This is a genomic window from Rossellomorea aquimaris (genome assembly GCF_003315075.1).
GTDB lineage: Bacteria > Bacillota > Bacilli > Bacillales > Bacillaceae_B > Rossellomorea > Rossellomorea aquimaris_C.
The window spans coordinates 1-49,712 of the sequence record NZ_QNRJ01000026.1; the positions used below are offsets into that span (position 1 = coordinate 1).

The following is a 49,712-nucleotide window of genomic DNA, read 5'->3' on the forward strand; positions in this document are numbered from 1 at the left end:
GATCAGTTCTGTGGAGATGAAACCTATATACGGGTGAATGGGCGTTGGCATTACTTATTTTTCTTCTTTGATGCGGTCAAGAAGATCATTCTTTCCTATCCTGTTTCACCTAACCGTGATACAGCGACCGCCATAAAAGCGCTTAATGACGTTCTAACCAAGTTCAAGGTAATACCTGAAGATCTGTCATTCGTAGTCGACGGAAACCCTATTTACCTGTTAGCCCAACATTTCTTCGCTCAACACGGGATTTCTTTTGATGTGACACAAGTCATCGGGCTCACGAACGAAGATCCTGTGTCAACTAAACATCGTCCTTTAAAGCAGGTGATCGAGAGACTAAACCGGACCTTCAAGGGCAACTACAAGAGCACGCATGGATTTGGTTCGGCAAAGGGCTCGGTATCGTATGTGACCCTTTTTGTCGCCTATTTTAACTTCCTGCGCCCGCACGCAACTCTAGAGGGCAGGGTTCCCGTGGTGAACCCGTACCTTGAGAAACTGCCGACCATGCCTGCCAGGTGGACGAAGTTGATTAGCCTGGCTCAGGACTGGATCATCGACCAAACTGCCTAACTTTTGTTTAGCTGAGCCCTTAACCAGCAATCGGCGGAGCGAACTCTTGACAAACCGAACTGGCCAATGGTTTAAAATAGCTGAACCAAGGGCTTATTTGGCATGCCTTCTTTTGTCCCCTTCGCCCTTGATGAACACCTCACAAACCATTGGCGTGTTTGTCAAGAGCGATTGCGGCGACCAAGAACCTAACATTTGCGTTAAAGATAATGCCCTTTTCAACTTTTCATAAGTTTTTTGACACTACCGGTTTAATTGGTTTACAAATAGTTTAATGGTTAAATTTATTTTAACCGATAATAACCATTAACGCACCCAAAGTTTGTATTTTCAGATAATTTTCGTTTGGCACGGAACTTGCATGTATATTTGTGAAGTAAATCATACTGTCAAACGGGGGGAAAGAAATGGAGAAAGAACAAAAGGCCTGGAAGGTGCCGCATACATTTATAATTGTTTTTTTCGTTGTACTGGCTGCCGCAATTTTAACGTATGTCGTACCAAAGGGGCAATTCACGACAGAAGAAATCACGTTCATGCAGGATGGAGAAGAACAAACGAAAACGGTATTAAATCCTGATTCTTTCAGTTATTTAAAGGATGATGACGGAAATCTAATTCGAGAAGGAACCAGTCTTTTCGAGTCGGGTGGCGGAATCGGATTCCTTAATTATGTATTTGAAGGTCTTGTATCAGGGGATAAATGGGGATCCGCTGTAGGTGTAGTAGCCTTTATCTTAATAATTGGTGGAGCGTTTGGTATCATCATGAAGACAAGGGCCATTGAAGAAGGTATCCTCAAGGTAATTGAGAGAACGAAAGGAAAAGAATCTCTCATCATCCCTATTATGTTCTTCTTATTTTCATTAGGGGGAGCCGTGTTCGGTATGGGGGAAGAGGCGATCGCCTTTGCCATGATTCTCGTTCCAATCATGATTGCGATTGGATATGATGCCATCACTGGAATCATGATCACCTACGTGGCGACTCAAATCGGTTTTGCCACTTCATGGATGAACCCATTCGGGGTGGCCATCGCCCAAGGTGTTTCAGGTGTTCCGGTTCTTTCCGGAGCGGGTTTCCGCATTGTTATGTGGATTGTCTTTACACTTGTGGGGATCATTTACACATGGAGATATGCCCAAGCGATTCATAAGGAACCTAAACGAAGTCTATCTTACGCTTCTGATGAATACTTCCGTAAAGAAGGCAGAGTACAAGACTTAAATACCCAATTCACTTTGGGTCATTCACTTGTCATATTGACGGTTGCAGCAGGTATTGCCTGGATCATTTGGGGAGTGGTGGAACACGCTTACTATATCCCGGAGATTGCAAGCCAATTCTTTACGATTGGATTAGTTGCAGGAATCATTGGCGTTCTATTTAAATTGAATGGAATGTCATGGGATGATATAGCGGATGGGTTCATCGACGGAGCGAAGGATTTATTGCCGGCTGCATTAGTTGTAGGTATGGCAAAAGGAATCGTCATTATCCTTGGTGGAGATGCACCTGACGCACCTTCTGTATTAAATACGATGTTATATGGAGCAGGACAAGTGGTCGGGGATTTTCCTGAAGCCATTTCTGCCTGGTGTATGTATATATTCCAGTCTGTATTCAACTTCTTTGTTGTATCTGGTTCCGGTCAAGCCGCTCTGACAATGCCTTTAATGGCTCCACTTGCAGATATTGCCGGAGTCTCACGTCAAGTAGCGGTCCTTGCCTTCCAATTAGGAGATGGATTAACCAATATTCTTGTTCCGACCTCTGCTGCCTTACTCGGTACACTTGGAGCTGCCCGTGTCGATTGGGGTATATGGGCTAAATTCATTATTAAATTCATGCTCATTCTATTCGTTCTGTCATCGATCTTTGTGATAACGGCAACACTCATCGGTTTCTGATTTGATTGATTGTGCCGAACCTTGTTGTAAGGTTCGGCGCGATTATATAAATAAGAAGTGAAGGGAGCAAACATCATGCTGACATTAATTCAAAACGGAGAAGTATATGCTCCAGAATTTTTAGGGAAAAAGGATATATTGATAGTAGATAATAAAATAGGTTTTATTGAAGATAAGATTGAACCTCCTCATCAATTTGTGGATATAAAGATTGTGGATGCAACAGGTAAATATGTTGTTCCTGGTTTTATAGACTCGCATGTACATATAATGGGTGGAGGCGGCGAGGGCAGCTTTCGTACGAGAACACCGGAAATTCAACTGACTCAGGCCACACTTGCCGGTATCACGACTCTTGTTGGTGTGATTGGAACAGATGGAACGACGAGAACGATGGCGAGCCTTGTGGCGAAAGCAAAGGGCCTTGAAGAAGAGGGGATTACCTGCTACGCGCAGACCGGTTCTTATCAAGTGCCTTTGAAAACACTTACCGGTAAAATCGAGGACGATATTATATTAGTAGACCGCATCATCGGAGTAGGTGAAGTAGCGATTGCTGACCATCGCTCATCTCAACCCACTGTAAACGAATTAACGAAAATTGCATCTGCTGCCCGAATCGGGGGCATGCTGTCCGGTAAATCGGGAATAGTCAATGTTCATGTAGGAGATAGTCATGACCATTTAAAGCTTCTCGAGGAGATAGTTGATACCACAGATATTCCGATTAAACAATTCTATCCAACCCATATCAATCGAAATGCCCATCTGTTTGAAGCAGGAATTCAGTACGCTCAAAGAGGTGGTTATGTAGACTTTACGACCAGTACCATTCCCCAGTTTCTCGAAGATGGCGAAGTGAAATGCAGTAAAGCGCTAAAACGCATGCTCGATGCAGGTGTACCGGTGGAGCAAATCACATACACCTCGGATGGACAAGCAAGCTTACCTAATTTTGATGGGGACGGAGAACTGATCGGATTACAGATTGGTCAGGTGTCGAGTCTGTACAGTGAAGTAAAGGACGCTGTTCTCGAAGAAGGCATTCCGTTAGAAACAGCCATTAAAGTCATAACATCAAATCCTGCCAAAATCCTGAAGTTTAAGCAAAAAGGTCACGTTGAGGTAGAAAAGGACGCTGACCTGGTGCTGCTGGATAAGGATACGCTTGAAGTGAACACGGTGTTTGCCAAAGGTAAGTTGATGGTAGAGAACGGTGAAGCGGTTGTGAAGGGCACGTTTGAATGATTTTAGGTATTAAAATAGCTTGGAGCCTTGGGGCTTTGGGCTGTTTTTTTGTTAAAGACAGGATTTATGATCAGTTGTAGGGATAACGGCGAAATCGTCTTTTTAACGGCGAAATTCTGGATATAACGGCGAAATCACCATTTTAACGGCGAAATTCTAAATATATCGGCGAAACGGCTTCTCCTGAATTCTTTGCTATCCGAAAGGGGCTATCCCATTCCCTATCCGACCCCAGACGGAGGAAAAAACCACCAATAGACCCTCATGTTCTTCGGGTATTCCTTATACTATAAAGATAGTTAATCATTGATGGGAGACGGGTATTCATGAAAAAAATGATTGAAATCTTTAAGAATCCAATTTTTCTAAAGTTATTCTTTGCTAATTTCACTTCTCATATGGGAAGTGTGATCGGTTTGACTGCCTTTATGTTTTATCTACTGGACCGGTTTTCCGAGCAACCTGTGTATGCTTCCCTGACTGAAATGATGTACTCATTACCCACTCTTCTCGTCTTCTTTCTTGTTGGAGTATTCGCTGACAGAATGGACCGGCAGAAGATTGCCTACCACTGTGATACGATCAGTGCGTTCCTTACACTTTTATTATTCGGGGCCATCTACATTGGCTGGCTGCCCCTCATATTTGCCATCCTGTTTCTAAGAAGCGGTGTCCAGAAGTTCTTCTTTCCTGCTGAACAGGGGATACTGCAAGGAGTGCTTTCGAAAGATGATTATTCAACGGCCGCCGGCTTGAATCAAATGGTGATGAGCTTGTTTATGTTACTTGGAAATGCTGTTGCCATCTTTGTATATTGGACGGCCGGGATCTACGGTGCAATTGCAGTCGATTTTGTTACATTCGTTATATCTGCCATCTTGATCAGGAAATGTATCATTCCAGAAGAGGTTCGTCTTCCAAACGGCAAGCATACGTGGAAAGACTTGAACATTCAGTCTGTGACGAAAGATTTTACAGCCGGGATGAACTATATCCTGAATCACAAGCTGCTATTATCCTTGATTGGAGGATTTGTTGTATTTGGGATTGTGAACGGCGGGTTCTCGGTCATTCCTATATTCATATTGAAATATAAATTAGCCCCGGAGTCTTATGAAGAATATTCGATTCTATTGGGTGTCGCATTCGGTGCCGGTGTTTTGATCGGCAGTATCTTCTCTTCCATGCTATCTCAGAAGTTTAAATTTCATGTATTGATTGTTGCAGGGCTGGTGATATCCGGGACGTTTATCATCGCAGCATCCTTTGCCCCTACGACATGGATCTTCCTCACGATCATCTTTTTCGCGGCACTGGGCTTACCCCTGGTGAATATTGCAATCGGGGGATGGATGCCGAGCATCATCGATCCGAAAATGATGGGAAGGGTGCAGGGGTGGATCAATCCCCTTATGATGCTGTCACAGTCCATTACCCTTGGCGTGGTTGCTTTGACATTCCCTACCGTCGTAACCGTAGAAATGCTCTACTGGCTCGTTGGAGGATGTCTAATCATAGTAGGTATCTTCTACACCATCATTCTTCCTAAATATGTAAAAGAGGAAAACAATGCTCAGCCTGCTGCTCTGAATGGCTAAGTTACAAGCCCTCCATGAATAGGAAATGACTATTCATAGAGGGCTATTTTTTATTTTGAAAATAGAATGAAAATATTTCAAAAAAAGTATAATGAATTTATGAACGATTTTTCCTGTTATGCGTCTTATAAATGAACTCGCAGGCTGGGGTGGAGAGAAAGGACAGTAAAGGATGGAAGAGAGAGATCTGATCAAACGGGCGAAAAAAGGGAATCACGAAGCCTTTGCCATTCTTTTTCAAGAACATTATCCTTTTCTAGTAAAGTACTTAATGAAAGTGACAATGAATCGGGATCAGGCAGAGGAGCTTGCACAGGATACAATGGCAAAATGTGTAGAGAAGATTCATCAATACAATGGGAAATCAAAATTCTCATCATGGCTGATTTCCATCGCAACCAATCGTTATATTGACCTTCAGCGTAAAAAGAAAAGAGAACAGAACTGGCAGAATGAAGAAGTGAACGTTAGAAAATTAAAATGGGAGATGGAGTCAAGGAATGAAGAATGGAATGATGTGCTGGCAGCCTTATCCACACTATCAGATGATATCAGGCTCCCTATCATTCTGAAACATTACTACGGTTATTCCTATGAAGAGATTGGTCAATTGACAGAAATACCACCTGGGACAGTGAAATCACGGGTTCATCATGGAATCATCCGGCTGAGAAAGGAGTTGAAAATAGATGAACAACCATCAGGAACATAGCGATGAATTAAAGAAATTACTGGAGGGCGGATTCCAGTCAATTGATGAAGACATTGACGAAAGCACCCCGTCCCTGCAGTGGTTTGAACAATTAGTAGAGGATCAGCAAGTGGAGCTTAAAGCCAGGTTTAAACGGGATCTCACCATCTTTCTTCTTCTGGCCTGTTGTATCTTGACTGTGTTTTCCCTTACGTTATTTCAAATGCCGATTCTATTTCTTCTCCTTCAAGTTGCCATCTTTGTGGGAGCCTCGATTTTTACTGGTATAACATATACGAAAAAGGTGAATAGGACATGACAAAAGAAGAGCTCTATATCTTACCACTTGTCATACCGATCCTTCTGACTCAAAGTATTTACCTGTTCATCGATGCCCGGAAGAACGGACATAACTATTGGTTCTGGGGGATCTGGGGATTGATTCAATGTCCATTCCCACTCATCTTTTATTTCATATTTGCAAAGAAGATTTGGAGGAAATTCAAGGCAGGGGAGAGGGAATCATGATTATAGTTACAACCGATTTTGTACTAGGTAATGAAGAAAAGAATTAAGAGGATTTGAACGGCTGTCGTCGTGGAATCATTCTGCCTTTGTGGTTCACTTATATTGTGGAAAAACATATAGTATATAGAAAATTTTCAATAAAAATAATATTGACACAATTCGTGGCGTATAGTATGGTTATTAATGGAATAAATAATAAAAATGAATGGAGGGTTTGTGATGATGAAAGTGTATACAATTCATGGCGTACCAGCAGTGTTCAATACCAATTTCATATCATCACATAACCAGTAACTCCTTAATCATTCTGTATAATGAATATTAATGGCACAGGTTATGCATATAATCTGTGCTTTTCTATGTCCAAAATCAAAGACGGACGTTTGTAAGGCGCAACAGATTGGTGGGGATTCGGAAGGAATCTCTATGGATTTTGTTATAAATGCCTTAGGCGTCTGTCTTTTTTTTCGTTTCGGTGTACCCAAGGACCATCCTTGATCACATATCAACACTTACTTTCAGAAGGAGGAAATGATTATGTTAATCATTCAAATGAAGAAGATGATGTCTGCTGTGGAGACAGAAGGCGGATAGTGAAGAAAGCCAACAAGAGGAGGTAATGTGGAATGTTTAGTATTTTTAAGAAATTATCGTGGTTTTTTATTGAAAATTGGAAGAGATATACGGTGGCCATCGTTCTATTGACGATTGTCGGAATCCTTGATGTGATTCCACCAAAGCTTGTGGGGAATGCCATTGATGACATTCACCTGGGGGCGATGACGTGGGAAGTCGTCGTGAAATATCTATGGCTGATTGCCGGAATCGCACTCATTTCGTACGCAATGACGTATGTGTGGATGTATCAATTATTTGGCGGAGCCTTTCTCGTTGAGCGTAAGCTTCGCGGTAAATTTATGGGACATTTATTAAAGATGACTCCGACTTTTTTTGAAAAGAATCGTACGGGAGATTTAATGGCAAGGGCAACGAATGATCTGAAGGCCATCTCGGTTACAGCCGGTTTCGGGGTTTTGACACTAATCGATTCCAGTGTCTTTATGTTAACGATCCTTTTCACAATGGGATTTCTTATCAGCTGGAAATTGACTATCGCAGCGATATTGCCGCTTCCGATCATGGCTATGTTGATGAAGGTGTACGGTGCTAGAATTCATAAGCGATTCACGGAAGCCCAGGATTCATTCGGTGACTTGAATGATAAAGTGCTTGAGTCGATTGCAGGTGTCCGTGTCATTCGTGCGTATGTACAGGAAAGAGCGGATGAGAAGCGTTTCGCTGATATGACTGAAGACGTCTATAACAAGAATATTGGAGTGGCAAAGATTGATTCCCTCTTTGAACCAACAATCAAAGTCCTCGTCGGGTTGAGCTATTTGATCGGACTTGGTTATGGAGCCTACCTTGTGTTTCACCAATCGATCACATTGGGAGAGCTTGTTTCCTTTAACGTTTACCTCGGGATGCTGATATGGCCGATGTTTGCCATCGGAGAGTTGATCAATATCATGCAGCGCGGGAATGCATCACTTGACCGGGTTCAAGAGACACTTGATTATGTGCAGGACGTTCAAGACTCCGAGAACCCTAAATGGATTGATTCACCTGAGCATATCGGATTCAAGGAAGTGGACTTTCAATACCCATCCTCAAATGTACTGAACCTTTCCGATATCAATGTGAACATCCAACAAGGAGGTACCCTTGGAATCGTCGGGAAGACAGGAAGCGGAAAAACAACCTTAATCAAGCAGCTCCTCCGTGAATACCCTGCCGGAAAAGGGTCTTTATCCATTGGAGGGGTCCCGATCAGTGAATTGACCATCCAGCAGGTTAGGGACTGGATCGGTTATGTGCCCCAGGATCATGTCCTTTTCTCAAGGACCGTCAGAGAAAACATTCTGTTCGGAAGACATGATGCGACTGAGCAAGACCTGGAACAAGCCATTGAACTGGCTGATTTCAAAAAAGATCTTGAAATGCTTCCTGACGGATTGACCACTCTTGTAGGAGAAAAGGGTGTGGCCCTGTCTGGTGGTCAGAAGCAGCGGATTTCGATTGCCCGGGCGCTGATCAAAAATCCGGAAATCCTGATTATGGATGACTCGCTATCGGCTGTGGATGCGAAAACAGAAGCGAAGATCATAGACAATATACGAAAAGAACGTGAAGGAAAAACAACGATTATTACGACTCATCGTCTATCCGCCGTTCAGCATGCAGACTGGATTATCGTGTTTGAAGATGGGAAAGTGGTAGAAGAAGGGGTGCATGAACGACTCCTTGAAAATGGTGGTTGGTATAAAGAACAATTCGATCGCCAACAAGTTGAAGATTCCTCACGCGAGGAGGTGGGCGCATGAACGTCGGAAGAAGACTAACCGAGTATGCCCTTATTTATAAAAAAATCATCATTGCTGCCCTTTTGATGCTGAGTGTGTCAGTAGCGGCTGAACTTGCAGGTCCTTTTATTGCGAAGAAACTGATCGATGATCATATACTTGGAATCGAATCCACCTGGTATGAAACGGTGGAGGGGAAAGAAGCTGTATCCTATAAGGGGAAATGGTATAAACGTGAACAATATTTTTCAGAAGGGGAGACGAGAAAAGATGATATCCGTATCTTACAGGTCGGGAGAGAGTTTTATTTCGTTCCTTCCACCGTCTCCTTCGACGGAGAAAGGTCGGTCCATTCAGGGGAAATGACGATCACGAAAGGCGATGAGTCGGCCGCTTATCCCGCCGAGAAGTTGACCGGAGAAGAGCTGCTGCGTTTTTATAATCCTGAAATCCCGAAGATCATTAAATTGATTGCCTTCTATTTTGGGCTGCTTGTCGTCGCTGCCTTTTTCCAATACGGTCAGCGATACTATTTGCAAAAGGCAGCAAACCGGGTCATTCAGAAAATGCGTAATGATGTGTTCCAGCATATCCAGAAGCTTCCGATCCGCTATTTTGATAATCTGCCGGCAGGAAAGGTCGTAGCGAGGATCACAAACGATACCGAAGCAATCCGGGATCTGTATGTAACAGTCTTATCAACCTTTTTCTCCAGTACAATTTACATTATTGGAATATACATCGCACTCTTTATACTTGATGCAAAATTAGCAGCCATTTGCTTGATCCTGATTCCGATCCTGGTTGTATGGACGTACCTGTATCGTATCTATGCGTCTAAATACAATCATATCATCAGATCGAAAGTGAGTGATATCAATGCCATGATCAATGAGTCGATCCAGGGCATGAACATCATTCAGGCTTTCAGCAGAGAAAAGAAAACGAACGAAGAATTCGAAGAGTTGAACGAAACGCATTTCAAGTATCAAAATAAACTCTTGAGCTTGAACTCCATGACATCCCACAACCTGGTCGGGGTACTGAGAAACATCACCTTTGTCGCATTCATCTGGTATTTCGGAGGTGCTTCTATGGGAGTGGGATCGGTTGTCACGTTGGGGGTGCTCTATGCCTTCGTCGATTACATCAACCGATTGTTCCAGCCGGTGACAGGGATCGTCAATCAGCTGGCAAACCTTGAGCAGGCACTTGTGGCAGGGGAACGGGTTTTTCGCCTGTTGGAAGAGACCGGAACCCCGGTTGAAGATGAGAAAATGAGCAGGTATGACGGAAATGTCAGCTTTGAACATGTCTTCTTTGGGTACAAGGAAAATGAATATGTGCTGAAGGATATCACGTTTACCGCAAGCAAAGGCGAAACCGTTGCCCTGGTGGGGCACACAGGTTCAGGGAAAAGCTCAATCATGAATCTATTGTTCCGTTTTTACGATAGCAACGAAGGGAAGATCCTGATTGACGGAAAAGACATTATAGATATTCCCTATCAAACGATCCGTGAGCATATGGGAATTGTCTTGCAGGACCCTTATTTGTTTACGGGAACCATCGCATCCAATGTAAGCTTGGATGACCCCAGAATTTCAAGGGAACAGGTGGAAGCAGCACTCAAAGCCGTCGGTGCTGAAAAAGTGTTCAAAAACCTTGAGAACGGCTATGACGAACCGGTGATCGAGAAAGGAAGCACCCTTTCTTCAGGGCAGCGTCAATTGATCTCCTTTGCAAGGGCCCTTGCTTTTAATCCAGCGATCCTGATTTTGGATGAAGCGACGTCGAGCATTGATACAGAGACGGAAGCAGTCATTCAGGAAGCGATGGAAGTCTTGAAAAAGGGCAGAACGACCTTCATCATCGCACATCGACTATCCACGATTAAGAGTGCCGACCAAATCATTGTATTGGATCGGGGAGAAATTGTGGAAAGGGGCAATCATGACGAACTGATGAAGCAGAAAGGCCGCTATTATCAAATGTATCAGCTTCAGCAGGGATCACAAGGAGACATGGCAGGGTAATGGGGGAAGGGCATCTGACGAATGGAGTCGGATGCCCTTTATCTTCTTTTGGTAGAAAAACAGTCTGAGGTACAATCAAATAGCCCTGTGATTTCTGCATAAATACAATTTTCTGCAAAGAAAACAGGACTTTTGTGGGATTTTGTCGTTTTAAATCGAATTTCTCTCTTAATCAATGTATAATTTAATTGATAAAAAAGTTTCATAAAGGGAGGATCCTATGATGGGATGGGCAATCGCCATTTTATTTGGGACAGCAGTCGTGCTGCTCATTATATCGTTTATTAAAACGACACAATCCAACTCGCAACTTGAACAACAAATAGAGCATGTTTCAATTTCAGTATTGAATGAAGTACATGACCTGGAGAAGCAGTTACGGAATCTTCAATTAGATGCTGAAATTACAGCACAACAGTCTGGGGCAGCACCAGCGGAATCGGAAGAACGGTTTATGCTGCGTGAGATGCTTGACTTACATAAAAGAGGGTATTCTATTCAAAGCATTGCATCCAAAAAACAGCTCACACCGAATGAGGTAGAGCGCATGCTTGCTCCTTACATGACAAGGAAGACTGAAAGGAGCTTAGTAGCACAATGAGAGTGACGCCTAATTCATTGCGCAGTTTTGCTGCAGGTCTCTTAATCGCAACGACGTCAATCGGTGCCGTTTATATGTTTGGTCCTTCGGAAGCCGAGAGTACAGCGAAAGTGGAAACCTTTAAAACGGAGAAGCTTTCAGAGGAAGAAATGGTAAAACAACTGACTTCAAACGGTTTTGTTATACATACAGAAGCAGAGTGGAACAAGCAGCTTACAGCCATGAACGAGAACCAGGAAGAGAAAGCGGAAGATAAGAAAGAGGAAAAAACGGACGATAAGGTCGTTTACAAGACCATATTGACTGTTTCTACCGGTATGACAAGTATTGATGTCGGAAATGCCCTGGAAAACGCAAACATCATCAAAGACGGCCTCGACTTCTACAAAGAAGTTGAAAAGCGAGGACTTGAGAATGATTTGCGCCCTGGTACGTTCGAAGTCGAGAGCGGAATGACAACAGACGAAATCATTTCAACTATATTCAAATAATGGGTAGTAGGGACAGGGGACTGTCCCTACTTTTTTTGGTCAACAATTTGGGACAAGCGACCTGTGCCCCGACACTCAGTAACAAATCCCCACGCGAGTTCTGATATAGCGATCATCTTCCAGCTGTTGGTAGATGAAATCCCCCGTGTCATATATGGAGACGCTTTTTCCGTCTTCAGGAAGGACATCACCCTCTGTCCGGAATTCCCCAAGGCGCTCTCCATCTGGTAGGTAAGTGGGACAAACAATCGTCCAATCCATTTCTGAAGCTTTTAAAATTAAATAGGTTCTTAAATGGTCTTCGGCAGCAGTCGTGCTTCTTCGTTTAGATTCACTTGACTGAAATCGATACAGACTGGACTCCTTTCGGGCTTGAAGGATCCCTGCTGTCCCACAGGTAATGATACGTTTTACACCATGATACCTCATTGCTTTTAAGAGGATGGGCATGCTCCTTGAAAGTATGTCATTTTTATCCGTATTCAAGCAGCTGATCACCGCATCGCAACCCTCTATGGTTTTCATAACATCTGCTTCATTCAATACATCGCCAGCAATATCGATACCAGATGCTTGTCCATCCCTATATTTTCTCACCAGGCGATTTACTTCATGTGTGGAGTTTGCTTGTTGAAAGACAACAGAACCGACTCGGCCCGTACTTCCGAATAAAGCGATTTTCATCAATATGACCTCCCTTTTCCCATTAGAAATAGTTTATCGCAAAATCGTTATTCTTTACATGATTGAGCCTATGAGAACACATACTAATGAGTGTGAAGAATGAAAAAGTCTCGAATTGAAACTTTTGTATTGACTTATTTCTTGTATCGTTTTATGATGACATTCGTAATAGTTTTAAATCCGATAAGAATAGTGGGGGTTTTACAATGAAAAAATGGAAATTATCCATCATCATGCTAATTGCTTTATCCATGGTATTAGCTGCATGTGGTCAATCTAATGATAAAAAAGAATCCAGCGGTGATTCTAAAGAAGGTTCTAAGACTTCACTTTACGATCAAGTGATGGAAGAAGGAGAATTACTTGTTGGCACGGAAGGTACATACCCTCCTTTCACATTCCACGACGAATCCGGGGAACTGACTGGATTTGACGTAGAGATTGCCCGTGAAGTAGCGAAGCGCCTTGGTGTCGAGGCGAAATTCCAGGAAACTCAGTGGGACGCAATGTTTGAAGGACTGAACTCCAAACGTTTTGATATGATTGCAAACCAAGTGGGAATTCGTGAAGATCGCCAGGAGAAATATGATTTCTCAAAACCATATATTGAATCAAGTGCAGTAGTGGTCGTATCGAAAGACAATAAAGACGTTACATCATTTGAAGATATCAAGGGATTAACTTCTGCTCAATCACTGACAAGTAACTACCGCGACATCGCTGAAAAAAATGGTGCTAAAATCCAGGGGGTAGAGGGACTGTCACAATCCATCCAACTCCTTGAACAAGGCAGAGTGGACGTGACAGTGAACGATAAAATCTCTATCCTGGATTATTTAAAGAAACAGCCGAATGCCAATGTCAAAATTGCGGCTGAAGCTGAAGATGCCGGTCAAAGTGGTCTCATGTTCCGTAAAGGCAACGACAAGTTAGTGGAAGAAGTAAACAAAGCGTTAGAGGAAATGAAAGAAGACGGTACGTACAAAGAGATTTCTGAGAAATGGTTCGGAGAAGATGTATCTCCTAAGTAGTATTTACCAGGATCCTGAAGCAATGATTGATATTTTACAAAGCTCCCTGCTTCCAATGCTAGAGGGAGCTTTGTATTATTCTATCCCTCTGACGCTGATTTCTTTTGCTTTAGGAATGATCCTGGCCGTCCTTACAGCCCTTGCCCGATTGTCCAATGTATCGATTCTAAGGGGAATTGCACGATTCTATGTCTCTGCCATCAGGGGTACACCTTTACTCGTTCAATTGTTCATTATTTTCTACGGATTACCTACACTTGGAATAAAGTTTGATCCGTTCCCGTCTGCCATCATCGCTTTCTCGTTGAATAAAGGTGCCTACTCCTCTGAAATCGTCCGTGCAGCAATCCAATCGATTCCTAAGGGCCAATGGGAAGCGGGTTATTCTATTGGTATGACGTATTCACAGGCCTTAAAGAGAATCATCCTGCCGCAGGCTACCAGAGTATCCATCCCGCCGCTATCGAACTCGTTCATTAGTTTGGTGAAGGATACCTCGCTTGCTTCTTTAATTCTCGTAACGGAAATGTTCAGAAAAGCACAGGAAATCGCTGCCACAAACTATGAGTTCCTGCTCATGTACATGGAAGCTGCTTTGCTGTACTGGATCATTTGCTTTATTCTATCCATCATTCAAGGGCGTATCGAGACAAGACTGGACCGATATATTGCCAAGTAATTTTAAAGGAGATTGAATATGATTTCCATCAAAGGATTAACCAAACGATTTGATCAATTAGAAGTATTAAAAGGAATGAATGTTGAAGTCAATAAAGGACAGGTGATCGTCCTGATCGGCCCATCGGGTTCAGGAAAGACAACCTTCCTGCGTTGCATAAATGCACTGGAAACACCGAATGACGGAACCGTATCAATTGGCGGGACTTCCGTTGATTTCAATAAGAAGGTTTCCAAGCAGGAGCTTATTAAACTTAGACGGAAAACAGGCATGGTGTTCCAAAACTATAATCTGTTTCCCCATATGACCGCACTGGAGAACGTAATGGAAGGACCAAATGTCGTCCAAAAACGCAATAAGTCCGAAACAAAGCAAAAAGCGATCAGATTGCTTGAAAAAGTAGGACTCGGTGACAAAGTGGACTATTATCCATTCCAGCTCTCAGGAGGACAGCAGCAGCGGGTCGGAATCGCAAGAGCATTAGCGATAGAGCCGGAAGTGATGCTCTTCGATGAACCAACCTCAGCACTAGACCCTGAATTGGTAGGAGAGGTTCTAAAAGTAATGAAGGACCTTGCTGAAGAAGGAATGACCATGGTTGTCGTGACTCATGAAATGAGATTTGCCAAAGAAGCAGCTGATAAAGTCATCTTCATGGATGGTGGGTATATCGTTGAAGAAGGCTCTCCTCAAGAAGTGTTTGAACACCCTAAGAACGAACGTACGAAACAATTCCTGAACTTAATACAATAAATTGTAAAAGATGAATGAGACTCATGCTCATTCATCTTTTTTTTTAGGTTTATGGTCATAATGTGATGTGAGACTAATAAACTTTTCTGAAAAAGGTTAGATCACCCTGATTAGTGGAAATATGGTAATAGACGAGTCATTTAAGGGAGGAACTAGAATGGAATATCGTATAGAACGTGACACAATCGGAGAGATGAAGGTACCCAAGGAAAAATATTGGGGAGCACAGACACAGCGAAGTAAAGAAAACTTCCAAATCGGTACAGAGAAAATGCCCATTGAGGTTACATATGCCTTCGCACAGTTAAAGAAAGCCGCCGCAGTCGTCAATCACTCACTTGGTAAGCTTTCAGATGCCAAGAAGAAGGCAATTGGACAGGCATGTGATGAAATCCTCGAAGGAAAGTGGGATGCCCATTTTCCCCTTGTAGTATGGCAAACAGGAAGCGGTACACAATCCAATATGAACATAAATGAAGTCGTTTCCTATCGTGCGAATGAAATTCTCAAAGATAAAGGATCGGATGAAAAAGTCCATCCGAATGATGATGTGAACATGTCCCAAAGCTCCAATGATACATTCCCTACAGCCATGCATATCGCAGCGTACCAGGAAATCGAAGCAAAGCTGTTTCCTGTCGTTCAGGAATTCACTGCGACACTAAGAGAAAAAGAAGACCAATTCAGTGATATTATTAAAATCGGACGTACCCATCTTCAGGATGCAACACCATTGACCCTCGGTCAGGAAATCAGCGGATGGCGCGCCATGATGGAGAAATCCTATAGTATGCTGAGGGAAAGCGTTCATCAATTAGTCAATCTGGCTATCGGGGGGACGGCTGTCGGCACGGGGATCAACGCCGATCCGGAATTCGGTGACAAAGTGGCAAGACAACTAGAAGCTCAGACAGGCATCAAGTTCATCTCATCTGATAATAAGTTTCATGCCCTAACGTCCCACGATGAAATCGTGTACGTGCACGGAGCTGTAAAAGCACTGGCAGCAGATCTGATGAAAATAGCCAACGATGTCAGGTGGTTAGCGAGCGGTCCCCGTAGTGGTATTGGCGAATTAACCATACCTGCGAATGAACCGGGAAGTTCGATCATGCCGGGTAAAGTGAATCCCACCCAGAGTGAAGCAGTGACGATGGTAGTGACACAAGTATTTGGGAACGACGCGGCCATCGGATTTGCCGCCAGCCAAGGAAACTTCGAACTTAATGTATTTAAACCGGTCATCATCTATAACATGCTGCAATCTGTACGCCTGCTTACAGATGGTATAAAGTCATTTAATGATAAGTGTGTGAAAGGACTAGAAGCGAACGTAGAGGTGATAGAAGACTTTGTTCAAAGGTCCCTTATGCTCGTAACCGCTTTAAATCCTTATATCGGGTATGAAAAAGCGGCTGAAATAGCCAAGAAAGCCCACACCAATGGCTCTACATTAAAAGAAGCAGCCATCGAATCAGGATATCTGACAGAAGAGGAGTATGATAAGTGGATCGATCCGGCAAGCATGGTTCATAATAAATAGTATGAATGGCCGGCTCCTGCTAGAGTCGGTTCTTTTTTAAATAGGAGAGACAGCCAAAATGAAAACCCCCGGCATAGAGACCGGGGGTTTTATCCAATCATATGCAATTGCTGATTATTTTTGGTACCCGCCACCGATTTGTTGTTCAGCCATTTGAACCAGGCGTTTAGTGATTTCTCCACCTACAGAACCGTTAGCACGAGCTGTAGCATCTGGTCCTAATTGTACGCCAAATTCAGAAGCGATTTCGTACTTCATTTGGTCGATTGCTTGTTGAGCTCCTGGAGCTACTAGTTGGTTAGATGAATTGCTGCGAGATTGTTGCTGTTGCATAATCTGTCATCTCCTTAAAATGTATAAGATTTTTTTTTGGTTGGGTTAGCTGGAATTGCACCAGCCCGCTATTCCATGAGCGACCATCTTAATATGGTGTAACCCATCGAGTGGGGTAAGAGAATGCTTTGTTGCTGCCTTGTTACTAGGTATTATGGTTTGTTTGGGGCAATATATTCAACGTGATGACAGGGAATTTATTCCTGTTAACTTCCTATAAGTTTTCTACATAAATCATCGTGATTGTAAAAAAGATACCACTATACAATGAATTAGATTGAAAGTATGGTGACACAGCATGAAAGCTTGCGCATTATGTAATGGGATCGTTGAATACAGGGGACTTTGCCGTAAGTGCGGGGACTCTACAACAGATCAGGGAAGATATTATGATTTTTATGATGAGTACAGTGCGTATATGGATATCCAGCATGTACAATTAGCCGATGGCATTCCGAATAGCAGCTGCTCTGATACTTGCCTTCATCTTTTCACATGCATTCGATGTGGGGAAGAAGAGGGGAAAAGCATAGATTTGACAGAGTTTTAAACGATGGCAAAAAATGCCGCACTCGTGAATGAGTGCGGCATTTATTTAATGAAGATATATAAGCTTTTATTTTATCGGATTCTTGACTCAGATTCTGAATCAAAGAAATGAGCTTTGTTCATATCAAAAGCAAGTTCAATCGTTTGACCGGCAGCGATATCGGTACGAGAGTCAACGCGGGCTACAAACTCTTGTCCTTCTAATTGAGAGTAAAGCATTGTTTCAGCACCTGTTAACTCAGATACTTCAATCTTCGCAGTGATTTTCGCACCTTGAGCAGTATCCAGGAAAAGTGGCTCATCATGGATATCTTCAGGACGCACTCCCAGAACAATGCTCTTGCCTACATGACCTTGTTCGCGAAGCACTTTCATTTTTCCTTCAGGTACAGAAACTTTCGTATTTCCAATGACGAATTTTCCCTCTTCAAGGGACCCGTGGAAGAAGTTCATGGCAGGAGATCCAATAAATCCGCCTACGAAAACATTTTCAGGCTTGTCGTATACTTCTTTAGGAGATCCAACTTGTTGGATGACTCCATCTTTCATGACAACAATACGTGTTGCCATTGTCATTGCTTCTGTCTGGTCGTGTGTAACGTAGATCGTAGTAGTTTGTAAACGTTGGTGAAGCTTGGCGATCTCTGCACGCATTTGCACACGAAGCTTAGCATCAAGGTTGGATAATGGCTCATCCATTAAGAACACTTTCGCATCACGAACGATGGCACGGCCAAGTGCTACACGCTGGCGCTGACCACCTGATAATGCTTTTGGTTTACGATCAAGCAGTGCTTCAAGACCAAGGATCTTAGCCGCTTCTTGAACGCGACGGTCAATTTCTTGTTTATCGAACTTACGTAATTTAAGACCGAAGGCCATATTATCATATACGCTCATGTGTGGGTATAAGGCATAGTTCTGGAAAACCATGGCGATGTCACGGTCTTTCGGTGCCACATCGTTTACGCGCTTTCCATCGATAGAGAAATCTCCTTTAGAGATTTCTTCCAGTCCGGCAATCATACGCAAAGTCGTGGACTTCCCGCAACCTGATGGTCCTACAAATACGATAAACTCTTTATCTTGAATATGAAGATTAAAGTCATTTACTGCCGTAACTTTACCATCATAAATTTTGTGGATATTTTCTAATTTTAATTCAGCCATTTTACCTTCTCCTCCTTGAAATGCAATCGTTTTCATCTATAGCCCTATTGTAGAGAAAGCGGATTCAAAACGATATGGTCAACCTGCACAAACTTCCTTAATCTTTTTTATGCAGGTTGTCAGATTGAAAGTTCAAGCATGCGAAATAGGCTAAAATTCCACCTTGAAACGTTTTAATATCGATATTGGTTTTTTCAATGAACTTATCAATTCGATACTGTACGCTATTCCGGTGCATAAACAGTTTCTTGGCAGTCTGACTGATATTTGATTGATGTTCGAGAAAAGCCTTAACAGTGTGAATCAATTCAGGATCTTCCTGAAAGGTGTCAGCCACCTTTGTGAAAATTTGTCTTTTCCATTCCTGCGGTAAATGATGCAGAGCAAATTCAGGCAGAACCGTCACCACGGATTGAATGAATGCCTGCTTCTGCACGGTTCTTGAGAATGAAAACAATTCCCGCTCATATTTAAAGGTGAGAGGGAATTGTGGAACCTCATGAAATTGTCCTATGAAATAAGAAAGACTGACGAAGAAGTCCGATTCAATTACATGGGAAATCGACAGTAATTGCTCTTCATCCAAATTCCAATCATTTTTCCCTTCGATGAGCAATCCCATGTGATCATCTTGCAAAACAAGGATCGTGTTGAGTGGCAAAAGATGTTGGAACGCTTCTCTTAACAGAATCTGGTCCAAACTTTCCTTCATCGAGAATTGAATGATACGGAATTCGCCGTCTATATTTGAAGGAATTGGGCCATTCTTATATAAAAAGGTGAACCATTCCATTGAGTCGGGAGAATCATTGATCGATCCGGATGGATGGATGATTTCTTTAAATAAGCAGTGTAATAACCCCAGTTCCTCTTGAGTGATCTCACTTCTATCAATGCCTATGTATTCATCTTCTTCTTCATTTGTAAACCAAATCTTTGTGGATTCAAGACTGGTTGGATAATGGTTTTGGATTATGGCAGCAGGAAATTTTTTACGTAATGATGTAAACATGTCATCCCTCTTTGTTCATTATTATAGTAAAAAAGGTTATAATGTCTATTGTACTGAAATAGTTGGATTAATCAAAGTGTGCATGATTGCAAAAAATCGCTAATTTTAATACTATTGAAGAATGAATAAATCATTATGGGGTGTCCTAAATGGAATATACTAAAGAAGTTACGAATCGAATGAAACGTCTTGAAGGTCAAGTGCGCGGCGTGTTGAAAATGATGGAAGAGGAAAAACATTGTAAGGATGTTGTGACTCAATTATCTGCCGTACGTACTGCCGTTGATCGTACATTAGGTCTCATCGTTGCGAAGAACCTGGAAGCCTGCATACGTGAATCGGAAGAAGAGGGCATCAATGCAGAAGAAGCCATTCAAGAAGCCGTCAATATGCTTGTCAGAAGTCGATAAATACTAAAAGCTGCCGAAAAGGATCATGGTCCTTTTTGGCAGCTTTTTTGTTTATTCCATTCTATTTCGGCGGTTCTTCATGTTGGGTAATTTCGATTGCTTCTTCGATGTTGGTTGTGTTTTCCCTCATGTGGACGGAACCCCCGGACATGCCTTCGTTGATAAAACGGTCCACATCGAGAAATGCTTTTTCTTTTCCTTCGTAATTGGTATCAGGAAGGAATTGATCGTCTTTTTTCATGCTCATCAGCCTCCTTACTTTAGTTTTGGAAAGGAAGCTGAAGTTATACATGAAGGCTTATTAATTTCTGTTTTCTGGTGAATTATGTACGTTCCATCAATCATAAACGTGGAATAGCATCAGTTCATGAAGCTGCTTCTTGAGGGAGTCCTCCTTATCAGCCGGAGGAGTGGCTCCGGTCCATTCAATTTTACCGTCTTTATGGTAATTACCTTGATATTTGGTCCCGCTGAAGTAAAAGGAAAACGTCCAGCCGGGGAGCTGTTTATTTTCGAACATGCTTTTATATTGAAAATGTTGAATCATTTTTCATCACCTCCACTATTATTGTAAACGTTTTACTACATGCTGTGTAGGTGTGGGTGTTAAATGTATCATAAATGGAATTCTCCTCTAATAGAATTTACTGAAGAGATAGAGGAGGGACGAAGAATGAATTCGTTTATTCGTGATTTGCAAAAGGCGATCAGTGATGAATGGACAGCCTATTATTTCTATAAAGAATTAAAGGGGCGGACGAATAATCCATTATATGTAGAGTTTATCGATCATGCCCGGAAGGATGAGAAAGTGCATTATGAAATGTTCCAATACCTCCATTATTTATTAACGGGGGAGTATTACGAGCATAAGAAAGAGAAGGTAGGGTTTACTACTTTTAAAGAAGGAGTCCTGAGGGCACTGAAGGATGAGCTTGAGGCTGCAGAATTCTACAGGGACATGCTGCTCGAGATTCCCAATCAACAAGCCTATAAGCCCCTTTTTATTGCCATGACTGATGAAATGGAACATGCTACGAGATTTTCTACCATTTATAATTCATTACGGTAAGAATGAAAAAGGTTGAACCACCTGGATTCAACCTTCGTTATTTTTGGCACTGAGTGTGAGGAATGTGCGGACAAGCTGTTTTCGACGTTTGCTTTCAATTTCTTCTTCATCGAAACTCATAGGCTTTGAATTGATTTCAAATAATACAAATCCCCCATGTTCCCGGGGAGCTAAGTCGATGGAAAACTCTCCAACATACCCAAAGGATTTAGCAAGCTCTTCCCCACATGTTTGAACGATCCGTGAAATTTCCTTTTTGGTATGAGCATCTGCGACTTCTTTAAGTGAAATAATCTTCCCACCGGTAGGTACATGAGTGGTGACTTCCTGTCGCTGCGACATGCGGACGCCAATGCCTATTAAACGAAAATCTTCTCCCGTGTGAAGGACCAATATACGGAAGTCATAACGATGATCATGCAATGTTTTACAGGAAACGGCTTCCTGCATGATCCACTGGTTACTATTAAACCAATCGCTGTATGATTGAAACAGGCGGGATATGTTTAAGAACCGCTCCATTTTTTTAATGCTTTTGCAGAGGATACGTCCATTGTCATCGATCTCGATGAGTCTGATTCCTTTTCCTTGCGAAGCGAGAGAGTGTTTCACGTATACTTTTTTATGTGTCGTAAGAAAGTGGGTGAAGGACTCTTCATTTATGACAAGTTCAGTTTGAGGCAGGTATGGATCGAGTTCACGACTGTTGGACAGAAGCTCGTATATTTTCCATTTGTTAAAGAAATGAGGGTTGAAAAAAGGAATTTTATGTTCCTTGATAAAATGGAGGAGCTTCTCATAGGCCTGATTTTGCTCAGCATGCCTCGAAGGAACGCGATTGTATATGACGTTTGGAACGGGAAATAGGCATTTCACCCATTTGTTTAATGGCTGATTGTATATGATACCGGAAATGGAATCACCGAAAACATCTTGAGGAGAGAAGACAAAACAGATTCCACCTGCCTGTTCAACGTCCAGTTGAATCGATCGAAACAATTCAAAATTCCCCTTGTATTTATTCCTTTCCTCCTTACTTGCTACGATTCCGATAAGGGGGACCGCCGGAATATTCTTCTGATGGGGTGAGATGGTGAATTGATAGCAATCTTTTGAATCCTTAGAAGAAAGCAGAAAGGAATTCTTCGCAAACCCATAGGTCGTGATGGATTCTTCCACATGGAAAAAGGTCTTCTTCACCCGATCATAAAGGATGTTCATGGAATCATTTCCTCAGGATGATTCAAGCTCTGCTGAGTGAGAAAGATCCCGAATGACAAGGCAAGTTTTCTTGTTAATAAATCATAGCTCCTCAAATGGGGGTGGGAAAAAATAGATCTTCCCGGCTTAGAGTTTGCTTCGAACATCCAAATTCGGTGATTTTCGTCCACTCCGAAATCAAAGCCGATTTCTCCAATATATCCTTCCAGATTTCGTTCGATGCTATGTGATAGTCTTAACGCTGCCTCCTTTAGTGCCCCTTCAATAACTTCTCGAACGGCTTCGTCTGGAAACAGCTCCGATAATATTTTCACTTCTCCACCGTTATTCGCATGGGTGGTCACACTTCCTGATCCTGCCACTTTCCCGGCTATTGCACTTACTTGCCAGGCCCCATCCTCACCTTTGTTCGTATGAACCCGGAAGTCGATTGGCCGGTTATTTTCCTGCAACAGGGAAATTCCCTGCTGGACGATAAAAGTATCAAGATTTCGACTCTTAAAGACCGTATTGACAAGTTGCTCCAAGGACTTAAATTTCAGTAAGCGATTTTTACGATCCCCATCCCTGAACCTGCAATAATATTCTTCGGTAGAGCGGTTATACGTAATCTTGTGGATGCCGTTGCCGAGACTGCCATTTTTCGGTTTCAGATAAATATGGTGATAGGAGGAAAGCATTCTTTCCATCTCGTCAAATGATTGAAATGAATGTGTTTCCGGCAGCAGATGCTGGACTGAAGAATCGTTTTCCAGTCGTTCAAACAAATCAAGCTTATTAAAAAAACCTGGATTGTACCAGGGAATACCGTATTCCCTCTGAAGTCTTTCTTTGATGCTCTGGTACGTTTTCCGCTTTTCGCTGCGGCGGTTCGGTAGTCTGTCATAGATAACATTGGGAAAAGGAATCTCCTCGATTTCCCATCCTTCTCCAAAGTGAAAATATCCCTTTATCAGTCCGTTCTCCCAATTAATATGACGCTCTCCAAACACAAAGGGAATGACTCCAAGGGATGATTGAACAGATAAGAGCTTTTTGAAGAAATAGGACCGCTCACCAATCGGGCTTAAGCTAAAGCTTGTGAATCCTGAAGTGAATATGCCTATGAGCACCCCTATATATAAACAATCCTCTTTACAAAAGAGAGAAAGGGAATTTACTTTAGGAGGAAGATGTAGCTTCAGGGCTAAGCCGGAGCTAATGCCAATCACGTTACGTCCATTCGGATGTCGCTTACATTCCGCGGATTGCCGTGCGGTTCCCAGGATCACTGTATGAGGGAACATTTTTTCCTCCAGCTTAAAACCAGAGGGGAGGTAGAGAAGGCTTTCTTCATCTTGGAATTGTTCTATTTTGTACGTTTTAAGCATTAGAAATCACCTCGTCTTAAGGATGTTAGTGATTGTGATGCCAAGAACTCACAATAATCTAATGGAGCTTTGTATAAAGATGGCAGTTTCTCTTGTCCCAATGCATCTACCACCTTATGTCCCGGCTTGGAGTTCATATCCAGAATCCACAGTGATTGGTCCTCAGCAATCATAATATCAACCCCAATTTCAAACAGGGCTGAAAAATGTTCTTCAAGTATTAAAGGCATTTCCTGCATAATGTCGGTGAGTTCTTCTTCTATATAGTCCCACGAGGAATCATGAAGAGTCTTCCAATCACTGTATGATTTATATGCAGCCCCCATACTGATATTGGTCAGAATGGCCTGCGGTTCCCCCACTCGGATCGCCCGCTGAAATTCTCTCCATTCTCCATGAGCGTTTTTATTCAAAAGGATGCGCAGATCAAAAGGAGCCTCCTCTTTCGTCAGATTGAGAATCCGCTTTTGACAAATGAATGTATGCTGCTGAAGGATCCGGTTCACCCACTTGATAAAGATTTCTTTCCTTTGGAAGGATTGTTCCATGATCCCTTCCTTTTTCGTTGTTCGAACGACAATGCCGCCTCGGCTTTCCACAAGATGATAAATGGCAAATCCATGAGCTCCATCGACTGGTTTGATTATTATATCTTTATGTTCAGTAAGTAGATTTAATAAATGATTTCCATCGGTCAGAAGATACGTTTCGGGAATAAATGGGGAGATGGGCGTCTTTTTAAGTTTTTCGTATAGATGCCATTTGTTTGGCAATCCATAGCCGAGAAATCGAATGTGTCTCTGATTTTTCAACCACTGAACGACGGCCTTTGCCTGCTGGGACTGTATATCCTTTTGATAATACGTACGGTCGTAGATATATTCTGGAATCTCAAAGGCTTCATTTTCCCATGATTGTGACTCTTTATTGAAATAGAATCCATCCACCGTTTCGTTTAATGGAGAGATTCCTTTGGGGGAGAAAAGATAAAGATCAATAGGATAAGAGAGGGATTGTTTCGCTATTCCAAGAAAGTAGCTGTTCGTTACTTGCGGATTAAGGGTCATAATGCCCAATGATTGGTTCATCGTGTTAATCCTCCTTGTTCATCCATTTTGAGAAACTATATTCATAGAGTGCTTTAACCGACGGACGAATCCGGTCGTTCTCCAAGTATGTTCGTTTAGAAGGCTTGGAATTGACTTCGATCAGCCATGGCTTCCCGCTTTCATCGATGCCAACATCAATGCCGAGCTCGGCGTAATGCCCTTCTACCGTGTCAGAAAGGAGTCGGGCAGAAGACGTACATAACTTCTTCATGTCATTTAGGACCCGAATGCTTTCCTTAGGTGAAAAAACAGTTTGAAGGATTGCTAGAGGCTTTGCAATTCGTCCTCCCTGATCGACATTTGCCACGAATTGATCACGAGAAGCAATCCGGGCAACAGAAGAAACGATTTCCCAATTTCCCTTTCCATTCAAGTGGCAAAGAAATCGAAAATCTAATGGCTGCCCTTCCACTGTAAGAAAAGGAATGGTTTCCTGAACCAAATAAGAAGATGGGTTGCACCAGGATCGAATTTGCTTATAGAGTGAAGAGTAGGTTGAGAAGGAAAGCGGACTCTGTGATGTGAAAGAGTTCTGGTACATGATAAACTCGTTCTCTCTTTTTTGGATTCGCATGATGTACCGTCCCTTGCTCCCGTTTATCCCCTTAACGAAAACATCCTTATATAAGGAAAGCATTTCCTCCAATGAATCGAACCCCTGCACGGTTTTGGGTATGTGTTGTACTAAGGACGGGCTGTCTTTCAGCGCATTGTAAACCTCGTCTTTCGATAGAAACCCGGAATTGAAAACATGAATGTTCCGTTCTTCAGATTGAGTGAGCGCTTTTTCAAAGGAAGGGGTTCTTTCTACCTTTCTTGAATGACATCGATTGTAAATGACGTGAGGAGCGGGAAGTGTTTTAAGCTCCCAGTCTTGATCAAGAAATACAACCCCTTCAGGAAGGTCCCCTACAAAAGAAGAGAGCGGAATAAGATAAAAGAATCCACCTTTTCGTTGAAACCAGGTCTGACACTCTGTAAAATAATCTTTTAAAGAGTGAGAATGTAATGTATTGAGAGAGAATTGGTTGATTAATAGTGCCACGACCGGTCCTATATGAATGATGCTATGCCTTGAATCGATGGATATCCATATATTTTCCAAATTCGGCATGGAGGAGAATAATGAATCGCTTGTTTCTAACATAATCTGTAAAGAATCAGAGGTCGCCTCCCTGCATATGACGTTAAGAGAAGAGTTGCCACATTTCAGCGTCATGTTTCGTTGAAAAGGATATCGATTCATCATCTGCTTCGGTATATACAAGTGATGATGATCATGTTGATGTTTTTGCGAACTAAATGAACATTTTATCTTCATAAGCATTCCCCGTTTGCATAACCCGTACGAATGATTCTATAATGATTTATTGGGCTAATGTTGATATAGCATTCTATGTAAGCCCAGGCAAAATGTTCAAACAAGAGAAGTAGAAAAGGAAGGTGCAATAATGCTGGATGCTTTCATCCTAATACTGTTCATGGTTTTGATTGGAGCCCTCATTGGAGGAGTCACCAATTCATTAGCCATAAAAATGTTATTCAGACCTTATAGGGCTTACTATATCGGGAAATTTAAAGTACCATTCACACCAGGGTTGATCCCAAAACGCCGGGGGGAATTAGCGGAACAACTCGGGAAAATGGTGGTCGATCATTTAATCACTCCTGAAAGTCTTCAAAAAAAAGTGATGAACTATGATTTTCAAAGGGATGTAACCCATTGGCTAGCGGAAGAATTACAGCCTGTCTTCGCATCGGACAAAACAGTGAATGAGTGGCTGGATATCCTGCAGATCCCTGTATCCTCCGATCGTCTTAATGAATGGCTTGAAGAGTGGGTAGCTGTAAAAATGAAAGATACGAAAGCAGCCTACACCTCTAAAAAGCTGGAAGAGGCTCTTCCAGAAAAGTGGCAGGAAAAAGTCGAAGAAAGCATTCCGAAGCTTGTTGACTTCATCGCAAACCGTGCGGAAACTTATTTCACGAGCCCTGAAGGAAAAATGAAAGTGAAGATCATGATCGACGATTTTCTGAAAGAACGGGGCATGCTCGGAAACATGCTTGGAATGTTCCTCGGCAACACATCTGTAGCGGACAAAGTACAGCCTGAAATCGTAAAGTTCATCAAGCATGAAGGAACCCAGGAAATCCTTTACAATCTGCTGACAAAAGAATGGTCCAAACTGAAACAAATGCAGCTTAATGAGTTCATCGATCGATTACCGGAAGAAGACTTGATTCAATCCGTCCAGGCATCCCTGGTCAAACTCGTCAACATCGAAGGGCACCTATCCAAGCCGCTCAGAACCTTCCTTGAGCCTCACAAGGAATCCTTCTTCCATAAGCAGCTTCCAAAATGGGTGGATAGAGGGACGGACCTCTTATCGAAGAAGATTCCAAACCTGATGGAGAAGATGCACCTGCAGCATATTGTGCAGGAGCAGGTTGAATCATTTTCAGTTGGAAGGTTGGAAGAATTGGTTCTCGGCATTTCCCGTCGTGAATTCAAAATGATTACTTATTTAGGGGCATTACTAGGAGGAGTGATCGGAATCGTTCAAGGGGTCATAGCCCTCTTTATCTCTTAATCCTACAAAGCTCAAGGGTCCTTCCTAGAATTTCACTCTATAGTTTGTTATAGTGGTGTAGGAAACAAAGAGTGAAATTATAGGAGGTACGTATTTTGGCTATTAACTTATACGATCAAGCGAACGAATTGGAAAGTGCTTTACGTCAAAGCGATGAATTTCTAGAACTGAAGAAGATGTATGACGAAGTAAACAATGACGAATCTGCTAGCAAGATGTTTGAAAACTTCAGAAACATCCAAATGACACTTCAACAAAAACAAATGAGCGGTGAAGAAATCTCTCAAGAAGAAGTAGAGCAAGCTCAAAAGACTGCTCAACTTGTTCAACAACACGAATTAATCGCAAAGCTTATGGAAGCTGAACAACGCATGAGCATGGTCATCAATGACTTGAACAAAGTCATCATGAAACCACTTGAAGAACTTTACGGTTCAATGCAGAAATAATATGGATACCAAAGGGACTAACCTCCGGATCGGGGGTTAGTCCTTTTCTTTAGTTCTGCCAGCTGCTCCATATAATTTCCGAATTGCTCCCACCCCTTGTCATATTTGTCTCCCCTCATTCATAAAAGTAAAGAAAGGGAGTAGACAACATATAGGGGGGACACCAATGATAATCTATAGAATGTTAGCGTTAAATATTGATGGAACGATTGTAAATGAAAACGGAAAAATTGCGAAGGAAACAAAGGAAGCAATTGAGTACGTTCAAGATAAAGGTGTACCGGTCACATTGGTTACAAGCAGAAGCTTTGCTTCAGCAAAGAAAGTAGCCAAAGCCCTTAAGCTCAAAACCCCGCTAGTCACACATAGTGGTGCTTACATTGCTGGGGAGCATGAAAAACCGATGTATGTAAAAAAGATTGCCGAGGATATTACGTATGAAATAGCTCAATTTCTCGAAGGGTTCTCATGCCAAGTAGCTCTATCCCATGAGAAGAGGTCAATCATTGGAAAAGCCAATTCCCAGGCAAGGGATATGGCCAAAGTCTCGTGGCAAAGGGAGTCAAAATTACTTTATAGTAAGCAATTTGTGGATCGTGTGAGTGATCATCTCTTGGAGAATCCAATGTCGGTTCCGAAGATATCGGTTGTCATGGAGCATCGGGAAGATGTGTGGGACGTAGTCGCTTCTCTAAAAGGAATGTATGAAGAAGTGGACGCCATCCCGACATCCGACTATAAACTGGATATCGTGCCAAGGGGCGTATCGAAGCTTCGAGGATTGATGTATCTGTCTGAACGTCTCGGAGTGAAGAAGGATCAAATCGTGATGGTCGGCTCGGGGCTGGATGACATCGACTCCTTGGAATGCTGCGGTCTTGGGGTTGCTATGGGAGATGCCCCAAGACAGGTGACAGATGCAGCAAACTGGATTACACGGAGCCAAAGCGAAAAAGGCATCCCGTATTTTGTTACAGAACTATTCCGCAAGCAGCACCCGATTCCATTCCTGAAGAAAATGAACATCATTAAATCATAAACCGATACACCCCGCATTTCCATTGGAAAGCGGGGTGTTGTATTTATTTCAGTGGGCTTCCCTGCCATTGACCATTCCCACCCCATTCTGTACACTTATAAAAGCTTATTAGATTTGGTGGAAGGTGATTAGAACGTGAATGTTTTGATAAAAGGAATCGAGGATGAGCGTTTTGAGCGCCCCCTGCGATTGATTGCGAATTTATTTTTTGAAGAATCCGTGATTCACTTTGGCCGTTGTGATGACATGGATCTTCAAGTCAAAATAGATATTTCAATAGAAGAAAAGATTGAAGCGAAAGCCGTGTTGACCAAGCCGTCTTCTGACGAATCATACACTGCGGCCTATGAACGTGGCTGGACATCATATGAAAATGAAAAGGAACGTTTCAAACAGCTGAAAACAGCAGTATCTCATGTGTATCTGAATGTACTTCAAGACCTGACGGGAATCAGGCAAAAGTGGGGGATCTTAACGGGGATCCGTCCTACCAAGCTTTTACATAAGCAGACTCAGCTTGGGATTCCCCAGGAGGAAATTCAAGCGAAATTGAAGGAAGAATACCTCATTACCGAAGAGAAAATTCAGCTGATGCAAAACATCGTGGACCGTCAGTTATCGGTTGTGCCGGATCTCTATGATCTCCAGAATGAAGTGAGTATCTATATCGGAATCCCATTTTGCCCTACCAAATGTGCGTATTGTACATTTCCTGCATACGCGATTCTCGGTAAACAAGGTCGGGTCGATTCGTTCCTGGCCGGGCTTCACTACGAAATCCAGGAAATGGGACGCTGGCTCAAAGAGAATAACGTCAAGATTACGACGATTTACTATGGTGGGGGGACACCGACAAGCATCACGGCAGAAGAAATGGATGCCCTATATGAAGAAATGTATCGATCATTCCCTGATGTGGACGCGGTAAGGGAAGTAACGGTAGAAGCAGGGAGACCTGATACGATTTCCCCGGATAAACTAGAGGTACTAAAGAAATGGAATATCGACCGTATCTCCATCAACCCTCAGTCGTATACACAAGAAACATTAAAAGCGATCGGCCGTCATCACACCGTGGAAGAGACCATTGATAAATTTCATTTATCCCGCAACATGGGAATGAACAACATCAACATGGATCTCATTATCGGACTACCGGGTGAAGAGCTTCCAGAACTTCAGCATTCTTTGGATGAAACCGAAAAGCTCATGCCTGAATCGTTGACCGTCCACACTTTGTCCTTCAAGCGGGCGTCTGAAATGACGAAGAATAAAGATAAGTATAAAGTGGCAGACCGGGTGGAAATCGAGAAGATGATGGACCTTGCCGAAGAATGGACGAAGGCTAACGGCTATGAGCCCTATTACTTATATCGTCAGAAGAACATTCTCGGTAATCTCGAAAATGTCGGATATGCTCTCCCCGGACAGGATAGCCTCTATAACATCATGATCATGGAAGAAGTCCAAACCATCATTGGCATTGGCTGCGGGGCTGCGAGTAAATTCATCGATCCGAAGACCGGAAAGATCACGCATTTTGCCAATCCCAAAGAGCCAAACGCCTACAACCTGGGATTCAAAGAATATACCGATAAGAAGATCAAAATCCTTAATGACATATTTTCATAATAACAAGCTGTCCAGAGAACTTCTGGACGGCTTTTATTTATATCTAAGGACGTCTCTATATGAATGACTAACAGAATTTTTCTACAATACTTAAAGGATTACATCTGAAAAGGTCGAATTAGTAAGGTAGACATAGAAATTCAGACAATACTTTTGAAAACGCTTACTAATATTGAGGGGAGAGATCGAATTTGATGCAAACACCTCTGCTTTTGACACAAATGATTGAACGAGCCGAAAAGTATTTTCCTAACAAAGAAATTGTTTCACGTACTGAGTCCGGAATAAGCCGCTTCACGTATAAACAGTGGGGAGAAAGAACAAGAAGACTTGCAAGCAGCCTATCAAAACTTGGGGTGGAAGAAGGGGATAAGGTAGGGACACTTGCCTGGAATCATCATCGACATCTTGAATCCTATTTTGCGATTCCTTGTAGTGGGGCTGTCCTACATACGATCAATATTCGCTTATCACCTCAGCACATCGTATATATCATCAATCATGCCAAGGACCAGGTATTGCTCATCGACTCGGACATCGTACCGCTCATCGAAAAAATCAAAGACCAGATACCGACGGTCAAAGCGTTCATTGTAATGACCGATGGAGACTTGCCGGAAACCACTTTGGAACCGGTTTATCATTATGAGAGTATGCTTGAGGAAGGCGACCCTTCTTTCCAATTCCGGACTAACATTGATGAAAATGCTCCTGCCGGGATGTGTTACACCTCAGCCACAACCGGAAATCCTAAAGGGGTCATTTATTCTCATCGTGGAATCGTCCTGCATGCCATGGCGCTTGGACTTGCTGATACCACTGGTGTTTGTGAAAGGGACGTGGCACTGCCGGTCGTACCGATGTTCCATGTAAATGCATGGGGACTTCCATTTGCCTCGGTGTGGTTCGGGACGAAGCAGGTTCTGCCTGGACCATATTTCACTCCTGGATTGCTGGCTCAGTTAATGCAGGATGAGAAGGTAACCATCTCTGCAGGGGTCCCGACCATTTGGCTTGGCCTGCTCAATGAATTAGAGAAAAATGAGTATGATCTCTCCAGCCTTCGTTCCGTTCTATGCGGTGGTTCTGCGGCTCCTAAAGGAATGATTAGAACCTTTGAAGAGAAATTCGGCATTCCGTTCATGCATGCATATGGAATGACGGAAACAAGTCCGCTTGCCGTGATTGCTGCATCGAAAAGCTATCATGATGATCTTTCCCCTGAAGAAAAGCTTGATCTGAAAGCAAAGCAAGGGATCCTCGTCCCTGGACTGGACATGAAAATCGTCGGGAAAGATGGAGATGTGGCTTGGGATGGAAAGGAAATGGGAGAGCTTGCCCTGAGAGGTCCATGGATTGCTTCTGAATACTATGAAGATGAAAGAACACAGGAAGCATTCCGTGATGGCTGGCTGTATACAGGAGATGTGGTCACCATCGACGAAGAGGGCTACATTAAAATCGTTGACCGCACAAAGGACTTGATCAAATCAGGTGGGGAATGGATTTCTTCTGTAGACCTTGAAAATGCCCTCATGGCACATGAACATATCTTCGAAGCAGCGGTAGTTGCCGTTCCCCATGAAGAATGGCAGGAACGCCCGATCGCTTGTGTGGTGTTAAAAGACTCGGGAAAAGGAAATGTGTCCAAAGAAGAAATCATGGACTTTCTGAAACCACAGTTTGCCAAATGGTGGCTGCCGGATGAGATCCTGTTCCTTGATGAAATTCCCAAAACGTCAGTAGGTAAATTTTTGAAGAGAGCATTGCGGGACCAAGTGCAGGATAAAATGAAACAAATATAAATCGTATGAGAGGTCGGTACGAAGTCGGCCTCTCTTTTGAATTATTATACTATTCAAAATAATGATTCCTAAAAATAGGATATTACGCTATGCTAGAAGAAAGGGGAGGGATTTTTTTGACAGTGTCAAATCAATACGAAACAGTAAAATTACATAAAGAAGGTAAGGTGGCGAGGCTTCAGCTGAACCGGCCTCAATCACTGAATGCGTTGGATGCGGGGCTTATGGGAGAGCTCCTGGCTGCGTTAAAAGAAGTGAAAAATGACCCATCGATTTCTTTATTGGTCCTGACAGGGGAAGGAAAGGGGTTTTCTTCTGGAGGAGATATTAAATCCATGCTTTCATTAAGTGGAGAAGAACAGTTCTCAAGTATTATGGATACCATCAGTGAACTGGTGATGACGCTGTACACCATGCCGAAAATTGTTCTAACAGGTATACATGGTGCTGCTGCAGGTCTGGGTTTCAGCCTGGCGCTTTGCTCCGACTATATTTTGTGTGAAGAAGACAGCAAGCTCGCCATGAACTTTATCGGCATCGCACTGATTCCGGATGGTGGAAGTCATTTTCTTCTGCAGGAGCGCCTGGGAACACATAAAGCGAAACGATTGATTTGGAACGGTAAAGTATTGGAAGGGCAAGAGGCTCTTATGAAGGGACTGGTTGACGAAGCGATTCCTTCAGGGAAATTGGAAGAAGGCATCGAACGCTATACAAAACAAGTATTAAGTGCACCGACGAAGGCGATGCTGAAAACGAAAGATGTATATGTCACATTAAACAAAGACAGACTTCAGCGGGCACTTGATCTCGAAAAAGAAGGGCAATGGCTCATGCGCCAAACCTCGGATCACCAGGAAGGCATCCGCGCATTTGTGGAGAAAAGAAGACCTGAATTTAAGGGAGAATAATAGCTAAAAAGAACTAACCTGAAGGGGTTGGTTCTTTTTTATTATACATTCAGCCTTTTAATTTATGGATCTTTTCGCAAAGATTGTTGTTTTCTAACATAGAGTCTGCCAGGGCTCTGTCAACCAGGTTTATGCTGGATGGTGAGGGGAACTGCTCCGCTTTCCGCGGACGTTCGGCCGAGCCTCCTCAGCTTAGCCGAACGGGGTCTCGGCACGACCGTACTTCCGCAGGAGTCTACGCAGTTCCCCTCACCATCTTAAATGGAATTTCGTGACAGAGCTTAAAAGAAACAAAAAATGGCCGAAAGAAAACAGATCTTCTATTATATACAAGCAGAAAAAGGCTTTCTTTATATAGTTAATGAAATTAAAAGAGGACAAGCTAAATCCTCCGTGAGTAATAACGATAAAAATATGACTAATAACTGATTTATGAGCTATCATAATGATGTTAATTTGATACTCCTTTGTAGACATTTTGATTTTGGGAACAAACTAGGAGTTTTTTGTTTTTGCCTATCCATCATTCGGCAGTCAGAATAAAGAAGCACAGAGTGGATTGTAGCGGAAGGCACTTGACTCCTGCGGGTAATAGAGGAAAGGTCGAGACCCCGCAGGGCAAAGCCCAAGGAGGCTCGACTTCCTCCCCGCGGAAAGCAAGTGCCTGGAGCGGAAAGGAACGGTCTATGTTTTCACACTACCACTCATCTAAAACGGAAATTCACTTTTAGGCAGTTATGCAAAGCTTCATTGTTTACGAAAATAGCAAAATAAAAAATGCATTACAAGCCACTGGACGTGACCCGCAATGCAGGATGTAAGCTTTACACATGAAACAACAATAGTTTCCCCAGAGGAGAAGTACAGCGATGAGTATGATCGGAGTACCCCTTTTCTTCTAACATGGATTCTCCCATTTTCTTTGCGTCGCTGTCGGATGAAGCTTCGAATGATTCATCCAGAATCTTTTTTCCGTCTTTTTCAAAAACCGTCAATTTGTATACTTTCATTGTGATGTACCCCTTTGTATAGAATTCATGTACTCTTTTATTTTTTCATATTATCATTTTTTTGGAAAGTCTAAATCGTTTGATAAAGAAAAAAGGATGGAAAATGAAACCTTTTATGGATAAAATCGTAGAGTACTAGAGAGAAAAAAGATGCTCGTTTTATGGGTATGGGAGGGAAATGCTGAAATGGGTTTGAATATACAACAGGTAACCAAACGGTTTGGACAATTTACAGCAGTTGATCAGCTGTCACTGAACATCCCACCGGGTGAAATGTTTGGGTTCCTGGGCGCGAATGGGGCCGGGAAGACAACAACATTTCGAATGGTGTTAGGGTTGTTAGATGCAACGGAAGGGCAGATTACGTGGAAAGGGAAACGGATCGATTATTCCACAAGTCCGGAAATTGGATATCTGCCTGAAGAAAGAGGACTATATCCGAAAATGAAGGTGAGCGATCAGATCGTCTATCTGGCCCGTCTTCGAGGGATGGATAAAAAAATGATCCTGAAGGAACTGGATTACTGGCTGGAACGATTCAATGTTCCTCAAAACGTCAACAAGAAAGTAGAAGAACTTTCAAAGGGAAATCAGCAAAAAATACAGTTTATCGCATCGGTTATCCATAAGCCCAGTTTACTGATTCTCGACGAACCGTTCAGCGGTCTCGATCCGGTTAATGTTGAACTGTTAAAGGATGCGGTCCGGGAAATCAAGAATAATGGAACGACAATCGTGTTCTCCAGTCACCGCATGGAGCATGTGGAGGAGCTCTGTGAAAGCCTGTGCATCATGCATAAAGGGCGTCCCGTCGTGCATGGTGGCTTGAAGGAGATCAAGCGTTCTTTTGGGAAGAAGAATGTGGTGATTCACTCCGATTTTGATCTTCTATATCTGAAGGATATGAAAGGAGTGACGAAGCTGAAAGAAACAACGGAAGGAGTGCTTCTACAGGTCGAGTCTGAGGCTGCTGCCCAGGGGGTATTTCATGATGTTGTTCAAAAGGGATTCCTTCGTAAGTTCGAATTAGAAGAACCTTCCCTGAACGATATCTTCATAGAAAAGGTGGGAACTTCTTATGAATAATTTCTTCTTGATCCTTAGTCACTCTTATTTATCTAAGCTTAAGGCTAAATCTTTTATCATATCCACCGTCATCATTGCCGCAGCCCTTGTATTATTGGCCAATTTTGACAGTATCATTTCGAACTTCAGTGATGATGACACGAGTAAGATAGCAGTTCAGGACGATACGGGCAAGCTGTATGATCCGCTTGTGCAACAGTTGGAGATCATGGATAGCGAGATTGAGCTTGAACCTGCCACTCAATCGCTGGAAGAAATCGAAAAGAAAATAGAATCTGAAGAAATAAAAGGATTACTCATTTTGAGTGAAAGCGCTGAAGGTCTTCCACAAGCCCTATATAAATCCAATTCGTTATCAGAGTCCAATGTGGCCGGGGAATTACAAATCGCCCTGCAAAATGTAAAGTCTTCACTGGCTGCAAGTATTCTGGAGCTTTCAGGTGAAGAGCTGGCACTGCTTAGCGGTCCTGTTGCCTTTGAGAAGGAAGCCCTTGTTGCAGGAGCCAAGTCTGAAGAAGAACTAAGTCAGGCAAGGGGTATTGTATATGTTCTATTATTCTTTATTTATTTCTCTGTCATCGCTTACGCCAACATGACAGCCATGGAAGTCGCGACAGAAAAAAGCTCCCGGGTCATGGAAATACTCATATCGAGTGTATCCCCGGTGAAACAAATGTTTGCCAAGATTATTGGAATCGGCCTCGCAGGGTTAACACAGTTAGCCGTCATCCTGGCTGTAGGCTACTTTACAATGATTCAAAAGAAAGATGAACTGGTCGGGGGTTTCTTTGAAGGATTCGGATTTGAATCTCTATCTGTAGGTGTGATCATATATGCGGTTTTATTCTTCTTATTAGGGTATTTCCTGTATGCAACCCTGGCTGCATTACTGGGGTCTCTTGTCAGTAGAATCGAAGATGTGCAGCAGATGATCATGCCGATGACCTTCCTGATCATGATTGGATTCTTCATCTCCATGTTCGGTCTTGGAAATCCGGAATCCAGTTTTGTCACGATCACTTCGTACATCCCGTTCTTTACACCGATGGTTATGTTCCTTCGTGTAGGGATGCTGAATCTTCCAGTGTATGAACCCGTCATAGGAATTGTGGTCCTCCTTGTGACGATTATTATTCTTGGAGTATTTGGGGCAAGGGTGTATCGCGGAGGAGTGCTCCTTTACGGAAAATCTAATTCATATAAAGATATTAAAAAAGCAATCGATATCACATCGAAGAAATAATAGGTAAGAGCAGGCTGTCTCCGTCGTCCGGGGCAGCCTTTCTCTATGAATCGCGTGAAATGTTGAATATATACTGAAATAATCGCCGGTTTTAGGATATAATGAAAGAATATAAGAACGTATATTCGTAGTGCAGGGAGGGAACTTCATGGGGAAGATTCGGTTTTTTCATGTAGCAGATCTACATCTTGATAGTCCTTTTATCGGACTAAAACATTTACCGAAAGAAGTGTTCGAACGGATACATAATAGTACCTTTGCCTCTTTTGAAAAAGTGGTAAGGGAAGCGATTCATAGACAAATTGACTTCATCATCATCAGCGGGGATCTGTTTGACGAAGAAGATCGCAGCATTCGTGCGCAGGCGAAATTATTAAAGCAATTCAAGCTGTTACATTCAAACAACATTCCTGTATACGTTGTTCACGGGAATCATGATCATCTTGGAAGCTTTCGATTAGAACTCGATATGCCGGATAACATACATATCTTCAACACAGAAACAGAAGTGAAACAGCTTACTGTAAAGAATGGGACAACTGTAGATATAGTCGGATTCAGCTATGGTACAAGACATATCCAGGAAAGAAGGATTGCTGATTATCCCAAACGTTCCGTTGACCGCTATACGATAGGCATCCTCCATGGAAGTGAAGGAAGTGTGCATTCTTCACATGAAACGTACGCTCCTTTTGCAGTAAGGGAACTATTGGAGAAGAATTATCATTACTGGGCTTTGGGGCATATCCATGAGCGGCAGATTCTGCACGAAGAGCCTTACATCGTGTATCCAGGCAACATCCAGGGAAGACATCGAAAAGAAACGGGTGAAAAAGGATGCTATGAAGTGGTGCTTGATCATCACCATACAGAATTAACATTTATCCCGACTCACGACTTGATATGGAAGACATGCACCGTATCCCTTCAAGGTGTTCAGCGCTTTGGGGAAATCTTTCAGCGTATCCAGCAAGCTCTGGAATATCTTGGAGAAGGGGATGTGTTAATTGAGGTGATCTTGACGGATGACGAATCACTCCCTCAAGACATGGCGGGCAAAATTGCAGATGGTGATCTACTGGAAGCACTGCAGTCAGAATACGAAAGTCACCGGGGGTTGAAGTGGATTCATTCAATACGATGGAATCATGCACAAGCGAGTCGTGGAATGGAACAGGATCCATTCAAACAGGAAGTAATCGAGACTCTGGAAAACATGGGTGAAGAAGAATGGAAGGCTGCCCTGGCAGAACTGTATGAGCACCCTTCTATTTACCGCTTTCTGGATCCCTTAAAGGAAGAAGAGAAGAAATCTTTAATAGAAGAAACAGAGCACTTGTTACAAAATAAAGGCTGATCGTGGAGGTGAATGGGGTGAAACTGCTCGAACTTCATATTTATGGATACGGAAAAATAGAAAACAAGCACTATACGATTGGTGACGTTCAATTATTCTATGGGGAAAACGAAGCTGGTAAATCAACGATTATGTCGTTCATACATAGCATTCTGTTCGGGTTTCCGACGAAGCAGCAATCCCTCCTCAGGTATGAACCGAAATCTACTACAGAGTATGGCGGGAGAATCCTTTGCAGCATGGAAGGACAAGGGCTCCTCAGTATCGAGCGGGTTAAAGGGAAGGCCACAGGGGACGTGACCGTTCAATTCGAGGACGGAAGAACCGAAGGAGAAGAAACCCTTCAACAACTGCTCGGAAATATGGACAGGACAACTTACCAAAACATATTCTCATTCAACCTCGAAGGCCTGCAAAACATTCAGCGCCTCAAAAAAGATGAACTGAACCGCTACCTATTCTCTGCAGGCTCTACAGGGACGGACCTCCTGTTACAGATGGAACAGAATTGGCAGAAAGAAAGGGAACAGCTGTTTAAGAAATCGGGAAGAAAGCCGATGGTCAACGCAGTGCTGACACAATTGAAACTCCTTGAAAAACAAGTAAAGGAAGGAAAAGAAAAAAATGATCAATACCGTCCTCTCATAGCAAAGCAAAAATCGTTAGAAACACGGATATCATCCTTGGAGACCGAAAAGGCATCTCTTGCTGAAAAGAAAGAGAACCTGATTTCAGTCAACGAAAACTGGGATACACTCACCAGCTTCAAAAGAGTGGAGGAGAGGCTTACCCAATTGGAAACAATTGAGTTTCCTGCAAAAGGATTAGAGCGTTTAAACGAACTTAAAACGGAAGAAAGACAAGTGTCGGCATATCTTGAAACCTTGGTGACGAAACAAGAAAATCTGCATGATAAATTAGAATCAGAAGTGATTGATCCTTCCCTGGTTGAAGACCTTCCTTTTATAGAAAAGATATTGTCTCAACAGTCTTTTTATATGAAATGGAAAGAAGAAAGCAGTGAACGGAGCAGAGAACTAAAAACGGTGCGTAGTAAGATCAACGATACGATCCGTGAATTGGGATTAACAATAGAAATGGAGGACATCCCGTCCCTGGATACTAGCTTAATGATGTCTGACCGTATTCAAAACGCGCTGGATCGGCAATCAAAGCTCCTTCATGAACGGGAAAGCTTCCAGAAGCATTACGAAGAGGAAGAAGAAGAACTTCACAACATCGAAAGGAAGTGTGATAGCTTAGAGGACCGGCTGATGGAAGAAGATGAGTATCAAGAATTGCAAAGAACGGTGAAAATGGAATCTTCCCGGCAAGCTTCACGGGACCAGGCACATTGGATGAGCCTGCAAGTGAAAGAGGCAGAAGAACGTTTCAGCAGAAAAAAGTCCTCCTTCTCACGTCAGCTCCTCTTAATAGGTGCAGCACTCCTTCTTTTATTCGGAATTGGGTCATGGGCAATCGTGACCGGGAATGGGCTCATTATCGGGATCAGCTTGCTTCTTCTCATTGTAGTGGGTGCATCGGGAATGCAGGCGAGGGGTAATCTGCGAGAAGAATCCAGCATTCTTCAACAAACGAAAGCACGAGCAAAAGAGTTTCAGCCGGAAGGTCAAATGGAATTTCACTCTTTGGATAGGGCTGAGCAAAGCCTAAAGCAGCAAATGGAGTTGAGGAACGAGTGGAAGCAGCGAATTCTTTCATTAGAAGAGCAACAGGCGAAACTCCAGAAGCTCCATGCAAAACAGAAGGAAGTAGAGAAAGAAATTGTTTCAGGGGAAGAAAGGATATCCGATCTGAAAACAGAGCTCTGTTTACCTTCTGATTTTCACTGGAAGTGGCTCCCTGATGCGTTTGTCAAAATGAAAGAGACCGTCTCGAATTATGAGGCTTATATCCAACTTAAAGAAGAACAAGAATATGTGGTCCGAAAGTTGAATGAGTATAGGGACCATTGTCAGGAATGGTTCCACCGACACTCTATCACGTTTACCACAGTGGATGAGGCCATAATTAAACTGAAGGGGATCATGCAGGATATTGAAAAGAATACCCTCCTAATCAATAGCATCCAAACGGAGGTCGAGCCTCTTTCTTTCGAGATAGAGAAGCTCAGAATTGAAAGTGGAAAGATCCGTGAAGAGGTTGGAACCCTTCTTCAATCTGCAGGGTGCATGGAAGAAACGGAATTTCGAGAAAAAAAACTTCGCGCCGAAGAGAGAATGGACCTGTCGGCTCAATATAATGGAATGAAAACGAGGCTGACCGAACGAACACTCAACACGTTTCTTCGGTTTGATTCAGAGGAAGATAGCAGAAAAGAATTAAAATGGGTATCGAATCGCATCGAAGAGCTTTCAACTGAGCTCTCTGCTCATCAAAAAGAGCTCGCTACCATTTCGTATGAAATAAAAGTGCTGGAGGAAGGAAAGAGCTACTCTACGATCCTTCAGGAGTTTCAAAGCAAAAAGGCTGAGCTTCAAGAGCTTGCGTATGACTGGTCCAAATATACGTTAGCACAAGTGGCCTTAAGGAAAACAATGGATCTTTACCAGAAATCGAAGATGCCTAAAGTGATGGAGCTTGCAGAGGAGAACTTTAGAGAGCTGACGGAAGGGCACTATCTACGGATCTTCTTACGGGATGATGAGATGATCAGGGTAGAGAGGAAGGACGGTGCAGTTTTCCATGCAGTGGAACTCAGTCAAGGAACGAAAGAACAGTTATACGTCTCGATTCGCTTTGCCCTCATTCAATCTTTCCGGGACAAGTACCCATTGCCTGTAATGATCGACGATGGCGTAGTCAACTTTGACCTGGAAAGAACGAACGCATTTCTAAAGCTGTTGAGGAAAATGGCAACGAGCCATCAGACTCTGTTCTTCACCTGCCATTCTCATATAAGAAATGAGTTTACCAAGGATGAAATGATCGTGTTAAAGCGAATGGATAAGGAATCGATTCGAAATGCATGATTCTTAAAAGAATTTGAATTGGCAATAATTTCTCAGATTCGTTACAATACTACAAGGAGTTTGTTTACACGAGCACGGGAATGAAATGAAAGTCAGAAAGAAGGAACACATAGTATGACAAAAACAAAAGGGTCCAAACGAAATCGGGGACCGCTGGCACTACTAAGCTTTAACTTATTTATCGTCATGGTTGGAATCGGGCTGGTCATCCCCATTCTTCCTTTCTACGTCGAAAAATTCAATGCCAATGCTCAAACGCTTGGAGCGTTGGTGGCTGTATTTGCCTTTATGCAGTTTTTATTTGCACCTATCTGGGGACGGTTATCCGATCGAATCGGGAGGAAGCCATTAATCACCATCGGCCTGATAGGGTTTGCCATAGCTGAATTCATTTTTGCCTTTGCTGTAGGGTTATGGATGCTATTTCTGTCCAGGATCCTGGCAGGCGTTTTCGGCTCAGCATTAATGCCGACTGCCATGGCCTATGTATCAGATGTTACAGATGAGGACAATCGGGGGCAAGGGATGGGGATCCTTGGTGCTGCCATGGGTCTTGGAATCGTCATCGGGCCTGGGATCGGAGGATGGCTGGCAGAAATCAATCTCTCCTATCCATTTATCTTTGCCGGGATCGCCGCCTCCATTGCAGCCATCGTTTCGGTCATCATATTACCGGAATCGTATCCAAAGGAAAAAAGAACCTTTGACCCGAATGAGAAACGTGAAAACCGCTTCGTGGTCATGAAGAATGCGGTGATGAGTCCGGTCGGGTTTCTGTTGGTACTCGTATTCATCATGAGCTTTGGATTGGCGAATTTCCAATCAATCTTCAGCTACTATGCCCTCGAACGATATGGATATGGTCCACAGGAAGTCGGGATCATCATTTTGATCATTGGTATCATCGGTACTGTTGTTCAAGGAGTGGGTGTGGGAAGGGCGACGAAGATCTTCGGTGAGGAAAAGGTCGTAACCGGCTCGTTGCTCCTCAGCGCACTGGGATTTGTCATCATGACGTTTGCCACTAACTTTGTAGGGGTCTTGATCACAACCGCCGTTTTCTTTGTCGGAAACTCCATGCTCCGTCCGTCGTTGAACTCCCTTATTTCAAAACTGGCAGGCGAACGACAGGGGACCGTCATGGGGCTGAACAACTCTTTTCTCAGTCTTGGTAACGTCGCTGGACCATTGCTTGCCGGGACACTGTTTGAGTGGAATATACATATTCCCTACTTCTTCGGAGCATTCATCATGCTCGTAGGACTGGTAGCGACGAAAGTCTGGATTAGCAAGAAACAAAAAAAAGCATTGGTGAATTAGCCACAGAACCGTCTCCTGGTGGGGACGGTTTTTTTCTATGGAAAGAGAGGGACGGACCTCTGGAATTTGATCATCGTTTAGTTCAATCCCGGACACACATCGCGCTCCAACCCTTTCCACCCCTGTACTCTATCGAAATATGATATACTGAAACTACTACTAATATAGTTGGACGGAGGAGAAGAGATGTCTGGGATTACACAATTTAATGTCGGAGAAACAATCGAATTACCCCTTTTAATTAAACAAATGACCAAAGGCACGACAAATACAGGTAAGCCGTTTTTAACGCTGATTCTGCAAGATAAGAGTGGAAACATGGAAGCTAAGCTTTGGGATGCTTCTGAGCAGGATGAGAAGGCATATCAACCTGAAACGATCGTACAGGTTGTTGGAGACATACATAGTTATCGTGGAAAGAGTCAGCTCAAGATCAAACAGATTCGCCCGGCTTCCCCGGCAGATGGTTATGCCATTTCGGACTTCCTGGAAACGGCGCCAGTAAGCATTGAGGAAATGACGAGTAAGATCACTCAGTATATTTTTGAAATGAGAAATCCAAATATTCAACGCATCACAAGGCACTTGATTAAAAAATATCAGAAGCCTTTCCTGGAATATCCGGCGGCTACCAAGAATCATCATGAATTTGTGTCAGGACTTGCGTATCATGTTGTATCGATGCTGGACCTCTCGAAGGCCATTGCAGGACTGTATCCATCCCTGGATTCAGATCTATTGTACGCCGGGGTCATTCTTCATGATTTAGGCAAAGTCATAGAACTTTCAGGTCCAACCTCTACTACGTATACGATTGAAGGGAATCTGATCGGTCATATTTCGATCATGGTGAACGAGATTGGAAAAGCTGCAGATGAGCTTGGAATTGAAGGGGAAGAAGTGATGATCCTTCAACATCTCGTATTGAGTCATCATGGAAAAGCGGAATGGGGTAGTCCTAAGCCGCCGCTCATTCGTGAAGCTGAAATCCTGCATTACATCGATAACGTGGATGCAAAGATGAATATGCTGGATCGTGCATTGGAACGGGTGAAACCAGGGGAGTATACAGAAAGAGTATTTGCCCTTGATAATCGCTCATTCTATAAACCGACTTTTCATAAATAGGTAACCTGTAAGACCCCGGATAATGGAACGGGGTCTTTTTAGTAGAATAAAAGGTTAAATCCAGTTATGTTTTTTCTCTTCTCTACATATAGTGTTAATAAAGAGGACAAACCTATAAGGAGATGAAGCAAATGACACTACCTATTTGGATGTACTTGGTTGTAGCAGGGATTTTCGGGAGTGCCTTTATGACAATTAAATCAGCTAAGGAAGAAAAGAATATGGAAGATGAGTGGATAGAGAAAGAAGGAGAAGTCTACATTCATCGTATGGAAGAGGAGAAGGAGCGGAGACGTCAACTTACGTCTTGATCATAGAGAATAAAAAGGACTGACGGAATGGATCCGTCAGTCCTTTTTGGTCTACTCTTCTGCAGGTGCTGGAGCTTCTTCTCCTTCAGGTACAGCAGGAGCTTCCCCGCCTTCAGGTGCAGCCGCAGGGTTCAGCACTTGATCAAATGCTTTTTTAAGATCTTTATCTTTAATGTTTAAGTCAGCTTTTTCGATTTCAGCTTTCATCGCTTCCTGGATTTTTTGAGGATCCACTTTCGAAAGCTTGAGTTCTTTTTCGATTTCCTTTTTCATCTCGTCAAAGGATTTCTTTTCTTTTTTATCTGTCACTTCAATGATGTGGTAGCCATATTCTGTTTTGATCGGCTCACTCACTTTGCCTTTTTCTAAAGTGTCCAGAGCTTTAGAGAATTCAGGTACGAAGTTTTGACGACCTGCATTGTCTACCCAGCCTAAGCTTCCGCCATTTTCAGCAGAACCAGGATCTTTAGAGTATTCTTTTGCAAGTTCTTCAAACTTTCCACCATCAGCTAATTTTTGTTTCACTTCTTTAGCTGTTTTTTCATCATCTACAAGGATGTGACGAACTTGAATGTCAGGCTTCCATGTCTCGTAGTATTTCTTTACTTCTTCTTCAGTGACTTTCACGTCAGAGATCGCAGCTTTTTCTTGAAGTAATTGAAGCTTTAAGTATTCTTTAAACGATTTTTCATCAAGGTTATATTGTTGTAAGAACATTTCGAATTGAGGTCCCAATTGATCTTTGGCTTCATTCAGCTTTTCGTCAACTTCCTCTTTCGATACGTCATACTTTTCTTCAAGTACTTTCGTGTAAACCAGTTCTTGAAGGGCTTGTTCCATTTGTGGAGTGAATTTTTGCTTCATTGATTTGTAAAGTTCATCTTTTGTTACGTCTCCAGCTTTTGTTGTTGCAACAACGTCACTGTTTCCTTCAGCACCGTCTCCGCTGCATCCTGCAAGTCCAACGACTCCCGCAGCCAATGATACTGAAATGATCCATTTTTTCATGGTGACCAACTCCTACAATATATTCGTTTGATGGCTTGTCAAATTTCTACAAACCATACTATAACATACTTTTCCCATGAAAAAAATATTTTCCATATTAATCTTCAGAAATATGGGCATTTTACACACCCATTTCCTAGGTACTTTCATATGATAAGAGCGAAGAGAGAAAAGGAGGTAATAAATATGAGCTGTGGATACAATTCCGGATTCGCGTTAATCGTAGTGCTGTTCATCTTATTAATCATCGTTGGTGCCGCATATATTTACTAAAAAAAATTAAATTTATGACATTAGCCTAAAACAAACGGCAGCTAACTTGAATAAGATAAATTAGCGCTTCAAAGGAGGTGGAAAGTTATGGGTAATGCATACGGCGGAGGTTTCGCGTTAATCGTAGTACTGTTCATCCTGTTAATCATTGTGGGTGCAGCATGGCTATAATTTTAGCCTCAGGGTTTAAAGTTATCGGATAAAGACTGTAGAGGGGGCAATACCTTAAGAAAGGCGGCCCCTTTTGCTTTATTCATATTTAGGCGGCTTTTTCATACATGAAAGGAGGAAGCGCAGATGTCAGGTGCTTACGGCGGAGGATTTGCGTTAATCGTTGTTCTATTCATTTTGTTAATCATCATTGGTGCAGCATACGTTTATTAATTAAACGGTGACTTATAGAAAAAACAAAGCAGATCCGGCTTTTCCGGATCTGCTTTTTGCTTGTCGCCTCTGAACGAGCCGCCTCCGCTTTTCTGATTGTCCAGCTCCAGGGCTTAGAGGCTCGAGGTCATAAGTCAAATCTGCCAAAAAGGCAAAAAAACGCCTTTCCGGCAGATTCGTCTTATGCTTTTCGCCTCTGAGCAAAGCCCTTCCGCTTTTCTATGTAAATAATATTTCTATATAAGAAGAGACCAGTAGTATGGTGATTAGGATATTGATGGTTCTAAACACCTTTGGTTGGCGTTCTTCAGGTATTTCTTTTTGTAAACATAATGCGTTTGTCATTTTATTTATATAGAATAAGATGAAAACAGCAAACACTAAAAACATGGAGATCATCCAAACCCCTCCCCGTTATCTCCTATAGACTATACATTACCAAATTATTTCCCTAATTGGTAGCAAGAGTGTTGCCTTAGTTCACGTAAATGAAGCTTTTTTCGTATATGATGCCCTTCAGGTATGAAGAAAAGGTAAATGAAAGCAGTGAATCATCCCGAAAATATGAGAAGGATGATTTCATCCATCGAGTGTATGCTTCAATGGCCATCCATCATCCTTACTGATAAATCAATATTTCGTATCCATCTTCATTTTCTTCGATTAAAGCATTCTTTGGTGAGTCTATCAATTGTTTCGCATAAATGAAATCAATGGCACAGATCCCTGAATGAAATGCAAGGAGCATGGTAAAGTAATGCGAATAATGTGGGAAATGGAAGCACCCGTATAATAAAATACTGTTCAGTACAAAGAATGGTGCCACAAGGGCGACCAAATAACGGTATTTTGAAATTGGCTGATCCACCCGCAATGAAAGTATCGGCAAAAAATACATTTTTCTGTTGCATTTGCATTTTATTTTTCTCACAAAAGGCAAGATGGGCACGATGTGAAAAAATTTATGCAATGGATAGATACTGATCAGTCCCAGGAAGAATCCCAGGAAATGCTTATCGTAAAAAGCACTCGGAAATAGTAAGTTGATTGGTACGTATATTAATGAGAATACCATCATCATGATGATGGATGAAAGTAAAAAGACTCGGTAAAATCCGAATTGTTTTTCCAGATTGATTGTTTTCCAGCAATGCATAAAAAAATCGCCTCCATTAGACGAAGTAATCATAGTTAAGTGCCTAACATACTTTATTACGATTGCCGGAAAAAATCAATACATTTCAGGCTGATTTTTTCATATTTTTTAGAAGAACTTTTTGGGAAAGGTATGTTATAGTTTTGTACAATGAGAGTATGAGAATTTTCTGCAATGATTGAAGGGTGATTAAGATGAATGATTTACTGAAACGTATAGAGAAACTAGAGTATTATCAACGGTTAATGGCGGAGATGATCCCGGAAAATGGTTTTCCATTTCATCGAATGATCATTCAAAAAGGTTTGTCGGAGAGGGAAGTGAAGGAGTTCTTTATGGTTTGTGATAGGTTGAGCAAGAAACTCCAAAAGCAAAAAGCGGAAGGATTCGTGTACAATACTCCGCTTTTCAAAGAGTTTGAAGAAGAGCTTCATTCAAAGCTGAAGGTTCATGAAGTGGTTGATAGCTGTTTAGCTCAAGACATTTATCCAGCTTTGATGAAACAGTTAAAGAAGAGCTTGTAGATCAAGCCAGTTCTTCTTCATCTTGAAATAATTCTCCGAGTTTTCCATTATCATCAGAAAAATCATTTTCAATGTTATGAAACGATTTTTCGAATATCTCCATAAAATCATTTCCATATATATTTCGCACGACGGTCATCATCTCAATCATTTCAGGGAACTTTCCATATAATTCCCTTAATGGGGAAACTCCCTGGAAGATTGAATGGCTCTCAGGCTTATAGTTCTTCATTAACTCAAGAAGTATATTTTCCCCTTTAGCCGTCAATTGAATATAGGTGTTCCGTTTATCGTTCTCCCGTTTAGAAAACTGTAGTAATTCCCGTTCTTCTAATTTCTTGGAGAAGTTAAACGCAGTTGAAACGTGCATAACACCGAACTTGGCTACGTCTGAAATCGAAGCACCCTTTAAATGATACGCAATCCAGAGAATATGATGTTCGTTGATATTTAAGTCGTATGGCTTGATCCATTGCTGCCAGTCCTTTTCTATGGCTTTCCACAGAGCTTTACTAAGCTGAGCCATCCTTTGACTGAAGAGCATAGCCTCTTTCAAAGTAAATTCTCTTTCCTTCATCTCATTCACCCACTTTGCTAGAAAATCTTTTTAAATCTAAGTAGTACCAAAATGACTTACTAAAACAACTGGTACAAAAAAGAAAGCGCTTATATTTTATTATGCCAATAAAGTAATAATTAATAAAGGTTAAATTGACAAAATTTTTCGAAGTATTTAATTTTTGGTTTGGACATACTGTGAAAAACAGAGGTCGGTGGGTGGATGGATCCTGTAATGACGGGATTTGTTCATGTAATTATTATATTGAAAGAAAAGAAGGGGGATAATATTTTTTTTTCAAAACATGTTTCTTCAGAATCGATATAATCCCTATTTCCACAATAAAACCCCACAGTCTTTCCTCCTCATTAGTGAAAAGGGCTGTGGGGATCTGGTTATTGATTCGGTGTATTTGCTGAGTTAATCGATTTTTCCAAGTCTTCAATGGTTCTTTGGATGGATTGGATTTCTTCCTGAAGTCTTCGATTATTGGGCTCTGTCGAAGCCTGCCATTGTTTGAAAGAAGCTTGAAGATCTTTCGAAAGCTGCATGACCGTTTCTTTTCCTTCCTGAGACAGGGTGCCGATGGAATCTTTCAATTCGCCAATATTCACCTTCATCTCTTCGATTACTCCAGTCCAGTCATCTTTCTTGTCCTTGATTTGTGCCCGGATATCTTTCCCCGATGAAGGAGACGTAAGAAGGGATGCTACTCCTCCAACCACTCCACCGATTAAAAGCCCGTAAGCCAGGGATTTCTTGTTCACTATGATCACCTCGTTCTTCTAGTTCTATAATACTCTATTTCTACAATCAACATGTATTCTCCTTTTCCCTTTAAAAACAGATTAAAACAACTCAATTCATAACTTTCTTATTTGCAGCATAAAAATAAAGGTAAGAGGTGGAGTAAAGGAGGGGTTGTAATCGATGGACGGGATAATCTTTGGTTTCTTTGCCCTCTGTGCAGTCTTATTTCTAAGTATGGTGTATAATTTCATTTCCATTCAAAGGCCGGGTATGTATCCTCCTAAGAATATATTAAAAAAGCGTGCTGCCATAATGGGGTCCGGTGGGGTGATCACCTTTTTGATTGGAGTGCTCTTATGGGTTGCAGTCAAGTAAGATATAGAAAAAGCCCTCCATTCAGGTGGCGATTCACAATGAATGGAGGGCTTTACTATGATTAAATTAGGATAGCTGTTCTGTTGTGACAGCTTCTCGAATGGTTGAACGTTTTAAAATCCCGTTAATGATTGGATAGACCACAAACATTGCCCCGGCGTTAACAAGTGTAGCTGGAAGTACGACTGCTGCAAATAGAGCAAAGAAAGCTCCAGGCAGACCGACAATCACATAAGCAGAAAGTAAGAATATACTTCCTGATACGAGTGTACCAATAGCTGTTAGAACAGAAGCCCCTACAAGTGAACGAGTGACCTTTTTAGTAGACAGGAAAAGTCCGTAAAAAACGAATGCCGTGATCGGTTTATCGATCAGGTTAGGTAAGAATCCTCCAGGGAACTGTGTTGTCAGACCTGAAATGACTCCAGTTAATAAACCTAAAAGCAATACGTTTTTCTTAGCTGGAAATAATATGATGCCCAGAAACATCATCGTAAGCATCATGTCCGGCTTCATTCCTAAGAAAATTCCAGGAATCACTGTGTGCAGGACAGCTCCGATCCCCACTAATAATGACAGGGATACAAGTGTTTTTGTATTCATTTCTCATCTCTCCTCAACTAAACTATACTATTTGCTTCTCCTAATGTGCACTGTTGCCATTAGCGAAAAGATAGGTACATTATAACATACCGAAAATCGTTGTCAAAGATTAATTATTCTGAAAAAACCTGAGGTTAATTGTAAAATGAAATGCAACACTTAAAAATAGAAAAGCCATAGGGGAACCGTGTATCATTAATGTCGACGAAAACAATTAACTCACGGAG

General features: G+C 42.3%; 52 protein-coding genes and 1 pseudogene. 36 read left to right on the plus strand and 17 right to left on the minus strand.

Annotated elements, in window-relative coordinates:
- From DET59_RS19240 to DET59_RS19290, 11 genes are all read left to right on the plus strand, one after another.
- The coding region (locus DET59_RS19240) for a DDE-type integrase/transposase/recombinase (protein WP_113971222.1) at window positions 1-576 on the plus strand (576 nt) is incomplete at its 5' end.
- Window positions 577-983: 407 nt separating this feature from the next.
- On the plus strand, window positions 984-2,486 hold the full coding sequence (gene yfcC / locus DET59_RS19245) for a putative basic amino acid antiporter YfcC (RefSeq protein WP_113971223.1): 1,503 nt from the start codon (window positions 984-986) through the stop codon (window positions 2,484-2,486).
- A gap of 75 nt (window positions 2,487-2,561) precedes the next feature.
- On the plus strand, window positions 2,562-3,734 hold the full coding sequence (gene iadA / locus DET59_RS19250) for a beta-aspartyl-peptidase (protein WP_113971224.1): 1,173 nt from the start codon (window positions 2,562-2,564) through the stop codon (window positions 3,732-3,734).
- Between the two features lie 326 nt (window positions 3,735-4,060).
- Complete coding sequence (locus tag DET59_RS19255; protein WP_113971225.1) at window positions 4,061-5,332, plus strand: MFS transporter; 1,272 nt, start codon at window positions 4,061-4,063, stop codon at window positions 5,330-5,332.
- A gap of 172 nt (window positions 5,333-5,504) precedes the next feature.
- Window positions 5,505-6,044, plus strand: a complete 540-nt coding sequence (sigY, locus tag DET59_RS19260) for an RNA polymerase sigma factor SigY (RefSeq protein ID WP_113971226.1) — start codon at window positions 5,505-5,507, stop codon at window positions 6,042-6,044.
- Window positions 6,022-6,342, plus strand: a complete 321-nt coding sequence (locus tag DET59_RS19265; RefSeq protein ID WP_113971227.1) for a YxlC family protein — start codon at window positions 6,022-6,024, stop codon at window positions 6,340-6,342. The genes sigY and DET59_RS19265 overlap by 23 nt, the downstream gene beginning before the upstream one ends.
- Window positions 6,339-6,551 carry a sigmaY antisigma factor component gene (locus tag DET59_RS19270; protein WP_113971228.1) on the plus strand — a complete coding sequence of 71 codons (213 nt, stop codon included), beginning with the start codon at window positions 6,339-6,341 and terminating at the stop codon, window positions 6,549-6,551. The genes DET59_RS19265 and DET59_RS19270 overlap by 4 nt, the downstream gene beginning before the upstream one ends.
- A gap of 626 nt (window positions 6,552-7,177) precedes the next feature.
- Window positions 7,178-8,935 (plus strand): ABC transporter ATP-binding protein, encoded by a 1,758-nt coding sequence (locus DET59_RS19275; protein ID WP_113971229.1) that lies wholly within the window; start codon window positions 7,178-7,180, stop codon window positions 8,933-8,935.
- The gene (locus tag DET59_RS19280; protein WP_113971230.1) at window positions 8,932-10,950 is read left to right on the plus strand and encodes an ABC transporter ATP-binding protein; all 2,019 of its coding nucleotides are present in this window, start codon (window positions 8,932-8,934) and stop codon (window positions 10,948-10,950) included. Before DET59_RS19275 ends, DET59_RS19280 begins: the two co-directional genes overlap by 4 nt.
- 220 nt (window positions 10,951-11,170) lie before the next feature.
- Entirely contained in the window at window positions 11,171-11,551 is a 381-nt protein-coding gene (locus DET59_RS19285) for a hypothetical protein (RefSeq protein WP_258549745.1), read from the plus strand.
- Entirely contained in the window at window positions 11,548-12,042 is a 495-nt protein-coding gene (locus DET59_RS19290; RefSeq protein WP_258549746.1) for an endolytic transglycosylase MltG, read from the plus strand. Before DET59_RS19285 ends, DET59_RS19290 begins: the two co-directional genes overlap by 4 nt.
- A gap of 75 nt (window positions 12,043-12,117) precedes the next feature.
- Here the strand turns inward: DET59_RS19290 and DET59_RS19295 are convergent, their stop codons facing one another.
- The gene (locus DET59_RS19295) at window positions 12,118-12,726 is read right to left on the minus strand and encodes an NAD(P)-dependent oxidoreductase (protein WP_113971232.1); all 609 of its coding nucleotides are present in this window, start codon (window positions 12,724-12,726) and stop codon (window positions 12,118-12,120) included.
- A 206-nt stretch (window positions 12,727-12,932) separates the two neighbouring features.
- Between DET59_RS19295 and DET59_RS19300 the strand changes: the two genes are divergently transcribed.
- From DET59_RS19300 to fumC, 4 genes are all read left to right on the plus strand, one after another.
- On the plus strand, window positions 12,933-13,757 hold the full coding sequence (locus tag DET59_RS19300; protein ID WP_113971233.1) for an amino acid ABC transporter substrate-binding protein: 825 nt from the start codon (window positions 12,933-12,935) through the stop codon (window positions 13,755-13,757).
- Complete coding sequence (locus DET59_RS19305) at window positions 13,741-14,436, plus strand: amino acid ABC transporter permease (protein WP_113971234.1); 696 nt, start codon at window positions 13,741-13,743, stop codon at window positions 14,434-14,436. The genes DET59_RS19300 and DET59_RS19305 overlap by 17 nt, the downstream gene beginning before the upstream one ends.
- An 18-nt stretch (window positions 14,437-14,454) precedes the next feature.
- Entirely contained in the window at window positions 14,455-15,189 is a 735-nt protein-coding gene (locus DET59_RS19310; RefSeq protein WP_113971235.1) for an amino acid ABC transporter ATP-binding protein, read from the plus strand.
- A gap of 157 nt (window positions 15,190-15,346) precedes the next feature.
- A complete protein-coding gene (fumC, locus tag DET59_RS19315; protein ID WP_113971236.1) occupies window positions 15,347-16,732 on the plus strand; it encodes a class II fumarate hydratase in 1,386 nt (461 codons plus the stop codon).
- A gap of 114 nt (window positions 16,733-16,846) precedes the next feature.
- Here fumC and DET59_RS19320 read toward each other — a convergent pair whose 3' ends face one another.
- Window positions 16,847-17,065 carry an alpha/beta-type small acid-soluble spore protein gene (locus tag DET59_RS19320; RefSeq protein ID WP_034763234.1) on the minus strand — a complete coding sequence of 73 codons (219 nt, stop codon included), beginning with the start codon at window positions 17,063-17,065 and terminating at the stop codon, window positions 16,847-16,849.
- A 298-nt stretch (window positions 17,066-17,363) separates the two neighbouring features.
- On the opposite strand from DET59_RS19320, the gene DET59_RS21445 reads away from it, so the two are divergent.
- On the plus strand, window positions 17,364-17,615 hold the full coding sequence (locus DET59_RS21445) for a hypothetical protein (protein WP_142675614.1): 252 nt from the start codon (window positions 17,364-17,366) through the stop codon (window positions 17,613-17,615).
- A gap of 71 nt (window positions 17,616-17,686) precedes the next feature.
- On the opposite strand, the gene DET59_RS19325 is transcribed toward DET59_RS21445, so the two are convergent.
- Both DET59_RS19325 and DET59_RS19330 read right to left on the minus strand, forming a co-directional pair.
- The gene (locus DET59_RS19325; protein WP_113971237.1) at window positions 17,687-18,784 is read right to left on the minus strand and encodes an ABC transporter ATP-binding protein; all 1,098 of its coding nucleotides are present in this window, start codon (window positions 18,782-18,784) and stop codon (window positions 17,687-17,689) included.
- A gap of 97 nt (window positions 18,785-18,881) precedes the next feature.
- Window positions 18,882-19,796: a PucR family transcriptional regulator gene (locus DET59_RS19330; protein ID WP_113971238.1), complete on the minus strand. Its 915-nt coding sequence runs from the start codon at window positions 19,794-19,796 to the stop codon at window positions 18,882-18,884.
- Window positions 19,797-19,945: 149 nt separating this feature from the next.
- On the opposite strand from DET59_RS19330, the gene DET59_RS19335 reads away from it, so the two are divergent.
- Window positions 19,946-20,206 carry a metal-sensitive transcriptional regulator gene (locus tag DET59_RS19335; RefSeq protein WP_113971239.1) on the plus strand — a complete coding sequence of 87 codons (261 nt, stop codon included), beginning with the start codon at window positions 19,946-19,948 and terminating at the stop codon, window positions 20,204-20,206.
- A gap of 61 nt (window positions 20,207-20,267) precedes the next feature.
- Here the strand turns inward: DET59_RS19335 and DET59_RS19340 are convergent, their stop codons facing one another.
- Both DET59_RS19340 and DET59_RS19345 read right to left on the minus strand, forming a co-directional pair.
- Window positions 20,268-20,447 carry a hypothetical protein gene (locus DET59_RS19340; protein WP_113971240.1) on the minus strand — a complete coding sequence of 60 codons (180 nt, stop codon included), beginning with the start codon at window positions 20,445-20,447 and terminating at the stop codon, window positions 20,268-20,270.
- 96 nt (window positions 20,448-20,543) lie between these two features.
- Window positions 20,544-20,753 (minus strand): YheE family protein, encoded by a 210-nt coding sequence (locus DET59_RS19345; RefSeq protein WP_113971241.1) that lies wholly within the window; start codon window positions 20,751-20,753, stop codon window positions 20,544-20,546.
- A 126-nt stretch (window positions 20,754-20,879) separates the two neighbouring features.
- Here DET59_RS19345 and DET59_RS19350 point away from each other — a divergent pair, with 126 nt between their 5' ends.
- The gene (locus DET59_RS19350) at window positions 20,880-21,278 is read left to right on the plus strand and encodes a ferritin-like domain-containing protein (protein WP_113971242.1); all 399 of its coding nucleotides are present in this window, start codon (window positions 20,880-20,882) and stop codon (window positions 21,276-21,278) included.
- A 27-nt stretch (window positions 21,279-21,305) separates the two neighbouring features.
- Here DET59_RS19350 and DET59_RS19355 read toward each other — a convergent pair whose 3' ends face one another.
- From DET59_RS19355 to DET59_RS19370, 4 genes are read right to left on the minus strand one after another with little or no spacing between them, the layout of a single operon-like run.
- Window positions 21,306-22,499 (minus strand): YheC/YheD family endospore coat-associated protein, encoded by a 1,194-nt coding sequence (locus tag DET59_RS19355; protein ID WP_113971243.1) that lies wholly within the window; start codon window positions 22,497-22,499, stop codon window positions 21,306-21,308.
- Window positions 22,496-23,869 carry a YheC/YheD family endospore coat-associated protein gene (locus tag DET59_RS19360; RefSeq protein WP_113971244.1) on the minus strand — a complete coding sequence of 458 codons (1,374 nt, stop codon included), beginning with the start codon at window positions 23,867-23,869 and terminating at the stop codon, window positions 22,496-22,498. The genes DET59_RS19355 and DET59_RS19360 overlap by 4 nt, the downstream gene beginning before the upstream one ends.
- The gene (locus DET59_RS19365; RefSeq protein WP_113971245.1) at window positions 23,869-24,957 is read right to left on the minus strand and encodes a YheC/YheD family endospore coat-associated protein; all 1,089 of its coding nucleotides are present in this window, start codon (window positions 24,955-24,957) and stop codon (window positions 23,869-23,871) included. Before DET59_RS19365 ends, DET59_RS19360 begins: the two co-directional genes overlap by 1 nt.
- 4 nt (window positions 24,958-24,961) lie before the next feature.
- The gene (locus DET59_RS19370; protein WP_181778241.1) at window positions 24,962-26,299 is read right to left on the minus strand and encodes a YheC/YheD family endospore coat-associated protein; all 1,338 of its coding nucleotides are present in this window, start codon (window positions 26,297-26,299) and stop codon (window positions 24,962-24,964) included.
- 130 nt (window positions 26,300-26,429) lie between these two features.
- On the opposite strand from DET59_RS19370, the gene DET59_RS19375 reads away from it, so the two are divergent.
- From DET59_RS19375 to DET59_RS19400, 6 genes are all read left to right on the plus strand, one after another.
- Window positions 26,430-27,569: a DUF445 domain-containing protein gene (locus tag DET59_RS19375; protein ID WP_113971247.1), complete on the plus strand. Its 1,140-nt coding sequence runs from the start codon at window positions 26,430-26,432 to the stop codon at window positions 27,567-27,569.
- Window positions 27,570-27,664: 95 nt separating this feature from the next.
- Entirely contained in the window at window positions 27,665-28,018 is a 354-nt protein-coding gene (locus tag DET59_RS19380; RefSeq protein WP_113971248.1) for a YlbF/YmcA family competence regulator, read from the plus strand.
- Between the two features lie 166 nt (window positions 28,019-28,184).
- Window positions 28,185-29,057, plus strand: a complete 873-nt coding sequence (locus tag DET59_RS19385; RefSeq protein ID WP_309472485.1) for an HAD-IIB family hydrolase — start codon at window positions 28,185-28,187, stop codon at window positions 29,055-29,057.
- A 135-nt stretch (window positions 29,058-29,192) separates the two neighbouring features.
- The gene (locus tag DET59_RS19390) at window positions 29,193-30,689 is read left to right on the plus strand and encodes a coproporphyrinogen III oxidase (RefSeq protein WP_113971249.1); all 1,497 of its coding nucleotides are present in this window, start codon (window positions 29,193-29,195) and stop codon (window positions 30,687-30,689) included.
- Between the two features lie 191 nt (window positions 30,690-30,880).
- Window positions 30,881-32,494 (plus strand): long-chain fatty acid--CoA ligase, encoded by a 1,614-nt coding sequence (locus DET59_RS19395; RefSeq protein WP_181778242.1) that lies wholly within the window; start codon window positions 30,881-30,883, stop codon window positions 32,492-32,494.
- Between the two features lie 116 nt (window positions 32,495-32,610).
- Window positions 32,611-33,405, plus strand: coding sequence for an enoyl-CoA hydratase (locus DET59_RS19400; protein WP_113971268.1), 795 nt, complete (start codon window positions 32,611-32,613; stop codon window positions 33,403-33,405).
- Between the two features lie 824 nt (window positions 33,406-34,229).
- Here the strand turns inward: DET59_RS19400 and DET59_RS19405 are convergent.
- Window positions 34,230-34,415, minus strand: a complete 186-nt coding sequence (locus tag DET59_RS19405; protein ID WP_113971251.1) for a YhzD family protein — start codon at window positions 34,413-34,415, stop codon at window positions 34,230-34,232.
- A gap of 186 nt (window positions 34,416-34,601) precedes the next feature.
- Here DET59_RS19405 and DET59_RS19410 point away from each other — a divergent pair, with 186 nt between their 5' ends.
- The 7 genes and pseudogenes from DET59_RS19410 to DET59_RS19440 all read left to right on the plus strand — a co-directional run bounded on the left by DET59_RS19410 (window position 34,602) and on the right by DET59_RS19440 (window position 43,853).
- Entirely contained in the window at window positions 34,602-35,501 is a 900-nt protein-coding gene (locus DET59_RS19410) for an ABC transporter ATP-binding protein (protein ID WP_113971269.1), read from the plus strand.
- The gene (locus tag DET59_RS19415; RefSeq protein ID WP_113971252.1) at window positions 35,494-36,744 is read left to right on the plus strand and encodes an ABC transporter permease; all 1,251 of its coding nucleotides are present in this window, start codon (window positions 35,494-35,496) and stop codon (window positions 36,742-36,744) included. Before DET59_RS19410 ends, DET59_RS19415 begins: the two co-directional genes overlap by 8 nt.
- Before the next feature lie 148 nt (window positions 36,745-36,892).
- Window positions 36,893-38,101, plus strand: a complete 1,209-nt coding sequence (locus DET59_RS19420; protein WP_113971253.1) for a metallophosphoesterase family protein — start codon at window positions 36,893-36,895, stop codon at window positions 38,099-38,101.
- 17 nt (window positions 38,102-38,118) lie between these two features.
- Complete coding sequence (locus DET59_RS19425; RefSeq protein WP_181778243.1) at window positions 38,119-41,094, plus strand: AAA family ATPase; 2,976 nt, start codon at window positions 38,119-38,121, stop codon at window positions 41,092-41,094.
- A 105-nt stretch (window positions 41,095-41,199) separates the two neighbouring features.
- A pseudogene (locus tag DET59_RS19430) lies at window positions 41,200-42,414 on the plus strand (MFS transporter); the annotation flags it as partial.
- A 186-nt stretch (window positions 42,415-42,600) separates the two neighbouring features.
- On the plus strand, window positions 42,601-43,542 hold the full coding sequence (yhaM, locus tag DET59_RS19435) for a 3'-5' exoribonuclease YhaM (RefSeq protein WP_113971256.1): 942 nt from the start codon (window positions 42,601-42,603) through the stop codon (window positions 43,540-43,542).
- A 131-nt stretch (window positions 43,543-43,673) separates the two neighbouring features.
- Window positions 43,674-43,853, plus strand: a complete 180-nt coding sequence (locus DET59_RS19440; RefSeq protein ID WP_113971257.1) for a sporulation YhaL family protein — start codon at window positions 43,674-43,676, stop codon at window positions 43,851-43,853.
- 51 nt (window positions 43,854-43,904) lie between these two features.
- Here DET59_RS19440 and DET59_RS19445 read toward each other — a convergent pair whose 3' ends face one another.
- A complete protein-coding gene (locus DET59_RS19445; RefSeq protein ID WP_113971258.1) occupies window positions 43,905-44,861 on the minus strand; it encodes a peptidylprolyl isomerase in 957 nt (318 codons plus the stop codon).
- 186 nt (window positions 44,862-45,047) lie between these two features.
- Between DET59_RS19445 and DET59_RS19450 the strand changes: the two genes are divergently transcribed.
- From DET59_RS19450 to DET59_RS19460, 3 genes are all read left to right on the plus strand, one after another.
- Window positions 45,048-45,134: a YjcZ family sporulation protein gene (locus DET59_RS19450; RefSeq protein WP_034763301.1), complete on the plus strand. Its 87-nt coding sequence runs from the start codon at window positions 45,048-45,050 to the stop codon at window positions 45,132-45,134.
- A gap of 87 nt (window positions 45,135-45,221) precedes the next feature.
- Entirely contained in the window at window positions 45,222-45,305 is an 84-nt protein-coding gene (locus DET59_RS19455) for a YjcZ family sporulation protein (RefSeq protein WP_032089274.1), read from the plus strand.
- A gap of 126 nt (window positions 45,306-45,431) precedes the next feature.
- On the plus strand, window positions 45,432-45,518 hold the full coding sequence (locus DET59_RS19460; RefSeq protein ID WP_113971259.1) for a YjcZ family sporulation protein: 87 nt from the start codon (window positions 45,432-45,434) through the stop codon (window positions 45,516-45,518).
- A gap of 219 nt (window positions 45,519-45,737) precedes the next feature.
- Here the strand turns inward: DET59_RS19460 and DET59_RS22205 are convergent, their stop codons facing one another.
- Both DET59_RS22205 and DET59_RS19470 read right to left on the minus strand, forming a co-directional pair.
- Entirely contained in the window at window positions 45,738-45,917 is a 180-nt protein-coding gene (locus DET59_RS22205) for a hypothetical protein (RefSeq protein WP_034763303.1), read from the minus strand.
- A gap of 220 nt (window positions 45,918-46,137) precedes the next feature.
- The gene (locus DET59_RS19470) at window positions 46,138-46,674 is read right to left on the minus strand and encodes a DUF3267 domain-containing protein (protein ID WP_113971260.1); all 537 of its coding nucleotides are present in this window, start codon (window positions 46,672-46,674) and stop codon (window positions 46,138-46,140) included.
- Between the two features lie 194 nt (window positions 46,675-46,868).
- On the opposite strand from DET59_RS19470, the gene DET59_RS19475 reads away from it, so the two are divergent.
- Window positions 46,869-47,198, plus strand: a complete 330-nt coding sequence (locus DET59_RS19475; protein ID WP_113971261.1) for a DUF1878 family protein — start codon at window positions 46,869-46,871, stop codon at window positions 47,196-47,198.
- 1 nt (window position 47,199) lies between these two features.
- Here the strand turns inward: DET59_RS19475 and DET59_RS19480 are convergent, their stop codons facing one another.
- Window positions 47,200-47,775, minus strand: coding sequence for an HTH-type transcriptional regulator Hpr (locus DET59_RS19480; RefSeq protein WP_113971262.1), 576 nt, complete (start codon window positions 47,773-47,775; stop codon window positions 47,200-47,202).
- A 377-nt stretch (window positions 47,776-48,152) separates the two neighbouring features.
- Window positions 48,153-48,524, minus strand: a complete 372-nt coding sequence (locus tag DET59_RS19485) for a YtxH domain-containing protein (protein WP_181778244.1) — start codon at window positions 48,522-48,524, stop codon at window positions 48,153-48,155.
- Between the two features lie 163 nt (window positions 48,525-48,687).
- Here DET59_RS19485 and DET59_RS19490 point away from each other — a divergent pair, with 163 nt between their 5' ends.
- A complete protein-coding gene (locus DET59_RS19490) occupies window positions 48,688-48,882 on the plus strand; it encodes a membrane protein YhzF (RefSeq protein WP_113971264.1) in 195 nt (64 codons plus the stop codon).
- 66 nt (window positions 48,883-48,948) lie between these two features.
- Here DET59_RS19490 and DET59_RS19495 read toward each other — a convergent pair whose 3' ends face one another.
- On the minus strand, window positions 48,949-49,485 hold the full coding sequence (locus DET59_RS19495) for a tryptophan transporter (RefSeq protein ID WP_113971265.1): 537 nt from the start codon (window positions 49,483-49,485) through the stop codon (window positions 48,949-48,951).
- Window positions 49,486-49,712: the final 227 nt, after the last annotated feature.

Excerpts from the sequence above, each read along its gene's own strand:
- DET59_RS19355 (WP_113971243.1), bottom strand. The coding sequence starts at position 22,499 with ATGAACATCCTTTATGATCGGGTGAAGAAGACCTTTTTCCATGTGGAA.
- DET59_RS19415 (WP_113971252.1), top strand. The coding sequence starts at position 35,494 with ATGAATAATTTCTTCTTGATCCTTAGTCACTCTTATTTATCTAAGCTT.
- DET59_RS19265 (WP_113971227.1), top strand. The coding sequence starts at position 6,022 with ATGAACAACCATCAGGAACATAGCGATGAATTAAAGAAATTACTGGAG.
- DET59_RS19335 (WP_113971239.1), top strand. The coding sequence starts at position 19,946 with ATGGAATATACTAAAGAAGTTACGAATCGAATGAAACGTCTTGAAGGT.
- yfcC (WP_113971223.1), top strand. The coding sequence starts at position 984 with ATGGAGAAAGAACAAAAGGCCTGGAAGGTGCCGCATACATTTATAATT.
- DET59_RS19480 (WP_113971262.1), bottom strand. The coding sequence starts at position 47,775 with ATGAAGGAAAGAGAATTTACTTTGAAAGAGGCTATGCTCTTCAGTCAA.
- DET59_RS19285 (WP_258549745.1), top strand. The coding sequence starts at position 11,171 with ATGATGGGATGGGCAATCGCCATTTTATTTGGGACAGCAGTCGTGCTG.
- DET59_RS19360 (WP_113971244.1), bottom strand. The coding sequence starts at position 23,869 with ATGCTTAAAACGTACAAAATAGAACAATTCCAAGATGAAGAAAGCCTT.
- DET59_RS19420 (WP_113971253.1), top strand. The coding sequence starts at position 36,893 with ATGGGGAAGATTCGGTTTTTTCATGTAGCAGATCTACATCTTGATAGT.
- DET59_RS19370 (WP_181778241.1), bottom strand. The coding sequence starts at position 26,299 with ATGAAGATAAAATGTTCATTTAGTTCGCAAAAACATCAACATGATCAT.
- DET59_RS19495 (WP_113971265.1), bottom strand. The coding sequence starts at position 49,485 with ATGAATACAAAAACACTTGTATCCCTGTCATTATTAGTGGGGATCGGA.
- DET59_RS19325 (WP_113971237.1), bottom strand. The coding sequence starts at position 18,784 with ATGGCTGAATTAAAATTAGAAAATATCCACAAAATTTATGATGGTAAA.
- DET59_RS19445 (WP_113971258.1), bottom strand. The coding sequence starts at position 44,861 with ATGAAAAAATGGATCATTTCAGTATCATTGGCTGCGGGAGTCGTTGGA.
- DET59_RS19290 (WP_258549746.1), top strand. The coding sequence starts at position 11,548 with ATGAGAGTGACGCCTAATTCATTGCGCAGTTTTGCTGCAGGTCTCTTA.
- DET59_RS19455 (WP_032089274.1), top strand. The coding sequence starts at position 45,222 with ATGGGTAATGCATACGGCGGAGGTTTCGCGTTAATCGTAGTACTGTTC.
- DET59_RS19375 (WP_113971247.1), top strand. The coding sequence starts at position 26,430 with ATGCTGGATGCTTTCATCCTAATACTGTTCATGGTTTTGATTGGAGCC.
- DET59_RS21445 (WP_142675614.1), top strand. The coding sequence starts at position 17,364 with ATGAAAGCTTGCGCATTATGTAATGGGATCGTTGAATACAGGGGACTT.
- DET59_RS19310 (WP_113971235.1), top strand. The coding sequence starts at position 14,455 with ATGATTTCCATCAAAGGATTAACCAAACGATTTGATCAATTAGAAGTA.
- DET59_RS19470 (WP_113971260.1), bottom strand. The coding sequence starts at position 46,674 with ATGCATTGCTGGAAAACAATCAATCTGGAAAAACAATTCGGATTTTAC.
- DET59_RS19330 (WP_113971238.1), bottom strand. The coding sequence starts at position 19,796 with ATGTTTACATCATTACGTAAAAAATTTCCTGCTGCCATAATCCAAAAC.
- DET59_RS19460 (WP_113971259.1), top strand. The coding sequence starts at position 45,432 with ATGTCAGGTGCTTACGGCGGAGGATTTGCGTTAATCGTTGTTCTATTC.
- DET59_RS19365 (WP_113971245.1), bottom strand. The coding sequence starts at position 24,957 with ATGAACCAATCATTGGGCATTATGACCCTTAATCCGCAAGTAACGAAC.
- DET59_RS19320 (WP_034763234.1), bottom strand. The coding sequence starts at position 17,065 with ATGCAACAGCAACAATCTCGCAGCAATTCATCTAACCAACTAGTAGCT.
- DET59_RS19405 (WP_113971251.1), bottom strand. The coding sequence starts at position 34,415 with ATGAAAGTATACAAATTGACGGTTTTTGAAAAAGACGGAAAAAAGATT.
- DET59_RS19345 (WP_113971241.1), bottom strand. The coding sequence starts at position 20,753 with ATGATTCAACATTTTCAATATAAAAGCATGTTCGAAAATAAACAGCTC.
- DET59_RS19490 (WP_113971264.1), top strand. The coding sequence starts at position 48,688 with ATGGACGGGATAATCTTTGGTTTCTTTGCCCTCTGTGCAGTCTTATTT.
- DET59_RS19410 (WP_113971269.1), top strand. The coding sequence starts at position 34,602 with ATGGGTTTGAATATACAACAGGTAACCAAACGGTTTGGACAATTTACA.
- DET59_RS19475 (WP_113971261.1), top strand. The coding sequence starts at position 46,869 with ATGAATGATTTACTGAAACGTATAGAGAAACTAGAGTATTATCAACGG.
- DET59_RS19300 (WP_113971233.1), top strand. The coding sequence starts at position 12,933 with ATGAAAAAATGGAAATTATCCATCATCATGCTAATTGCTTTATCCATG.
- DET59_RS19350 (WP_113971242.1), top strand. The coding sequence starts at position 20,880 with ATGAATTCGTTTATTCGTGATTTGCAAAAGGCGATCAGTGATGAATGG.
- DET59_RS19385 (WP_309472485.1), top strand. The coding sequence starts at position 28,185 with ATGATAATCTATAGAATGTTAGCGTTAAATATTGATGGAACGATTGTA.
- DET59_RS19295 (WP_113971232.1), bottom strand. The coding sequence starts at position 12,726 with ATGAAAATCGCTTTATTCGGAAGTACGGGCCGAGTCGGTTCTGTTGTC.
- sigY (WP_113971226.1), top strand. The coding sequence starts at position 5,505 with ATGGAAGAGAGAGATCTGATCAAACGGGCGAAAAAAGGGAATCACGAA.
- DET59_RS19255 (WP_113971225.1), top strand. The coding sequence starts at position 4,061 with ATGAAAAAAATGATTGAAATCTTTAAGAATCCAATTTTTCTAAAGTTA.
- DET59_RS19280 (WP_113971230.1), top strand. The coding sequence starts at position 8,932 with ATGAACGTCGGAAGAAGACTAACCGAGTATGCCCTTATTTATAAAAAA.
- DET59_RS19340 (WP_113971240.1), bottom strand. The coding sequence starts at position 20,447 with ATGAAAAAAGACGATCAATTCCTTCCTGATACCAATTACGAAGGAAAA.
- DET59_RS22205 (WP_034763303.1), bottom strand. The coding sequence starts at position 45,917 with ATGATCTCCATGTTTTTAGTGTTTGCTGTTTTCATCTTATTCTATATA.
- DET59_RS19305 (WP_113971234.1), top strand. The coding sequence starts at position 13,741 with ATGTATCTCCTAAGTAGTATTTACCAGGATCCTGAAGCAATGATTGAT.
- DET59_RS19270 (WP_113971228.1), top strand. The coding sequence starts at position 6,339 with ATGACAAAAGAAGAGCTCTATATCTTACCACTTGTCATACCGATCCTT.
- DET59_RS19275 (WP_113971229.1), top strand. The coding sequence starts at position 7,178 with ATGTTTAGTATTTTTAAGAAATTATCGTGGTTTTTTATTGAAAATTGG.
- yhaM (WP_113971256.1), top strand. The coding sequence starts at position 42,601 with ATGTCTGGGATTACACAATTTAATGTCGGAGAAACAATCGAATTACCC.
- fumC (WP_113971236.1), top strand. The coding sequence starts at position 15,347 with ATGGAATATCGTATAGAACGTGACACAATCGGAGAGATGAAGGTACCC.
- DET59_RS19450 (WP_034763301.1), top strand. The coding sequence starts at position 45,048 with ATGAGCTGTGGATACAATTCCGGATTCGCGTTAATCGTAGTGCTGTTC.
- DET59_RS19440 (WP_113971257.1), top strand. The coding sequence starts at position 43,674 with ATGACACTACCTATTTGGATGTACTTGGTTGTAGCAGGGATTTTCGGG.
- iadA (WP_113971224.1), top strand. The coding sequence starts at position 2,562 with ATGCTGACATTAATTCAAAACGGAGAAGTATATGCTCCAGAATTTTTA.